38 protein-coding genes (1 of these 38 only partly in view) are annotated in these 57,671 nt (G+C 67.2%); 18 read left to right on the top strand and 20 right to left on the bottom strand.

Annotated elements, in window-relative coordinates; genetic code table 11:
- The 10 genes from EV580_RS21440 to EV580_RS21485 form a co-directional block, all read right to left on the bottom strand.
- Positions 1–811: the 5' portion of a PPE family protein gene (locus EV580_RS21440; RefSeq protein ID WP_133693372.1), read on the bottom strand. 716 nt of this gene lie to the left of the window's left edge; 811 of the gene's 1,527 nt are visible here — the first part of the coding sequence; the start codon lies at positions 809–811; the stop codon falls past the left edge of the window.
- On the bottom strand, positions 811–1,122 hold the full coding sequence (locus EV580_RS21445) for a PE family protein (protein ID WP_133693374.1): 312 nt from the start codon (positions 1,120–1,122) through the stop codon (positions 811–813). The genes EV580_RS21440 and EV580_RS21445 overlap by 1 nt, the downstream gene beginning before the upstream one ends.
- Positions 1,119–5,111, bottom strand: a complete 3,993-nt coding sequence (eccCa, locus tag EV580_RS21450; protein ID WP_133693376.1) for a type VII secretion protein EccCa — start codon at positions 5,109–5,111, stop codon at positions 1,119–1,121. Before eccCa ends, EV580_RS21445 begins: the two co-directional genes overlap by 4 nt.
- Complete coding sequence (eccB, locus tag EV580_RS21455; RefSeq protein WP_133693378.1) at positions 5,108–6,640, bottom strand: type VII secretion protein EccB; 1,533 nt, start codon at positions 6,638–6,640, stop codon at positions 5,108–5,110. The genes eccCa and eccB overlap by 4 nt, the downstream gene beginning before the upstream one ends.
- Positions 6,637–8,466, bottom strand: coding sequence for a type VII secretion AAA-ATPase EccA (gene eccA / locus EV580_RS21460; protein ID WP_133693379.1), 1,830 nt, complete (start codon positions 8,464–8,466; stop codon positions 6,637–6,639). The genes eccB and eccA overlap by 4 nt, the downstream gene beginning before the upstream one ends.
- 97 nt (positions 8,467–8,563) lie before the next feature.
- The gene (locus EV580_RS21465; RefSeq protein ID WP_133693381.1) at positions 8,564–8,761 is read right to left on the bottom strand and encodes an MbtH family protein; all 198 of its coding nucleotides are present in this window, start codon (positions 8,759–8,761) and stop codon (positions 8,564–8,566) included.
- Positions 8,742–10,034, bottom strand: coding sequence for an NADPH-dependent L-lysine N(6)-monooxygenase MbtG (gene mbtG / locus EV580_RS21470; RefSeq protein ID WP_133693383.1), 1,293 nt, complete (start codon positions 10,032–10,034; stop codon positions 8,742–8,744). The genes EV580_RS21465 and mbtG overlap by 20 nt, the downstream gene beginning before the upstream one ends.
- Complete coding sequence (locus tag EV580_RS21475; protein WP_166654816.1) at positions 10,031–14,317, bottom strand: non-ribosomal peptide synthetase; 4,287 nt, start codon at positions 14,315–14,317, stop codon at positions 10,031–10,033. Before EV580_RS21475 ends, mbtG begins: the two co-directional genes overlap by 4 nt.
- On the bottom strand, positions 14,293–20,721 hold the full coding sequence (locus EV580_RS21480; protein ID WP_133693387.1) for a non-ribosomal peptide synthetase: 6,429 nt from the start codon (positions 20,719–20,721) through the stop codon (positions 14,293–14,295). Before EV580_RS21480 ends, EV580_RS21475 begins: the two co-directional genes overlap by 25 nt.
- Positions 20,722–20,761: 40 nt before the next feature.
- Entirely contained in the window at positions 20,762–24,253 is a 3,492-nt protein-coding gene (locus EV580_RS21485; RefSeq protein WP_133693389.1) for a non-ribosomal peptide synthetase, read from the bottom strand.
- An 89-nt stretch (positions 24,254–24,342) separates the two neighbouring features.
- On the opposite strand from EV580_RS21485, the gene EV580_RS21490 reads away from it, so the two are divergent.
- On the top strand, positions 24,343–25,938 hold the full coding sequence (locus EV580_RS21490; protein ID WP_133693391.1) for a (2,3-dihydroxybenzoyl)adenylate synthase: 1,596 nt from the start codon (positions 24,343–24,345) through the stop codon (positions 25,936–25,938).
- A gap of 6 nt (positions 25,939–25,944) precedes the next feature.
- On the opposite strand, the gene EV580_RS21495 is transcribed toward EV580_RS21490, so the two are convergent.
- On the bottom strand, positions 25,945–27,285 hold the full coding sequence (locus tag EV580_RS21495; RefSeq protein WP_133693393.1) for a salicylate synthase: 1,341 nt from the start codon (positions 27,283–27,285) through the stop codon (positions 25,945–25,947).
- A 171-nt stretch (positions 27,286–27,456) separates the two neighbouring features.
- Here EV580_RS21495 and EV580_RS21500 point away from each other — a divergent pair, with 171 nt between their 5' ends.
- From EV580_RS21500 to EV580_RS21525, 6 genes are all read left to right on the top strand, one after another.
- Entirely contained in the window at positions 27,457–28,176 is a 720-nt protein-coding gene (locus EV580_RS21500) for a glycosyltransferase (protein ID WP_133693395.1), read from the top strand.
- Entirely contained in the window at positions 28,176–29,105 is a 930-nt protein-coding gene (locus tag EV580_RS21505; RefSeq protein WP_133693397.1) for an ATP-binding cassette domain-containing protein, read from the top strand. The genes EV580_RS21500 and EV580_RS21505 overlap by 1 nt, the downstream gene beginning before the upstream one ends.
- Positions 29,102–29,842, top strand: coding sequence for an ABC transporter permease (locus EV580_RS21510; protein ID WP_133693399.1), 741 nt, complete (start codon positions 29,102–29,104; stop codon positions 29,840–29,842). Before EV580_RS21505 ends, EV580_RS21510 begins: the two co-directional genes overlap by 4 nt.
- Entirely contained in the window at positions 29,839–30,633 is a 795-nt protein-coding gene (locus EV580_RS21515; protein ID WP_133693401.1) for an ABC transporter permease, read from the top strand. Before EV580_RS21510 ends, EV580_RS21515 begins: the two co-directional genes overlap by 4 nt.
- A 230-nt stretch (positions 30,634–30,863) precedes the next feature.
- Positions 30,864–32,279 (top strand): glycosyltransferase, encoded by a 1,416-nt coding sequence (locus tag EV580_RS21520; RefSeq protein WP_133694121.1) that lies wholly within the window; start codon positions 30,864–30,866, stop codon positions 32,277–32,279.
- Positions 32,269–34,872 (top strand): alpha/beta fold hydrolase, encoded by a 2,604-nt coding sequence (locus tag EV580_RS21525; RefSeq protein ID WP_133693403.1) that lies wholly within the window; start codon positions 32,269–32,271, stop codon positions 34,870–34,872. Before EV580_RS21520 ends, EV580_RS21525 begins: the two co-directional genes overlap by 11 nt.
- On the opposite strand, the gene EV580_RS21530 is transcribed toward EV580_RS21525, so the two are convergent.
- From EV580_RS21530 to EV580_RS21550, 5 genes are all read right to left on the bottom strand, one after another.
- Positions 34,869–36,107, bottom strand: a complete 1,239-nt coding sequence (locus tag EV580_RS21530) for a cation:proton antiporter (protein ID WP_133693406.1) — start codon at positions 36,105–36,107, stop codon at positions 34,869–34,871. The two genes, EV580_RS21525 and EV580_RS21530, sit on opposite strands and share 4 nt — an antisense overlap.
- 4 nt (positions 36,108–36,111) lie before the next feature.
- Positions 36,112–37,905 (bottom strand): flavin-containing monooxygenase, encoded by a 1,794-nt coding sequence (locus tag EV580_RS21535; RefSeq protein WP_133693408.1) that lies wholly within the window; start codon positions 37,903–37,905, stop codon positions 36,112–36,114.
- A gap of 174 nt (positions 37,906–38,079) precedes the next feature.
- Positions 38,080–39,633: a hypothetical protein gene (locus tag EV580_RS21540; RefSeq protein ID WP_133693410.1), complete on the bottom strand. Its 1,554-nt coding sequence runs from the start codon at positions 39,631–39,633 to the stop codon at positions 38,080–38,082.
- 356 nt (positions 39,634–39,989) lie between these two features.
- Positions 39,990–40,850, bottom strand: coding sequence for a sugar phosphate isomerase/epimerase family protein (locus tag EV580_RS21545; protein ID WP_133693412.1), 861 nt, complete (start codon positions 40,848–40,850; stop codon positions 39,990–39,992).
- A gap of 153 nt (positions 40,851–41,003) precedes the next feature.
- A complete protein-coding gene (locus EV580_RS21550) occupies positions 41,004–42,284 on the bottom strand; it encodes a hypothetical protein (RefSeq protein WP_133693414.1) in 1,281 nt (426 codons plus the stop codon).
- Positions 42,285–42,546: 262 nt separating this feature from the next.
- Here EV580_RS21550 and EV580_RS21555 point away from each other — a divergent pair, with 262 nt between their 5' ends.
- Genes EV580_RS21555 through EV580_RS21565 form a run of 3 tightly spaced genes read left to right on the top strand, consistent with a single transcriptional unit; the run spans position 42,547 to position 45,478 of the window.
- Entirely contained in the window at positions 42,547–42,792 is a 246-nt protein-coding gene (locus EV580_RS21555; protein ID WP_133693416.1) for an acyl carrier protein, read from the top strand.
- Positions 42,789–44,333: a long-chain-fatty acid--ACP ligase MbtM gene (mbtM, locus tag EV580_RS21560; RefSeq protein WP_133693418.1), complete on the top strand. Its 1,545-nt coding sequence runs from the start codon at positions 42,789–42,791 to the stop codon at positions 44,331–44,333. The genes EV580_RS21555 and mbtM overlap by 4 nt, the downstream gene beginning before the upstream one ends.
- Positions 44,330–45,478 (top strand): acyl-CoA dehydrogenase family protein, encoded by a 1,149-nt coding sequence (locus tag EV580_RS21565; RefSeq protein WP_133693420.1) that lies wholly within the window; start codon positions 44,330–44,332, stop codon positions 45,476–45,478. Before mbtM ends, EV580_RS21565 begins: the two co-directional genes overlap by 4 nt.
- Here the strand turns inward: EV580_RS21565 and EV580_RS21570 are convergent.
- The gene (locus EV580_RS21570; protein WP_133693422.1) at positions 45,445–46,044 is read right to left on the bottom strand and encodes a GNAT family N-acetyltransferase; all 600 of its coding nucleotides are present in this window, start codon (positions 46,042–46,044) and stop codon (positions 45,445–45,447) included. The two genes, EV580_RS21565 and EV580_RS21570, sit on opposite strands and share 34 nt — an antisense overlap.
- A gap of 84 nt (positions 46,045–46,128) precedes the next feature.
- On the opposite strand from EV580_RS21570, the gene EV580_RS21575 reads away from it, so the two are divergent.
- The 4 genes from EV580_RS21575 (at position 46,129) to EV580_RS21590 (ending at position 50,457) form a co-directional block, all read left to right on the top strand.
- Complete coding sequence (locus tag EV580_RS21575; RefSeq protein ID WP_133693424.1) at positions 46,129–46,572, top strand: SRPBCC family protein; 444 nt, start codon at positions 46,129–46,131, stop codon at positions 46,570–46,572.
- Positions 46,565–48,322 carry a sulfatase-like hydrolase/transferase gene (locus tag EV580_RS21580; RefSeq protein ID WP_133693426.1) on the top strand — a complete coding sequence of 586 codons (1,758 nt, stop codon included), beginning with the start codon at positions 46,565–46,567 and terminating at the stop codon, positions 48,320–48,322. The genes EV580_RS21575 and EV580_RS21580 overlap by 8 nt, the downstream gene beginning before the upstream one ends.
- Positions 48,323–48,397: 75 nt before the next feature.
- Complete coding sequence (locus EV580_RS21585; RefSeq protein ID WP_133693428.1) at positions 48,398–49,522, top strand: VOC family protein; 1,125 nt, start codon at positions 48,398–48,400, stop codon at positions 49,520–49,522.
- The gene (locus EV580_RS21590) at positions 49,519–50,457 is read left to right on the top strand and encodes a fumarylacetoacetate hydrolase family protein (protein WP_133693430.1); all 939 of its coding nucleotides are present in this window, start codon (positions 49,519–49,521) and stop codon (positions 50,455–50,457) included. Before EV580_RS21585 ends, EV580_RS21590 begins: the two co-directional genes overlap by 4 nt.
- Here the strand turns inward: EV580_RS21590 and EV580_RS21595 are convergent.
- On the bottom strand, positions 50,448–51,032 hold the full coding sequence (locus EV580_RS21595) for a TetR/AcrR family transcriptional regulator (RefSeq protein ID WP_133694123.1): 585 nt from the start codon (positions 51,030–51,032) through the stop codon (positions 50,448–50,450). The genes EV580_RS21590 and EV580_RS21595 overlap by 10 nt on opposite strands.
- Before the next feature lie 111 nt (positions 51,033–51,143).
- Here EV580_RS21595 and mhpA point away from each other — a divergent pair, with 111 nt between their 5' ends.
- Positions 51,144–52,694, top strand: coding sequence for a bifunctional 3-(3-hydroxy-phenyl)propionate/3-hydroxycinnamic acid hydroxylase MhpA (gene mhpA / locus EV580_RS21600; RefSeq protein WP_133693432.1), 1,551 nt, complete (start codon positions 51,144–51,146; stop codon positions 52,692–52,694).
- Here the strand turns inward: mhpA and EV580_RS21605 are convergent.
- Complete coding sequence (locus EV580_RS21605) at positions 52,638–52,886, bottom strand: hypothetical protein (protein ID WP_133693434.1); 249 nt, start codon at positions 52,884–52,886, stop codon at positions 52,638–52,640. The genes mhpA and EV580_RS21605 overlap by 57 nt on opposite strands.
- Before the next feature lie 45 nt (positions 52,887–52,931).
- A complete protein-coding gene (locus EV580_RS21610) occupies positions 52,932–53,540 on the bottom strand; it encodes a helix-turn-helix domain-containing protein (RefSeq protein ID WP_133693436.1) in 609 nt (202 codons plus the stop codon).
- A gap of 110 nt (positions 53,541–53,650) precedes the next feature.
- Here EV580_RS21610 and EV580_RS21615 point away from each other — a divergent pair, with 110 nt between their 5' ends.
- The 3 genes from EV580_RS21615 to EV580_RS21625 are packed head-to-tail and all read left to right on the top strand — an operon-like array spanning position 53,651 to position 57,638.
- The gene (locus tag EV580_RS21615; protein ID WP_133693438.1) at positions 53,651–54,994 is read left to right on the top strand and encodes an NAD-dependent succinate-semialdehyde dehydrogenase; all 1,344 of its coding nucleotides are present in this window, start codon (positions 53,651–53,653) and stop codon (positions 54,992–54,994) included.
- Positions 54,995–54,997: 3 nt separating this feature from the next.
- Positions 54,998–56,191 (top strand): acyl-CoA dehydrogenase family protein, encoded by a 1,194-nt coding sequence (locus tag EV580_RS21620; RefSeq protein ID WP_133693440.1) that lies wholly within the window; start codon positions 54,998–55,000, stop codon positions 56,189–56,191.
- A 1-nt stretch (position 56,192) separates the two neighbouring features.
- Positions 56,193–57,638 (top strand): aldehyde dehydrogenase family protein, encoded by a 1,446-nt coding sequence (locus tag EV580_RS21625; protein WP_166654818.1) that lies wholly within the window; start codon positions 56,193–56,195, stop codon positions 57,636–57,638.
- Positions 57,639–57,671: the final 33 nt, after the last annotated feature.

The following is a 57,671-nucleotide window of genomic DNA, read 5'->3' on the forward strand; positions in this document are numbered from 1 at the left end:
GCTGGAGGATTGCCTGATACACCAGCGCGGACAGCAACGGGCCCCATGTCGCCCACGCCTGAGCCGGATTGGTCAGGAAGTCGACGATCATCTGCTGGATGCTCTGCACGGGGTGCGTCAGGAAGTCCCAGATCAGATCGCCGTCCGGCAGAGCCTTGATGTAGGACTCGAGCAGCTGGACCAACCAGTTCGAATTGGTCAGCGAGGAGCCGGATTCGCTGGCCTGAGGCGCCGCGGTCGAGGCAGCCATCGCCGACACCGCCTCGGATCCCGGCAGGACGATCGTCGGAGCGGGCATGGTCTGGGGCGCGGCGGCCAGTGCGGTACCTGCCACCGCCTGATAGACACCCATCGTCGTGGCGGCCTGGATCCACATCCGGACGTAGTCCGCCTCGTTGACGGCGATCGGGATCGTGTTGATGCCGAAGAAGTTGGTGGCCATCAGCACCCCGTGCACGGTGTGGTTGGCCGCCAGTTCGGGCAGCGTCGGCATGGTGGCCAGTGCGGTGCTGTAGGCGGCGGCGGCGGTTTGGTGCTGGAGTGCCGCGCCGGCACTGTTCGCGCTGGCTTGCTCCAGCCACGCCAGGTAGGGCGCGTGAGCCGCGACGTACTGTTCGGCGCTGGGTCCCTGCCACGAACCGGCCTGGACAGCGGCCAGGATCTGGGTGAGTTCTGCTGCGGCGGCGGAGTATTCGGTACTCAGGACCTGCCACGCCGAGGCGGCAGCCAGCAGCTCACCGGCACCCGGCCCGGCGCTCAGCAGCGCTGAGTGGACCTCCGGTGGTGAAGCGAGCCAGACCGGCGCAGTCATCAGCCTCCCCGTGCGATCAGGTAGGAGGCCGCCGCGGCGGCATCGGTGGTGGCGTAGCCGGTACCCGACTCGCCCACCGCCGCACCTGATCGTCCCAATTCGGTGACGCCCTGGGCGGCGGTTGCGGTGTGCTCCAGGCCCTGGGCACTGAACCCGGCGGCGGTCTGCAGCGAAACCGGGTCGGCGGCAGGGGGCACCACAGCGGTGATCAACGGTGCGGTCGCCGCATGGACGGCAGCCAGCCGGGCGGTCAGGGCTTCGACGGCGGCACTGGCCGAGACCAGTCCTTCAGGAATGACACGCAGGGTCATGACGGGTTGTCCTCTCCGAACGGGATCCGAGATGCGCTGTGCGCGTGTGCGAATGGATTGACGAGCTGAATATGGTCGACGACGTCGCTGTCGCCGAGCAACAACCCGCGCCCGACCGGCAGCCTGGTGAACCGGTGCCCGCGGATCTTGGCGCCGTCGGCGGGATTGCCCGACAGCATCACCACCGTCGACTGCAGATCACTCATCCGGCGCAGCAACGGGTTGGTCATCAGCGCGTGCGCCGATCCCCCGGCCCGGCCGGTGAGGATTACCCGCAATCCGAGATCGCCTGCCGCCGAGAGCAGCCCGAGCAGTGGGGTCCACGGCCGGTGGCCCGCGTACGGCCCGCTGATGGCGGGACCGTCGGGGATCTGATCGACGTCGTCGACGATCAGATAGTGCGTGTGCGTCGACCCGCCATGGCCGCGGTAGTCCCAAGTGACCAAGTCGGCGGCGGCCAATCCGGCCGGGGGCCGACGCTGTTCGATCAGTGCCGCGAGTCCCATCACCGCCGGGGTCACCCGGTCGATGTTCGCGCTGTACTCGTTGTCGGCGAACAGCGGCTCGTCGACAAGATGCAGGCGCCGGTCGAACACGGTGAATGCGACGTCGGTCGCGGTCGAGTTCTCCCGGATGGTCCGGATCAGATGCCGCAGCAGCGTGGTCTTGCCGGTCTTGCTGTCCCCGAACACCATCAGCAGCGGCTGTTCGGCGAAGTCGTGCACGACGGGCGCGAGATCCACCTCGCGTTGCCCGAGTACCACCCGCTCGCCACCGCGGTACAACGGCGCCACCTCGGTGGGCTCGAGGTCGGCCGGCAACAGTCGTACGGGCGGCGCTTGCAGCCCCGAGTGGACGGCGTTGATGACCGGAATCTGCGCCAGATCGGGTTCGGCGAACAGGAAATGTTCACCGGCCATTGTGAGACCGCGACCCGGCTGGTCGTGCGGCACCGATTCGGCAGGGCGGCGCAGGCTGTCGGTCACCCGTACATTGCTGTCACGCGGGTCGGGCAGGCGCAGCTCCAGGCGCAGGCCGAGACCGTCGCGCATCGCCAGTGGCACCTCCAACCAGTTCGGCGTGGTGACCACGACGTGGATGCCATGCGCCAGGCCGGTATTGGCCAGTTCGGTGACGACGGCCAACAGCGGATTGCGAGTGTTGAACTGGTCGGTGTTGTCGCGACCGAACGCGTAAAGGTTGTCGATCACCAGGAACACTTCGCCGTACTCGTCCTGGTAGCCACCCTGGCGACCGGCATTGCGCTGCCGCGACCGCAGCAGTTGCTCGAGCTCGCCGAACGTGCGGCGGATCCGCTCCGGCTCCAGTGGCGAGGCGACACTGCCCACATGAGCCAGGCCCTCCAAACCACGCAACCGGCCACCGCCGTAGTCCAGGCAGTAGAACGTGACGTCACGCGGTGAGTGCAGTGCCGCGGCCGACAGCACGAATGTCATCAGCGCCGTGGACTTTCCAGACTTGGCTCCGCCGTGGATCACCATGTTGCCCGCCGACGACCCCGCCTCGAAGATCAGGGGGTCGCGACGCATCTCGAAGGGACGGTCGATCTCACCGAGCGGCCAGCGCCACTGCCGCGGCGTCACCGCGGCGCCGGCCAGCACCTCGTCCAGAGGCAGCGATCCATCAAGCGGTGGCAGCCACAGTGCGGGCGCCTTGGGCCCGTATTGCGCGAGCTGATCGCCGATCGTGGTGATCAGCTTGCGGGGCAACCCCACCGGGACGATCTCGTCGGACAACACCACGATGTCCTCGTCCAGCGCCGCCGGGCCCGCCGTGAAGGCGACCGGCTCGGGTGCCGCGGGCACCACATAGGACGTGACCGGCCGGGGCGGGTCGTAGATTCCGTCGACGTAGGTGCTCCGGAATTTGACCGGTGCCGCCCCCGGTGCGGGCACGAGGAACCCAACTCCCTTGTGTTCCTTGCCCGATTCGATGTGGTAGGCATCCTCGACTCCGATGATCTGCCGGGAGGCCGCGGGGCTGGCCACCTTGAGGCCGAACCGGTACGAGGTGTTCTTGTCGATATCGCGGATGCGCCCGATATCAAGGGTCTGCGACGCGAACAGGATGTGGATCCGGAACGAGCGCCCCTTACGGGCGACATAGTCGAACAGCTCGGCGTACTCGGGGTGCTCGGCCAGCATCAGGGTGAATTCATCAGCCACCACGAACAGGGTGGGCAGCGGCGGCAGCTCGATCCCCACCTCCTCGGCGGCGGGGCGCGCGGCCTCGTACTCGGCCACCGAACCGAACGCGCTGCCCTGCACGCGCCTGCCGAAGTCACGCAGCATGGCCTCGCGACGCGCGACCTCGCCGCGCAGCGTATCGGCGAACCGGTCGGCAAGCGACTTCTTCTCGGCCATGTTCGAGATCACCGCGACCACCTGGGGGAAGTGGCGGAAGATATCTGCTCCGGCCTCACCCTTGAAGTCGACGTAGATCACGATGAGCCGGTCGGCGGAGTGTGTTGTCAACAGCGACAACAGGATCGACATCAGCGTCTGTGACTTGCCCGAGCCCGTCATACCGATCATCAGTCCGTGCGGGCCCATCCCGCCTTCGGCTTCGTCCTTGAGGTCGAAGTACAGCGGCACTCCGGTGGCGGTCACGCCGATCGGCACACGCAATTCGTCGTCGCGCAGCCGGGGCGCCCACACGTCAGCGACATCGAGCGCCGACGCATCGGGAATGCCCATCAGCGTAGTGAAACTCGCCCCGCGGGTGGCCGGTGATCGCAGTCCGGCGTGGGTGGGATTGGAGTCCCACCGCGCCAGACCGCGGGCCAAGTGCACCGCCTCGGCCTGGGACATCTGGTCCGCTCGGTCGATGAACGGTTGCCAGCCGCCGGTTTCCCACCGCTGGATCGCGCCGTCGGCAACGTGCAGGACCGGTCGCTCCGGATCGGCGTACTGACCCGCGCGCGGCTCAGAATCTGCTGCGGCGGTGTAGATTACCGTGACTCCCGACCATCCCGTCGCCAGCACCGAATCCTCCGGCGCGTGATCGGGATCATCGACGACGATCAGCAGATGGCGCAGCGGATCGTCGGAGTCGATACCGAACAGCGGACGTTCGGCCAGCGCCGGGCCGATCGACGCGATCAGATCGTCGGTGGTGGCGGCCAGGTAGCGCGCGGGCCCGCAGCCGTCGAGCTGACCGGGAATATCACTGTGCGGCAACCACTTCAGCCACGACCAGTCCGGGAACTCCAGATCGGGGCTGGCCAGTGCAATGCCGAGGGAGGCAGCGTCGTGCCAGGTGACGGCCTGACCAAGCCAGGCGCGCAGCGCTGCGCGAACCTCCGCCGCGTCACCGACGACGGTGATCCGGGACACCGTCTTGAGGTCGATGCCCCTCGGAGCGTCGCGGACGACGCGCTGAGTATCCAACAGGGCACGTAATGCACTGTGCGACACCGGCTCCAAGTCCACCTCGTCGGCGGTGTCCTTGACCCGCAGCGTGGTGTCCAGCGGCACGGTGTGCAGTCCCGCGCGCAGCACCAGGAAGTCACTGTCGTGCGGGTCACGCTCCCATTGCCGACGGGTTCCGGGAATCGCGGCCAGCGCCGCCGGGTCGGGGTGCGACCAGAGCAGTGCGGCGCGCTGTGCTGCCGCCTCGGTACGGACGTTGTCGCGGACCACGGACAGGTAGCGCAAGTAGTCGGCGCGTTCGGCGTCGACCTCCTCGGTGCGCATCTTGTTGTCGGTGCCCCGGTAGAGCGCCGTCGCGGCGAGCAGCAACACGAAGGGGAAGAACAGCGTCTGCGGTGAGATCAGCCGCATCCCGGTCGCGAACAGCGCGACGATCATGCCCACGATCAGGAAGACGATCAGGAACGGCAAAGCCCGGCGCAGCAGCGACGGCGGCACAACACGAGGCAACTCGGGCGGAGCCTCGATCACGATCGCACCCTTGCGGGTCTTCGGACCGGGCATTCGCCGGCCCGCCTCGAAGATCAGCCGGCTCATCGGGACTCCTGCACGTTCATGGGCCGGACCGAGTCGTAGGCGACCAGCGCGTCGGATTGGGACAGGGCCGGACCGGGCGCGAACAGGGTCAGCGCCGACCACGGGACCGGGAGTGGCGGTTGGGTCAGACCCAGTGCGGCGACCGACTTTTCGGCGGTCTGGCGATCGCCGCCGATCCCGTACCGAACGCCGGTGTCGGAGATCCAGAACAGTGATCCGGCGGGCGGCGAGGCAGGCTGCTGACCGACGGTCTGTACGAAGTAGCCTCGCCCGGGCGGCAGGGCGACCCGGGTCGCGGTGCCCGGGTTGCCACCGCCGACGAGATCAACCGAGCGGATGGTGTCCGGCAGCGGCAGCGTCGAACCCGACAGCAAGGTCAACGAACTGGTCGCGGCGCCATCGATTTTCGTCCATGCCGCGCAGGTCACCGGAGCATCAGCGGCGGAGACGAGTTTGACGGGCGTGGCTGGGAACGCTGCCACGTCCAGCTGTGATGACACCGGAAGCCGGGCGATGTCGTCGGCACCGAGGTGCGGCGGCTGCGCCAGACCATAGGAATTGGCATTGCGCAGCACTGCGGCCAGCACGGGGCTGATCGGCTGCAGACCGTCGGGAAGCACCGCGTAATTCATCGGGGTGGCGTCGTTGCCGTAAGCGATCACGACAGCGCCGATCGGGGCCGCCACGGGCAAGGGATATCCGGTGGGCAACCCGGCGTCGGGGATCTGCGGCACCCGCAGTGCGGGCGCTTCCGGAACCGCGTTGAACAGGCCGGGCACGATGGACCGCGGCGCTGGTGCCGCGGCGGGCAGGCCCAGTGCGTCGGTGACAGCCCGGTCCGCGAGATCGATGGCGCTGCGCCGGCCATCCCACAGCAACCAGGTGCCGTCGGTGCCGCCGACCAGGATCGCGCGGCCGCCCGCCAGCGCGTCGGCATGCGCGCCACCGCTTTCCAGCGGCCCGGCGATCACCGAGGTGCCCGCGGCCTCGGCCGGTCCGCCCGTACCGTCGCACACCGTCCACGCGGCATCGCGAGATGCGCTCTGCACCATGCGTTCCGGTGCCGCGGGGATACCGATCAGACTGCCTCGGGCGAACTGGTCGAGCTGCTCACTGCTCACTGTGGTGGGGTCCACCGGACGACCCACGGCCAGACGTGCCGAGGTCAGGTTCAGCACGGGATGCAGACGGTCGTCGAGGCGGACATACAGCGCGGACGTCGTGCGGTCGGCCAGCACCGGGTCGTTACCCGGCACGCCACCCGGACGCAGTACTGAGAAGACGAAGCACCCGATCACCGCGGTCACCGCCAGCAGAACACCCATCATCACGGCGCGAGACTGGCTCCGCAGCGGATCCACCAACATCCGGGTGTCGTGCAGCGCGAGACCGGATGCGATGCGGCGCATGATGAATCGCCAGCCCGTTACCTGGTGGCGGGTGATGAACCCGCGCCGGTAGGTGACCCGGTCGGGGTTGTCGTTGGCCGGTGTGCGCGAGGTAAAGGACCGGCGATCGTCGTCGCTCATGCCGGCACCGTCAGACCGAGGCCAAGCAGCAGCGGCACGACGGCGTTGCGCACATCGGCGGCAGTGATCGTCATCATCTGCTCGTCGGTGAAATCAGCACCGGCCAGGTCCATGTGGTCCAACCTGAATTCTCTTTCCTCCTCGGAGCGTTCGACGACGTTGCGGACGAACCGCCCGTTGCCCGCGATATCGAGGCTGCGTCGTGACACTCCAGCGGAGTCGGGGGTCGTCGAGTCGGCCAGCTGTCCGAACAGCTCTTCGAGGTTGTGCAACGCCGCGGGCTCGAACACGCTGTCCCGGTTCGCCGCCATCGACACGGCGATGTCGACAAGCTCGACGGCCGAGTAGGACGGGAACACGATGCTGCGGGTGAAGCGTGATCGCAGACCTTCGTTGGTGTCCAGGAACCGGTCGAGGTCGGCGCGGTAGCCGGCGATGATCACCACGAGGCGGTCCCGGTCGTTTTCCATCCGGGCCAGCAAGGTGTCGATGGCCACCAGGCCGAAGTCGTTCTTGGCACCCGTCGCCACCAACGCGTAGGCCTCGTCGAGGAACAACACGCCGTCCAGCGCGCTGTCGATGATCGCGTTGGTCTTCGCCTCCGTCTCACCGATGTGCTGGCCGATCATGTCGGCGCGATGGACCTCGCGGACGTTCTCCCGCTTGAGAAGTCCGAGGCCGCAGTAGATCTTGGCCACCACACGGGCGATCGTGGTCTTACCGGTTCCGGGCGGGCCTGCGAACACCAGGTGATGGGTGCGCTGAGCCACCGCGAGGCCGCGCTCCTCACGCCGCAAGGCCATCGCCACCGAGCTCTTCAGCCGGGAAACCTGGTCCTTCACCTCGTCGAGGCCGATGAACTCGCCGAGTTCGCGTTCGGCTTCCTCCAGCAAGGCAGCCTTACGCTCGCGCGCCTCGGGATCGACGAAATCGTCTGCGGTGGGCTCTGTTTCGACGTCCCACGGGTCGGTGCGGGCGTCGATGCGGGCGGCGGTGGTGGTGGCGATGCCGAAGGTCGGGTCCGAGAGCGCCTGCTCGACCTGCTCGTTGCCCGGGTTCGCGGCATACAGGTCCTGCAACACGTCGGCGGCGGTGTCATCGTCGCCGTAGGCGCGTAGCGACAGTGCCCTGGCCAGGGCGCCGTCCAGTGCGGCCATGGCCACCGGACCGTCGGGTTCCTCGAGATGGGACAGTGCGGGAGCGAACATGCCAAGGCGAGCCAGTGCCACGCCCAACGAGATCTTGGCGGCGTGTGCGAACAGCGGGTCCAGGGCGGTGTCGTTGACCACCGGAGTCAGCAGCTTGACGACATCTGCCCAGCGCTGCGCCCGATATCGCAGAGCCACGTCGACCCAGCGTGCCTCGTGCCACTCGGGTCGGCGGGCACGCATCTCGGCCACGATCTGGTCGGCGGCATGGAAGTCGCCTTCGTTGGCCAATGCCGCGGCATGCGCCAACCGGAAGTCGTCAGCGGTGGTCGCGCGGAACCGCAGATACAGCCCCGTGTCGTAGTCGAACCCCAGAGCTCCGGCCGGGAGCTCGATACGCCGCTGCAGCACACCGCTGGTGTCGACGGTGCGAACCACCGCGGACAGCACTTCCAGGGTGGTGCAGCCGGTGGCCGCCAACCCGGTCCAGGCGTCGCACTGGTCGTAGGCGACCCGGGTCAGCTCGGTGAACGCCCGGCGGGCTGCCGCGATATCCGCGGGTCGGCGCCGGTCGTAAACGGGCAGGCCAAGGGCCTTGCAGCAGGTCGCGAACCTGCTCACCAGGTCTGCGTCGAGGCGCGCTGCGCGCGCTCTGGGGATCACCACACCGTTATCCATGTGCATCGTTCCGGGGCAGCCGTCGATGCCACCCCCCACTCCTTAGGTTTGCCTAACCTGAGAAAGTTAGCATTGCATAAGTAGCCTGTCGAGGCCCTCAGCGCAGGCTCTTCGGCCGCATGTCCGACCAGTTCTGCTCGACGAACTGCACGCACTCGTCGCGACCGGCCTCGCCGAATACCACCTGCCAGCCCGCGGGGATCTCGGCGAACGCCGGCCACAGGCTGTGCTGCTCCTCATCGTTGACGAGCACATAGAAACGGCCGTCCTCGGCATCAAAGGGATTGGTACTCACTGTTCCTCCTGGTAGTGGAATGTGCTGGGCGGACGCCTGCTCCCCCACCGAGGACCCGGTCGGACAGCAGACCCAGACAGCTGAGGTTCGGAAAGCCCGGTCCCTGGGTGAGTCCGGAAAGATTGGGCAGGAACAACTTCGGCTGAACTCCGGTCAATGAGAGGTCGGCACCGATGGCCTGCTGCAGCCGGTCGCTGGTCAGAAGTCCGTTCAGCCTGACCTCGAGCAGATCCAGCGCGTCCTGGCCCAGCAGCGACAGGAACCACAACGAGTCGGCACCCGAGCCGTCGATCACCAGATCGAACCCGTGCACCGTCTCCAACCGCTCGCCGTGCCGATCGGTGTGCAGGGTGATCCGGATCCGGTCGTCGGCGGCGACACCGTGCGCGACGCGGCCACGCAGGTGCCGAATCCGGTCGTCGGCCAACAACGAATCCTGCACGCGTGCCGAGAACACTCCGCGGTCGGTGCGGGCCATCACGTCGCGGCGTTCGGCGATGGTCAGCCCCGTCCAGTCCGTCGGATCGCTGAACATCCGGTTCTCGAAGAAACTCTCTCCACGGGTGAAGAGGGTCGCCTGCGGAGAGATGACCGTGATCGTCGAAACCCGGTGTTTGAAAAGCTCGTTGAGCATCGAAGCGGCGGTTTCGCCGCCGCCGATCACCGCGACCCGTTCGGCGTCGATCCGATGATGATCGGCGGCCAGTTGCCAGAACTGGGCAATCGAGAGCACCTGCGGATGCCCGGGCAGCACCGACCTGTCGGGCTGGCCGGGGCCGGTGATCATCACTGCATCGGCTGTAACAGTGGCGTCGCGGGTGTGCAGCTGCCACGATGGACCGTCCAGCGACAGCCGAATGACCTCGCCCGCAACGATGTTCAGCCCGGCGGCATCACCCACCCACCGCAGGTAGCCTGCCCAGGTCTCGTGGGTGGGCGCCGGTTTGCCGCGGTCGACCCACTCGGCGAACCGCCCCGTCGCCACCAGATACGACTGCCAGCTCAACGTCATCATCCGCTGGTCGAGTTCGGCGTTACGGCCGGGCAGGATCGCCGAGCGGTACGGGAAGCCGACATCCTTCTCCGGGCTGGTCCCCAGCCGGTGCTGGCCGTCGGTCCAGCCGCCGCCCGCCCGCCAGTTCGCGGCGATCGCGGTCTGCTCGACGGCGATGATGTCGGGTGTGGCCACGCCCATGTCGCGCAGCATTGCGGCCTTGGCCGCCACCGCAACGGCTTTGGCTCCTGCCCCGAGAATCGCCAGCCGCCCGGTCATCGGGGCACCTCGGCCAACTCCCGGAGGGTGTCTTGCCAGATAGACTGCAGCGCGGCAACATCCGCGTCGTCAAAGATGTCGGGAACGGTTCGCCACTGGGTGACCAGTTTCCCACCGGCGATCGCCGCGACGAGGGTCAGTTCGTGGCGGACCGCGATGTTCGGCTCGGTCATGATCGGCACCCCGGCGAGCAGACCCCGGTCCAGTAGCGAGCCGGCGTCCAGGTCGAGCCTGCCGAGATAGTTCAGCAACACCTGGGGTCCCCGAAACCCACCGAGTCGTGCGGCGGTGTCGGGTCGCGCATACCGCAGCAACGCGAAGTCGGTTGGTTCCCCGGCGATCTCGGGGATCGGTTCACCCGGCCGGATCCGCAACGGATAGATGGCACTCAGCAGGCCGACGGTGTCGTCGGCGGCACCGCTGCGCCCGTGCGTTTCCAGCGCCACCAGTGGAACCGGGCCGCCCTCGCCACGCTCGTCGCGCCAGCGCGTGATCAGCCGCGCACAGGCATCGGCCAGCACATCTTGGATCGGTACCTGGGCGCGCAACAATCCACTCGTGACGTCGTCCTCAGTGACCGATACGGTGATCGCCAGGTCGCCGAATCGGTCCACCCGTGGGCGAATTCGCCGGGCGCCCAACGCGGGGTCCTCTCCATCGAGCTGTTCCAGCCAGAACTCCACGGTGTCGAGCTGGGTCGCCCGGTCGGCGAGCGTGCATGCCCACCGGCGATAGCTCATTCGCTCACCGCTGATCGACTCGTCGGCCGCGGTCGACCAATTGGCCATCAGCTCACCCAGCACGATGCGCCACGACGCGGGGTCCATGGCCAGCACGTGGACGACGAGCACGAGGACTCCCGGGTCGCCGGGTCGGTGCAGCCAGAGCGCCTCGGTGAGGTGGCCTCGCTCTGGGTCCAGCCGCTCGATGGCGGCGGCGGCATGTTCGGTGACGGCGTCACCGAGCTCACCGATGACCTCCACCTCGGTCAGCGGAATGGTCTGACGGTCGGCAGGCAGGAACGTCATGGTCGGGAGATCGATTCGGCTGCGGAACATCTCGTGACCCGTCGCGATACCGTCCAGAAGCAGGCGCAGCCGATCGGCGCTGGCGTCGGGTGGCAGTGTGATCGCCTCGATCTGAGCGAGCCGCCGGGGGTCGCCGTGTTCGTAGAGCCAATGCACAGCAGGCAATGCGGGGATCGGCCCCTCCGGCTCGGGTCCGGCGGCCAGGTCCTCGGCGGTGTCGCGGTCAACCGCGGCGGCGAGTTCGCGAAGTGTTCCGCATTCCAGGACCAGTCGCGCCCGCAGCGGGAGCCCGGACCGGCGTGCGGTCTGCACCAGCGACAGGGCGACAATGCTGTCGAGACCCAGCTCTAGCAGGTCCGCGTCGATATCGACGTCGGTGATGCCCAACAGTGCCGTGATCGCCTGTGCCAGTGCAACTTCGGTCGGGGTAGCGGGCAGTTCCAGGGTCTCGTCGGGGGTGACGGCGGCTGCCAGCGCGGATTCGTCGACCTTGCCGTTGGCGGTCAGCGGGATGGTGTCGACCACGACCAAGCGATGCGGCATCATGTAGCGCGGCAGCCGGTTTCGCAGCAGCGACCGCAGATCCGGCACCGGCACGTCACCGGCGACATACGCAATCAGCCGCTGACCCGCCGCCTGACGGTGCACGGCAACGTGAGCGTGCCGCACGCCTGGTATTTCCTCCAGCACCGCCTCGATCTCGCCCGGTTCGACGCGATAACCCCGAACCTGGATCTGGGCATCGGCACGGCCGATGAACGACAATGCGCCGTCCCGATCCCGGCGCACCAGATCACCGGTTCGGTACATCCTGCCGCCACCCGGTGCGGCCACGAACCGCGTCGCAGTCTCGGCGGGACGGCCGAGGTAACCGCGGGTCACCTGGTCGCCGGCCAGATACAGTTCGCCCACTACGCCGTCGGGTACGGGCTGCAGCCACGAGTCCAGCACCACGGCACCGGTGGAGCCGGTCGGATAGCCGATGACCGGCGAGTCGTGATCGCTGATGGCCGCGACGACGGCCTCGACGGTCGTCTCGGTCGGGCCATAGCAGTTGTGTGCGGCCAACAACGTTTGGGTACAGGCCTTTCGGATGTCGGTCCAGTCCACCGACCCCACCGCCTCGCCACCGAGGGCGAGCACCGACAGCAGCCCGCGGTCCAGCAACCCGGCGCGGCGCAAGTTGGTGAACAGCGACGGAGTGACATCCAGCATGTCGATCCCGTACCGGTCGATGATTTCGACGAGTGCCTCGGCGTCCCGGCGGTCAACCTCATCGATCAGGTGCACAGTGTGGCCGAACAGGAGTCCCGCCAACGGCTGCCAGGCGGCGTCGAACGCGAAAGACCACGCGTGCCCGACGGACAGCGGACGACCGAGCCGTTCGGCAGCGGGCCGCAGCATCCGCTCGGCGTGGTCGTCGATGTAGGCGAGCAGAGCCCGGTGAGTTCCGATGACGCCCTTGGGTTCTCCGGAGGTGCCCGAGGTGAACACCGCGTAGGCGGCTTGGCCCGGTGCGGTCGGCGTCGACATTCTGGGTGCGGTGCGGGCGGCTGCGATCGTGCCCTCGTCGACGACCAGTGCTGCTCCGGTCTGGGCGAGAATCGACTCCACCCGTCCGGCCGGCATGCCCCGTTCCAGCGGCACGTACATGCCGCCGGCCTTGAGCACACCCAGCATCGCCACCACGTAGTCGGCGCCGCGCGGCAACTGGATCGCCACCGCGGTTTCGGCGTGCACGCGAGACTCCACGAGCAGCCCGGCGAGGCGATCCGATCGTTCGTGCAGCTCCCCGTAGGTCAGCTCGCCACCGTCCCACCGCAGCGCGATCGAATCACTGTGCGCCGCAGCGGCTTCAGCAAACCGCTCACCAACTCCTGACTCGCCGGCGGTGAGTCGTTCGGGTGTCCCGATCGAGCCGACTTCACCGTCGAGCAGGATGGCGACCGCGCCCAGCGGCCTGTCCCACATCTCGATGAGACGGCGCATCGTCCGCAGGACCCTCGTGCCCAGCAGCTCGGGGGTCATCGCGCCCAGCGCGTTGTCGGAAACCTCCACCAGCAGTGTGAGTTCGGCGCCGCTGCGGTAGGCGGCGATGGTGACCGGGAAGTGGGTGAGGCTCTCCATCGCGGCGGGCCGGAAGCTCACCTCGCCTGACGAGAACTCCTGGCCACCGATCACTCCGGACGACGGGAAGCTCTCGTAGACAAGCAGGGTGTCGAACATCTCGCCGACTCCGGCGAAGGTGCGCAGCTGGGAATGCGTCAAATGACTGTGGTCGCGCAGCTGGGCAGCCTCGCGCTGCAGCGTCGAACAGTGCTGACCCACAGTCGTGTTCGGGTCCAGTCGCACCCGCATCGGAATGGTGTTGATGAACAACCCGACCATCGTCTCCACGCCGGCCAACTCGGGCGGCCGCCCGGACACAGTGACACCGAACACGACGTCGTCACGGTCGGTCAGCCGCGACAGGATCAACCCCCAGGTCATCTGCAGGAGTGTGTTGAGCGTGACACCCCGCGAGCGGGCCGCTTCGGCGAGCTGCTCAGCCTCGGCGGCGGGCAGCGTCAGCTCGGTCCGCTTCGGCAGACCGGCACCATCACCGCCCAGTGCCGGTGACAGCAACGTCGGCCCCGGCATCCCGGCAAGGTGCTGACGCCACACCTGTTCGCCGACGTGCGGGTCGCGGTCGGCGAGCCAGCCGATGTAGTCGCGATACAGCCGCGGCGGCGGGAGCGTGTCGGGGTCTCCGCCGCCCCGGTACAGCGTGAGCATCTCACCGATGAACACCGGAAGCGACCAACCGTCGATCACGATGTGGTGCGCGGTGACCACCAAACGCCAGCGCTGATCAGGCAATTCGATCAGCAGGAAACGGATCAGCGGGCCGTCGTGCAGGGTGAACGGCCGGCTGCGTTCGTGGTGTTCGAGGGCGGCCGCCTGATCGTCATCGGCCCGCACCTGCTGCCACGGCAGCTCGACCGCCGACGGCACGATCTGGACGGGGTGCGGGAGGTCCTGATGCCAGAAGCTGGCCCGCAGGTTGGGATGCCGCACCAGCATCGCCGATGCGCACTCGCGCAGCAGGGCGACGTCGAGCGGCCCGGTCACGTCCGCGGTCATCGCGATGACGTACGGGTCGTCGGCGTCGGGTCCGATCAGCGTCGCGTGTGAATACAGCCCCAGCTGCAGCGGCGACAACGCCAGCACGTCGTCGATGTCGGCGTTGGTCACGAGGGACGAGCCTTCGACCATGACGATTTCAACGCATCCAGATCGCCCGCGGACAGCCCCGAGACGCTCATCGCTTCGTGGCGGGTGTCCGCCCGAACCTCACTCTCACCCTGCTCGTCGATCGCGCTTGCCAGTGCCGCCACGGTCGGGTAGTCGAAGATCATTCTGGGGTCGACCGTCAGCCCGGCGGCCCGCATCCGGGCGGCCAGCTGCACCGACAGGATGCTGTCACCGCCGAGCGCGAAAAAGTCGTCCTCCCGGCCGATTCCGTCGACGCCGAGCAACTGGCCCATGGCACCTGTGACCGCACGCTCGGTGTCGGTCCTGGCCGGCTCATTCGTCCCGGTGGTGTGCACCTCCGGCCGGGGTAACGCCGGCCGGTTCAACTTGCCGGATTCCGTCGCCGGCATCACCTCGAGCACCGAGATCGTCGACGGCGTCATGTAGCCCGGCAGCGCGGCGGCCACCGACGCACGTACCGCGGCCGCGAACTCCGCTGGGTCCGACACCGGCTCGTGGGCCACCACGTAGCCGGCCAGGCTGGCCCCGCCGGGGCCCTCCCAGGTGCGTGCGGCCGCGGCGGCAACACCGTCGGCAGCCTTCAGTGCCGCTTCGACTTCAGCCAGTTCGACGCGGAATCCGCGCACCTTCACCTGATGGTCGGTGCGGCCGACGAATTCGAGCCGGCCGTCGTCGGTCCACCGCCCACGGTCGCCGCTGCGATAGAACCGCGAGCCCGGTTCGGACGCATACGGATTCGGGATGAAGCGGGTGGCGGTCAGACCTGGCTGCTTCCAGTAGCCGCGGGCGATCTGCTCCCCCGCGTAGTACAACTCGCCGACCACACCGATCGGCACCGGCTGGAGCGCATCGTCGAGCAGGTAGACCTGCGACCCCTCCATCGGTGCCCCGATCTTGGGGATCGGCAGGTCCAGCGGGCCGCGGATCAACGCACCCGAGGTTTCGGTGGCACCGATCGCGTTCAGCAGCTCACTGGTTCTCGCCGAACTGTCCCCCACACAGGCGACGAGCCGTTGCAGCAGAGAGACATTCACCGGCTCACCACAGGTCACCAGGCGGCGCAGAGCGCGCACCGCATCCGGCGCACTGTCGACGAGTGCGGACACCAGGCTGGCGACACCAGTGACCTGAGCCACCGCGTGCCGCTCGATCAGACCGGCGATCGCCTCGGCGTCGCGGTGCTCGGCGTCGTCGGCGACGATCAGCGTCGATCCGGCCACCAACCCGGCCAGCGTCTCGATGCATCCCTCGAGGAAGGTCATCGGCGCCTGGGCCAAGCGGATATCGGCCCCGGTCACCGGATAATGCTTGAGCTGCCAGGTCAACCGGGTGCTCATCGCCCGGTGGGTGCCCACCACGCCCTTCGGCTTGCCGGTGGAGCCCGAGGTGAACATCAGGTACATCGGATCGTCCGGGCGCGGAAGGGCAAGTGGTGCAACCGGATCGGTGGAGCCCAGCTCCGCCCGGACCGCCGGGTCGTCCATCGAGATCAGCGTGACCCCGTGGGCCTCGGGCATCGACGCAGCGGCTTCTGCGGTGACGACCACAACTTCCGGCGCCACGTCGTCGAGCATGAACTGCTTGCGCGCCGGCGGATAGCTCGGATCGAGCGGGAAGAACCCGGCACCGGCCTTCATGATGCCGACCAGCGCGACGACGAGATCGATACCGCGACGCATGGACATCCCGACCAGCGACCCGGGGCCGACGCCGTGGCGAACGAGCAGATGCGCGAATCGGTCCGAGCGATGGTGCAGCGCAGGGTAATCGAGATACTGGTCGCCGCAACGCAGTGCGACGCGGTCCGGACCCCAGGCGCGGCCGGCTTCCAGCAGCCCGGGCACCGTGCGGGGCCGGTCCGCCGGCGACGGGATGCCTCGGCTCTGGGCGAGCACCTGTTCCAGCTCCGCATCACCAAGCAGGTTGACGTCACGCAGCGTCGCGTCGGGGTCGGTGGCAAAGGCCTCGATGACCTGGCTCAGCCAATTGGTGAACCGCTGCATCGTCGACGCGTGGTACAGCTCGGTCCGGTAGATGACGTGGCCGCGGTAGCCGTCGTCACCGACGAAGAAGTTCACGCTCAGATCGGCGTGCGCCACATCGAATGTCGGTTCCAGCGCGGTGAACCTGGTCTCCCCGTCGGGTCCGGCCTCGATGAGTTGATCCTCGGGCAGCTCTTCGCGGACGTGTACGACGACCTGGAACAGCGGGTTGCGGGACAGCGACCGCACCGGGTTGACGGCGTCGACCACCCTGTCGAACGGAAGATCCTGGTTGGCGTAGGCGGCCAGCGCCATCTCCCTGGCCCGCAGCAGTGCCTCACGCAGCGTCGGATTGCCCGACAGGTCGTTGCGCAACACCAGGATGTTGACGAAAAAGCCAACCAGCCGGTCCAATTCGGTGTCGGTACGGCCCGCCACCGGGGTGCCCAGCGGGATGTCGATACCGCCACCGGCCTTGTGTAGGACGACGGCGATCGCGGTCTGCAGCAGCATGAACTCGGTGATGCCCAGTTCACGGCTCAGCGCGGTGAGCCGGTCGCGGGTCCGGGCATCGAACCGCAGCGGAATGGCCGCGCCAGCCCCGCCGGCCATCGGCGGCCGCGGCAGATCGGGCCGCAGCCCGGTGTCCTCCGGCAGCCCGTCGAGTTGGCCCACCCAGTACTCCCGCTGGGCGTCCATCAGCTCGGTGTCGGACAGCAATTCGACCTGCCAGGCCGCGTAGTCGCGGTACTGGATGGGCAGCGGCTGCCAAGACGGCGCGGTGCCCTCACGCCGTGCGCGGTACGCGGTCAGCACGTCGGTGAACAACACACCCGCCGACCAGTGGTCGGCCGCGATGTGGTGCACGACCATCGACAGCACACATTCGCCGGGGGTGCGCAACACCGCGACGCGGATCGGCAGCTCCGACTCCAGCTCGAAGCGGTGTGCTCGCTCAGCGTCGAGTTGCGTTGTCAGCCAGGCGCTGTCCGGGCCGTCAAGGCGGCGCACCTCGACGGTGTCGGCAGTCTCGACGGTCTGATGGGGAACACCGTCGATCTCGCGGTAGACGGTCCGGAGAATCTCGTGGCGGGCAACGGCGTCACCGACGGCACTGACCAATGCGTCGACGTCGCACGGCCCGGTCAGCCTCGCGGCGAACGGGATGTTGTTCACCGGGCTGGGGCCGTCGACCCGGTACTGGAACCAGCTCCGCAGCTGTGCTGCCGACAACGGCGAATGCTCGGCATCGGTGGTACGCGAGGTGAGCTGCGGCCGGTTCGAATTCGGTTGTCCGTCACGCAGGTCGTCGACTAGGGCGGCGAGCTCTCCGGGGGTGCCGTGCTCGAACACGTCACGCACGCTCACATCAACCCCGCAGGCCTCACGGACCGCGGCCACCAGTTTGGTGGCCAGCAGTGAGTGGCCGCCCAGACTGAAGAACGAGTCGTCGCAGCCGACCTCGTCGGCGCCGAGCAACTCGGCGAACAGCGCGGCGACGGCGCGCTCGGTCTCGGTGACCGGTGCGCGGTAGTCGACAGCGGGCCCGATCTCCGGTTCCGGCAGCGCGGCACGGTCGAGCTTCCCGTTGGCGGTGACCGGAATTTCGTCGACGATGACGTAGGCGGCCGGGATCATGTAGTCCGGCAGCGCGGCCGCGACTCTGGTCTTGATCCGGTCGACATCCACCGTTTCACCGGCCGCGGGCGTCACGTACGCGATCAAACTCTTGCCGAGATGAGGGAGTTCGGCGGCGATGACGACCGCGTTGCCCACGCTGGGATCGACCGTGACAGCGGCGGCCACCTCTCCGAGCTCGATCCGGAAGCCGCGGATCTTGACCTGTTCGTCGGCGCGGCCGACGAATTCGAGATCGCCGTTGCGGTTACGTCGGGCCAGGTCACCGGTTCGGTAGAGGCGGCCACCCGGGTTGAACGGGTCGGCGACGAAGCGCTCGGCGGTCAGCACCGGACGGTTATGGTAGCCGTGCGCCAGTTGCGTTCCGCCGATGTAGATCTCACCGATCACGTCGGCCGGAACGGGCCGCAGTGCGTCGTCGAGCAGATGGATCGTGGTGTTGATCTTGGGCGTGCCGATCGGGACCACGCCAGTGCCCTGCCTGCCCTCGACCTTGAACCGGGAGGCGTTGATGATCGTTTCGGTGGGCCCGTAGAAGTTGTGTAGCAGCGCGTCGAAGGTGGCGTGGAACTTGTCGGCGAGTTCGCCGGGCAAGGCTTCGCCGCCGATCGGCACGCGGCGCAGCGTGCGCCACTGCTCGACACCGGGCAACGACAGAAACAGGCCGAGCAGCGACGGTACGAAGTGCATGGACGTGATGGCCTCGCGCTGAAGCAGATCGGTGAGATAGCCGATGTCCCGCAAGCCATCGCTGCGCGGAATCACCAGGCGCGCACCTTGTGCCAGCACCCCGAAGATCTCGCCGATCGACACGTCGAAGCTCGGCGAGGCGACCTGCAACAGACGGTCGTCCGGACCGATCTGGTATTCCTCGGCGAACCAACGGAAGTAGTCGGCGACGGGCCGATGCGGCACCGGAACGCCCTTGGGAAGTCCGGTCGAGCCCGAGGTGTAGATCAGGTAGGCGGTGTTGGCCGGGCCGAACGGACACGCCAGATCCCGTGTCGTTAGGTCGTCTGCGGAGAAGCTATCGGTTCCCGTGATCGGTTCGCGTACAACCAGTTTGGGATCAGAGTCGGCGAGGATGTAGGCGATGCGATCGGCCGGATATTCGGGATCCACGGGGAGGTACACCGCACCCGCTTTCGCGATACCGAGCGCGGTGATCACCAGCTCGGGTGATTTCTCCAGCAGCACCGCGACCCTGTCCTCGGTGCCGATGCCCTGAGCGATGAGCCAGCGCGCGTGTTGGTTCGCCGCTTCGTTGATCTCGCGGTAGCTGTAGCGGCGGCCCTCGTAGACAACCGCGATGGCATCCGGCTGCAGCGCGGCACGCTCGGCGATCAGGTCACCGAGTGTCATTGGGGGGCAGTCGTAGTCCTCACCCCGCGACACCCGCTCGAGCCAGCCGGTGTCGTGCTGGCCCAGCACTGCCAGGTCGGCCAACAGCCGGTCGGGATGGGGAACGGCGTCGTCGAGCAACACAGTGAAGCTGTCGAGCAGCTGGCTGGCCAGGTCGGCATCGATCACCTCGGTGAGGTATTCGGCCTCCACCTCGATCTCACCCGCGCTGAACTCGACCATGAAACCCAAAGGCAGCTGGGCGAACTGGCCGCGGTACTCGGCCCGCTCGCACCGCACGCCTGGCGAGGTGAAACCGTGACCCTCGGACTCGCGCACGCCGAATCCGACCCGCGCCATCCGCTCGACGCCGTAGCGCCGGTCCGGGTTGAGTTCGCGCACTACCCGGTCGAGGTTGACCCGCTGATGGGCGAACGCTCCGACTGCGGTGTCGCGGGCAGCCTCGACCAGCTCACCGAAGGTGCCCCAGCGATTGGGCCGCATCCGCAGCGCGACCGTATTGCCGTAGTAGCCGATGACGTCATCCGAGGACCGGTTGAGAACCGGTGCGGCGACCAGGAAGTCGTCGGCGTGGGTGTAGCGCTGCATCAGCGCGGAGAATGCGGCCAGCAGCACCATGTAGGGCGTCGCGCCCAACTCATGCGCGAGTTTCGTCACCGCATCGACGGTGTCGGCGCTCAACCGGGTCGTGCACCGGTCGGCCCGCCACTCTGCCGGCACCGCCGAGCCTTTGGGTCCTGGCAGCTCCAGCGGTTCAGGCGGATCGACGAGCAGTGTGCGCCAGTACTCCACGTCGGCGTCGTCGGTACCGGATACCGGCGCCTCGGCCGCTACCACCGGCTCCAGGACATCGTCCTGATAGGCCCGGGTGAGATCGGTGAAGAACACCCGCCAGGAGGCGTCGTCCCAGGCGATGTGGTGGGCGGCCAGCATCAGCACGTGCTCGGCAAGACCCACCTGGGCCAGCGTGATCCGCAGCGGCGCTTCGGTACTGAGGTCGAATGGTGTGGTGAAGGCGCGCTGAGCCAGCACCTCCAGCCGCAACCCGCGGGCCTGCGGGCTGAGCTCGCACAGATCGTGCTGTGCCCAGGCCGGTTTCAGGTCTTGGTGAACAGTGGTGCTCGGTTCTCCGTCGGAACCGGTGCGGTAGGTGGTGCGCAAGATCGGGTGACGCGCGGCGACGGCGTCGACCGCCGCATGTAGCCTCGCCGCATCGATCTCGCCGATCAGCCGATAGGAGACACCGACGTTCAGCAGAGCACCGGTGGTGTCGATGGACTGGACGAACCACATTCGTCGCTGGCCGTCGGTCATCACTGCGGGATCGGCCGTGGAAGTCGGCTCGGCCAGCAAGCCGCGCTGAGCGAGCCTGTGGCGCAACAGCTCCAGGCGCTGTTGGTCGGTGGCAAGAACGTCAGTCATGGGATCTCCTCGGTGTCGGTGATCATCGAGCGCGGCGGCGTCAGCCGGGCATCCGCTGCGCTGCGTCACCGGCTGTGGTGAGCGCCATGGCCACCTCAGCGCTGTCCATGTCGGTCACTTCGAGATACAGCTCGGCGATTTCGTCGAGCCGCTCGGCGGGTTCGAGTTCACGAAGCCGGTTGGCCAGGCCTTCGACGGTGCGGGTGGCGAAGATGTCGGCGACGCTGACGCCCGGGACGTCCAGCCATTGCCTGATCCGTGCGACCACGGTGGTGGCCAGGACGGAATCGCCGCCCTGGCTGAAGAAGTCGTCGTCGACTCCCAACCGTGGCGCCCCGAGGACACCGGCGACGATGGCCGTGAGCGCCGATTGCAAGGGGCCGACAGCGGGCCGGTACATAGCCGCGGATTCGGCGTGATCGGCCAGCTGACGCGCGACCGCCTGCCGGTCGACCTTGCCACCCACCGTGTAAGGGATGTGGTCCAGTACCTCGACGTGCTGCGGAACCATGTGGGGTGGAATCACTTTGCCCAACTGATGCCGAAGTTCGTCGACCGGCGGCGAATCCGCTGCGAGCACGACACTCGCAGCCAGCCAGTCCTGGGCGCCGGTTCGCGCAGGGAGCGTCACCGCGACGGCACCGAGCACACCTGGCAACCGTTGCAGCGCCGCCTCCACCTCGCCGAGTTCCACCCGGTAGCCGCTGATCTTGACCCGGTTGTCGGCGCGGCCGACGAACTCGCATGTCCCGTCCGGCCAGAAGCGGGCCAGATCCCCGGTGCGATACCAGGTGATGCCGTCGTGGTCGACGAATCGCTCGGCGGTCAGGTCGGGTCTGCCCCGGTAGCCGCGGGCGATACCGCGTCCACCGATCCACAGCTCGCCGGGCACCCAGTCCGGGCAATCATCACCTGTCGCGCTGACAACGCGGCACCGGTTGTTGGGCAATGGTTTTCCGAACGGAATCGCGGTCCAGTCGGCCGGCACGTCGACCACTTCGCAGACCGTGTTGTGAATCGCCGTCTCGGTGGCGCCACCGAGGCCGGCAAACCGGACTTCGGGGGCGCGGTCGCGCAACTGTCTGGCCATCGCGGGGGTGACCCAGTCCCCGCCCGTCGGGACCACCCGCACGGTCGGCAACGGGCCTGCGACCTCGAGCAGCATTGCCAGCCAGCCGGGCAGGAAGTGGAGCACGGTGACCTGATGGGCCTCGATGAGCCGCACCCACTGATCCGGGTCGCGACGATGCTCCTCGCCGACGACGACGATCGCCCCGCCGGTGGCCAGGGTGGCGAAGATGTCCAGCACCGAGATATCGCACTCCAGGGTGGACAGCGCCAGGCATCGGTCGTCTGGTCCGAGCCCGAAATGCTCGGTGATGAACTCGACGGTGTTCATCGCGGCGTCGTGGGTGACCTCTACGCCCTTCGGCTCGCCGGTCGACCCCGAGGTGAACAACACATAGGCGAGGCGGTTGGGATCACCGGTGACCGAGGATGATTCGATGCCGTCCCCGCGGGCGACAGCGTCGGCAACCGTCATGGCAGGCACCGCGACGTCGGGCAGTTCGGTGCCACACACCAGTGCGATGTCCACCGCCGCGCCCGCAATGATCCGTTGAGCCCGCTCAGCCGGCTGGTCTGCGCCGATCGGCAGATAGACGCCGCCGGCCGCGTGGATTCCCAGCAGGGCAGGCACCTGCTCCGCGGTCTTGGGGCCGAGCACCGCGACGGTCCCGCCGTCGGGGAGCCCCGCGGCGCGCAATGCGGCGGCGACCGCCAGCGCCTGTCGCCGCAACTCCCCATACGTCAGGTCGCCCATCCCGGAGAAGGCCGCAGGTGCATCTGGCTGACGGGCGGCGGCTGCGAAGAAGCCGTCGTGCAGCATTCGCCCGCTGGGGGGCGCGGTCGTCGTGACCGCTTCCCGGGCCTTGCGCTGCAGCGCGGGCAGCAGCGTCTCGCGCGGGGCGTCCCAGCCCTCGTCGTCGTGGGCCAGGTGCCGCACTTCGTCGATGTGTCGAGCGAACATCGCGTCGATCACACCGGGGCAGAAGGCGTCCTCCCGGACGTCCCAGTTCAGCAGGATGCCGCCGCCGAATTCGGTCACCTGAGCGTCGAGCAGAACCTGCGGCCCCTGGGAGATGATCCACTCCGGTGAGCCGAATTGTGTTGTCACCTCGGGACTGAACAGTTCTCCGAGGCCGAGCGCGCTGGTGAACACGACTGGCGCCAGCACCTGCGTCCCGCGGTGGCGGCTGAGGTCGCGCAGCACCGATAGACCGGGATACGACGCGTGCGCCGCGGCCTCGTGCATGCTCTGTTGCACCGATCGTGCTCGCTGCGCGGGGGTGTTCGCGGCGGCAAGGTCGATGTCGAGAAGCAGCGATGAGGTGAAGTCACCGACCACCTTCTCGACGTCGGGATGCAGCGGCTCCCGGCCGAACAGCGGGACGTTGAGCAGGAAGCGCGGATCGGCCGACCAGCCGGCCACGGTGTCGGCGAACGAGGCCGCCAGGGTCATCGCCGGTGTGACACCGCGCCGCCGGGCCCGCGCGAAGAGGCCGTCGCGGGTCGCCGGATCCAGCCAATGCCAACGGCGGCCGGGCCGGTGCGGGTCGGTCCGCTGGGCGACGGGCCGCAGCGGCAGCGCCGGCGCATCGGGCAACTCGGGCACCCGCTCAGCCCACCACTGCCGATCGTCCTCGAAGCTGTCCGGCTGCGAAACGTGTTGGCGGTATTGCTGATACGTGTAGCCGATATCGGTGAGCGGGTCACCGCCGTACAGCGCGGCCAGGTCGGTCATCAGCGCCCGGTAGCTCATCGCGTCGGCGGCCTGCATATCCAGGTCGACATGCAGGCGGGTGCGGTCTCGGGGCAGCAGGGTCAGCGTCAGCTCGAGTACCTGGCCGGAGAGCTGTTGGCGCGACTTGGCCGTGCGAACGGCCGCCAGGTGCTGACCGACCGCCACATCGTCGGCGCCACGAAGGTCGGTGACCGCAACGGGGAACGGATCCGGGGCGGGACCGATGCGCTGGGTTCCGTCGGGCAGGAACTGCACGCGCAGCATCGGATGCCGGGCGGCCAGTTGGGTGGCCGCCCGCCGGAAGCGGTCCGGGTCCGTCACGGAACCGTCGAACTCGACGTAGAGGTGACCGGCCACGCCGCCCAGTTGTTGGTCGGCATGCCTGCCGATCCACATCGCGTGCTGCATCGGCGCCATCGCGAACGGCTCGCCATCGGCAGGTTGGGCATGTGCCGGTGCCGGATCGGGCCGGTCGGCGGGCGTCAGCAGCTCAGCCCAGGCGCGGACCGACGGGGCAGCCGCCAGCCTGGCGAAGTCGATGTCGAAACCGGCGCGACGCCACTGTCCGGCCAGGGTCATCATCCGGATCGAGTCGAGCCCCTGCGCGATCAGGTCGTCTTCCGGGTCGATGTCAGCGCAGTCGACGCCGAGCAGCTCGGCGACCCGGTCGGTGATCCTGGCCGCTTCCGGACCCCCCGGGTGCGGGGAGCCGACGTCAGCCCCGGTCACTGTCGCCTCCTGCACCTTTACAGCCTCACCTAACTTTGGGAAGGCTACCCTATGCTCGCTGCGCGAAGATGCCTACCTCAGGGAGTGCAATGACCGGGTTCACACCCTTTCCACCGGACCGTGCGACGGCGTACCGCGACGCGGGTTACTGGGCCGGCCGGCCCCTCGACGAGATCCTTCGGTCGGCCGCCGCGCGCTGGCCCGATCACCCGGCCGTCATCGACGACCGGACCACGCTCACCTACGCTGAGCTGGACCGACGCGCCGATTCGGCGGCGGCGGGGCTTGTCGGGTTGGGCATCGGCACCGGGGACGCGGTACTGGTCCAGCTGCCCAACAGTTGCCAGTTCGCTGTCGCGCTGTTCGGGCTGCTGCGGGCGGGCGCTCTACCGGTGATGTGCCTGCCCGGTCACCGCGACGCGGAGCTCGCGCACTTCCTCGACGTGAGCGAGGCGGTCGGCGTCATCGTGGGAACCGACGCCGGATTCGACTTCCGGGCCATGGCCGAGCGGCTTCTCGAGCGCGACAACAAGCTGCGGCACATCATCGTCGACGGCGATGCGGGCCCGCACATCTCCTGGCCTCAGCTGTGCGCGGGCGACGGGCGACCCCCACAGCTGTGCCCGGATACGTGCGGGCCGGCCGTGCTGCTGGTGTCCGGCGGCACGACCGGCGCGCCGAAACTGATCCCCCGCACGCACGACGACTACGTCTACAACGCCACCGCGAGTGCTCAGCTGTGCGAGCTCACCGATGCGGATGTGTATCTCGTGTCGTTGCCCGCGGGCCACAACTTCCCGCTCGCGTGCCCCGGGCTCCTTGGCGCGATGACCGTCGGGGCGACGGTGGTGTTCGGTCGAGATCCCAGTCCGGAAGCGGCGTTTGCCACGATCGCCCGTCACGGCGTCACCGCCACGGCACTGGTGCCGGCGCTGGCGCGGTTGTGGGCGCAGGCCTGCGAGTGGGAGGAACAGCTCCCGACCACCCTGCGGCTGCTGCAAGTCGGCGGTGCGAAACTGGCTGCCGACGATGCCCGGCAGATCCGCTCCGTGCTCACCCCCGGGCTGCAGCAGGTGTTCGGAATGGCCGAAGGCCTGTTGTGCTACACGAGAATTGGCGACCCCGCTGAGATCGTCGACCAGACCCAGGGCCGCCCGCTGGCCGAGCACGACGAGCTGCGGATCGTCGACGACGCCGGCGTCGCGGTGCCCGACGGCGAGCCCGGCGAGCTATTGGTGCGTGGGCCATACACGATCAACGGCTACTTCCGGGCCGAGGCCGAGAACCAGCGGTCGTTCACCCCGGACGGCTTCTACCGCAGCGGCGACAAGGTGCGGCGCTTCGCCAACGGTTATGTCGAGGTCACCGGCCGGGTCAAGGATGTCATCCTGCGGGCCGGCGAGACCATCTCCGCGCTCGACCTCGAAAGCCACCTACTGACCCACCCGGCGGTGTCCACCGCCGCGGCCGTAGGCCTGCCCGATCCCTATCTGGGTGAGAAGATCTGTGCCGCAATAGTCTTTCGCGGACGTCCGGTGTCACTGTCCGAGCTCAACGACCATCTCGACGCCCGCGGCGTCGCCGTACACAGCCGTCCCGACATGATCGCGCCAATGCCCGCCTTGCCGACCACCGCGGTCGGGAAGGTCGACAAACGCGCAATCGTCGCGCAGCTGTGTCCGTGATCCCGATCAGCCGGTACGCGGAACCAGATGGGGTGCAAGGCAACCCATCTTCTCGCAGGTCTCCTCGAACTCTCGCTCGGGCGACGACACCGCGATGATGCCCGCACCCGCGCGCAGCCAGGTCCGCGAATCGACCTCGTAGGCCGCACGCAGCGCGAGCGCGGCATCCAGACCACCGTCGGGGGTGAACATCGCGACCGCGCCCGAGTACAGGCCGCGCGGCATCTCATCGAGCCGCAGGATCGCGTCGACCCCAGGACTTTTCGGGATACCCGACGCCGTGACTGCGGGGAACAGCGCCTCCAGCGCATCCATCCGGTTGTGCGCAGGATCCAGTCGAGCCCCGACGGTAGAACCGAGGTGCTGGACGCTGCCGCGCTCCCGCACAGTCATGAAGTCGGTCACCGCCACACTGCCCGGTTCGGCCACCTCGGCGATCTCGAGCATCGACGTGCGCACTGAGAGCGCATGTTCGACGATCTCTTTGGAATCCGACTCCAGATCGTCACGGGCGGCTTGGTCATCAGTAGTCCCGCGACCGAATGCCCTTGTTCCGGCCAGTGGTTCGGTGATCACCGCACCGTCGCTGTCCACGGCGGTCACCAGTTCGGGGCTGAATCCCAACGCCCGGATACCGCCCAGACGCATCAGGAACGACCGCGCGGGGGTGTTGTGTCGTCGGCCGACACTGTAGGTGGCCGGGAAGTCGACGGTGAAGGGAACGTCGACCGTGCGGGACAGAATCACCTTCTGGTAGCGGCCATTCCGGATCTCGGCGACCGCCGTCGCGACACGGTCCCGGTATCGGCTGTGATCGACCGAAACGTCCACCCCGCAGACTCGGCCGTTCAATGCGCCGGGCCGAAGATCACTCACCGCGGCACGGAGTTGGTCGTCACCGTTGATGACATCGATCCCGTTGTCCGAGACCACGACTCGACTCAGCGGAGTGAAGATTCGGGCCAGCGGTGTGCCGGCGGGGATCCGGTCGAACAAGCCCAGCCGGTGCGCGCCGAGTTCGAACGCTATCCATCCGAACGCCGGTTCGCCGTCGGCCAGCACGGTATCGAGTGCTTCAGCGAGCACTGCCGCGGGTCGCCCGCTCCATCGCCGGCTCACCACGGGACCGCCGTCGCTGATCCGGCACTCATCACGATCGAGTTCGATCGACGCCCGGGTGCCGATCGCCAGCGTCCAGCGGGCGTCCTGCTCGTAGACCAGGTAGTCGGCGCCCATCCGTTCGGGTACGGCGGCAGCCAGTTGCGCAACCACATCCGCCGGAGCCATTCCGTGCGGTAATTCAGCCCACCCGGCCGCCTCGATCGGCGCCGCGGTCACGTCGGTCATCCGTTGAGGGTAGCCTAACCTGTGTTCTTGGTTGGACCTCCGTACCGTCGACGGATAACCCCAGTTCGCGGGGCTGAACCGTCCGAACGTAGGCCCCAAAACGCGCCGGACAACCGTTAGGCTGCGCTGATTTCTAACTGTTCTGCAGGGTGCTGGAGGGAATGAGCCGCGGTGATCTCCTTCGTCGTGCCGACCCTGAACGAGCAACACACCGTCGCCAAGACCCTCGAGTGTCTGGCCGCCTATTCGGGCGACCACGAGATCATCGTGTCCGACGACAACAGCACCGATGGCACCGTCGAGATCTGCGAGCGCTATGCCACCACGGTCGTCCGCTACGACGAGCCGGAGAAGCGGACCATCGCCCAGGTCAGAAACCGGGGTGCCGCCGCGGCACGGGGCGACTATCTGGTGTTCGTCGACGCCGACGTCCTGATCCCGGACATCGACGAATTCTTCCGTAGCTCGCACGCCCGGTTCCAGTCCGACAACCGACTGGTGGCATTGACCGGTCAGTACCGGGTGGTGCCTGAATCCGCCACCGCGGCTGATCGATTCGTGTTCACGATGCTCGGGTTGCAGTTTCTGTTGCAGAACAACATCCTTCGGGTGGGAGCGGCCAGCGGGAAGTTCCAGATGGTCGCCGCCGAGGCGTTCACAGAAGTCGGCGGATTCAACGAGAATCTCGTCGCTTCGGAGGATATGGATCTCTTCCGGCGGCTGTCGCGGGTCGGCAGAACGTATTTCGCCCGGGATCTGACCGTCTTTCACTCCGGCAGGCGCGCCAAGGCGATCGGTTGGCGCAAACTCCTGTGGCAGTGGTCCAGCAACTCGATCTCGGTGTTCTTCTTGAACCGGTCGGTCAGTACGGAATGGAAGGTGATCCGCTGATGATCGAGCTCGATCGCCTCAGCAAGACCTACGGTGGGGTATCCGCACTGACCGACGTGAGCTTCACGGTGCCGACCGGCTCGGTGCTGGCACTGCTCGGACACAATGGTGCGGGCAAAACCACCGCGGTACAGATACTTTCGACGTTGATTCCGCCGAGCGGCGGCCGAGCCGTGGTAGCGGGGTACGACGTCGTCTCGCAGGCCGAACAGGTCCGGGACAGCATCGGTGTCACCGGACAGAGTGCGAGTGTCGACAACGTGATCACCGGTCGGCAGAACCTGACCCTGTTCGGACGGCTGCGGGGTATGCGCCGCAAGGAAGCACGCCGACGTGCTGACGAGTTGATCACCCAATTCGAACTCGACCATGCGGCCGACCGGCCCGTCTCGACCTACTCCGGTGGGATGCGGCGCCGCCTCGACATCGCGGCCGCGCTGGTCGTGACGCCCAAGGTGCTGTTTCTCGACGAGCCGACTACCGGCCTGGATCCGCGCAGCCGCCGCCAGGTCTGGGAGCTGGTGGCCACTCTGGCCGCCCACGGTGTCACGGTGCTGCTCACCACCCAGTACCTCGAAGAGGCTGACGTACTGAGTGATTCGATCGTGATCCTCAACTCGGGACGGATGGTCGCACACGGCACTGCCGACGATCTCAAGCAACAGGCTGGCGCCACCTACTGTCAGGTGACCCTCGTCCGCGCTGCCGACATCTCGCGCGTCGTGGCCGCACTCGGCGATATCGACGACGTCGACGCCGACGCCGAGACCAACACCGTGTCGGTGCGCGCTCGTGACGGCGTCGGCACCCTCGCGGAGGTGATCCGACGGACCGACCAGCTCGGCGTCGGCCTCGTCGACATCTCGTTGCGTAAGCCAACTCTCGACGAGGTGTTCCTGCACTTGAGCACGGCCGCGCTCGCCCCATGACCGCCATCACCGCGCTGACCGAACGCGTCGTGCACACCGCCGTGCGTGACTTCGACCTGGCGCTGTCCGTATTGGTTCCGGTGGGAACTCTGCTGGGGCTCAACGGCGCGCTGCGACACGTCATCGATACCGGCGAGATGAGTTACGCCGACTATCTGGTGCCCGCGATCATCGTCCAGGCGATGCTGCTCGGCGCGGTGACGACGGCCGATCGGGCGGGCCGGGAACAGGCGTCGGGCCTGACGCTTCGGCTTCGGACACAGCCGATTTCGTTGCTCGCACCGATGATCGCGCGCATGCTGTACTGCCTTCTCCGCGGAATCTTGTCGCTGGCGGCGGCGCTGGTGACGGCCTACCTCCTGGGCTTCCGGATCACCGGCGGCGTCGCCTGCACGGTGGCGTTCGTGGCGATCCCGCTGTGCCTGACCCTGGCGCTCTCACTGGGCGCCGACGCCACCGGTACCTGGCTGCGCAGGATCGGCGGCAGTCAGCTCTTGCTGATGCCCCAACTGATCCTTATTCTGGTCTCGACGGGATTGGCTCCCGCCGAAGCCTTTCCGAACTGGGTCCAACCCTTTGTCCGGTATCAACCGGTGTCGGTGGTGACCGACACCATCCGCGGACTTGCCGGCGGAAATGTCGCGGGCAGCCAACTGGCGATCACCGCGGCATGGTGCCTGGGCCTTCTTATTGTGTTCGGGCTGATCGCCGTTCGCATGCAGAGGCGGCCGGTATGAGTACCGTCATCGGCACCCGCCGGCGGATCGCGCCCGCCCTCATCCTCACCGAGCGCATGTTCATGCATTGGCGGCTGCATCCGATGGTCCCGCTGCAGTCCGTACTGGTGCCCACCCTGTTGCTGTTGACGTACTACCTGGTGATCAGCAAGTCGATGATGCATGTCACCGGATCCGACAACCTCGCCACGCTCGTTCCGATGTGCATCGTGGCGGGCACCATGATGGGAACCCTCGGTGCCGGCTTCCATATCCCCGGTGAACGCGATAGTGGTCTGCTGAGCCGATTTTGGGTGATGCCCGTACACCGGGGAAGCTTCCTGGCAGGCACCCTGCTGGCCGAAGCCGCACAAACACTGGTCGCGAGCTTCCTGATACTTCTGGTCGGGATGGGCCTCGGGTTGCGGTTCGAGGGTTCCTGGCACGCGGTCATCCCGTTCCTGCTGATGCCGGTCTTGGTCACTCTCGTCTTCGCCGCCATCGTGATGGCCGTCGCGGTGCGCAACAACAGCGCCCCGTTACTGACGCTGTTGGGCGGCACGGCAATTGGGATGGCCTTCTGCACGGGAGGGGTGGCGCCACTCGAGCACTTCCCGGATTGGGTCGAGCCGATCGCACGCGCCCAACCACTGGCTCACGTCATCGAGGCGATGCGGGCGCTCTCCCAGGGCGAGCCGGCCGGTCACGCCCTGCTCGGCTCGCTCGCGTGGTTGGTCGGCCTGGCGGCGGTCTTCGTCCCGGTGGCGGTGCGGGGGTACCGGGGCGCCGCGCAATCCGGCGGTGCGGGCTAGGACCAACCCGCCCGCCGTCTGCGGCAGCGCCCAGACGTAGCCCCCACAGGAAGCGCCAAGCCCGCAATAATGGCCACAACCAAGCGCCGGACGACCGTTCGGCTCAGGGCGGTGCGCCGCCGTGCTTGCTCGCGCCACAGCCGGCGGTGCGCTCAAGCGTGAAACCAAACTGCAAGGCCCGGCTGATTTTCGGTGCGCGCATGTGCCCGCGGGAGGAGGAAACCGACGCGATGAAGTTCGCGATAGCCGTTCACGGCACCCGCGGCGACATCGAGCCGTGTGCAGTGGTGGCACTTGAACTGATCCGCCGCGGCCACGACGTGTCGATGGCAGTACCTCCCAATTTGGTCGCCTTCGTCGAGGCGTGCGGTATCGGTCCCGTGAAGCCCTATGGTGTGGATTCGCAGCAACAACTCGAGGCGTCCATCTTCCGCAAGTCCTGGGGAGTCCGAAACCCGCACAGGGAATGGCGTGAGCTCGAGGACTACCTGAGCCAGGGCTGGGCTGAAATGAGCAATTCCCTGGTGTCGCTGGCCTCCGATGCCGATCTGATCCTGACCGGCACCACCTACCAAGAGGTGGCGGCCAATGTCGCCGAGCACCTCGATACACCGCTGGCGTCCTTGCACTACTTCCCATTCCGCGCCAACAGCGTGATGTTTCCCCGCGTGCCCGGCTGGCTGGCCCACAGGATCTGGCCGATCGCCGAGGCCGTGTACTGGCGATTGATGAAGCGAGCCGAGAGTGCGCAACGACGCGCATTGGGCTTGCCGCGCACCCGGAAACGGGCGATCCGGCGCATCGTCGAGCTGAGCGCGGTCGAGATCCAGGCTTATGACCCACTGTTTTTCGACGGCCTGGCGCAAGAGTGGGCAGGGCTGCGCCCTCTGATCGGCTCCCTCACACTGCAACTCGATACCGACAGCGACGCGCACACCGACGCCTGGATCGATGCGGGCAAACCACCCGTCTATTTCGGCTTCGGCAGCATGCCGGTCGAATGCCCGACGGCTGCGGTGGCGATGATCACCGAGGTGTGCGCCGAACTCGGTGAGCGTGCGCTGATCTGTTCTGGGGTGTGGGATATTCCAGACACCTCGTCACCCGACGTACGCATCGTGCGCAACGTGAATCACGCCGCCGTGTTCCCGAGATGTCGTGCCGTCGTTCACCACGGCGGGGCCGGTACCACGGCAGCCGGGTTGCGCGCGGGCATGCCGACGTTCGTGCTGTGGATCAGCGCGGAGCAGCCGCTGTGGGCCAAGCAGGTCAGCCAACTCGGGGTGGGCACCTCCGAACGATTTTCCATCGCGACCCCCGAGTCGATCCGTACCGGACTGCAGACCGTGCTGGAGCCACGTTATCGGCGGCGCGCCGCCAAGGTCGCCGAACAGATGACCACCCCGCAGGACAGCGTCGAGGCCGCCGCCGACCTTCTGGAAGCAGCGGCACGCGGAAGCCGCACCGCGGCACCACCCACCACACATGCGGCGCGACACCAGCCCGCGCGTCATCACGAGCATGAGATGTCCGCGGCGGCATTCGATCTCGCCGGCCGCGACGTGCTGGCCGATCGAGCACATCAACCGGTGATGCGGTTCAACGCCGTGCACCCGAGCGACCGCCGGATCCCCATTGCCGAGTGATTCGGGCTCGACGCGGTTGTTACCGGTCGGGCTGACGATCGTCGCCGCGGGAGCCACCATCCTCGCCGCGACGCAGATCCGGCGGCACCGCACACAACGTCCTACGGCGGTCGCGACGCCGGAATACCAACCGGATCCGGCATCCGTTCCGCCCGAACGACCACTCGAATACCGTTCTGTAGCAGCTCACTTCGAGGCGACCGCCAAGAGCTACCCGAATCGGGTGGCGTTGCGAACCGCGACCCAGGCGGTCACCTACGACGATCTGTTCGCCTCGGCATGCGGGGTACGCGATGGCGCCCGGCGCTGCGGCCAATCGCCGCGGGCGGCGCTCATCCCGGGTTCCCTCGACGCCGCCACCGTGTCCACCATCCTCGGCCTCATCGCGGCCGGCACTGTCGTGGTGGCGCTCGACCCAGAACTGCCCCGCAACCGCACCGACACCATCGCGGCCATCCTCGCCGAACACGACTACGACGTGGTGCCGGTGGAGTCCGCGGCCGGGGCGGGTGGGCACACGCTCGGGTCGGATACCGACACCGAAGACGTGACCAGCATCCAATTCACCTCCGGATCCACCGGCACCCCGAAAGCCGTGCTGCACACCAACGGACTCTGGTTGGCCGATGCGCAACTGCTGAACGAACGGTTCGGCCTTGCCGACGGCCGCACGGTGGCACTGTGCATGCCGATCAGCTTCGCCGGCGGGCTCAACGTCCTGATCGGTTCGCTGCTCGGCGGTGCCGAGATCGTCGCCGTCGACCCACGCGAACACACCGCGCGCGAGGCCTTCGACCGCATCAAGAGCTCTCATGCCCAGGCGATCACGTGCACACCGTCGTTTGTCGACGCCCTCCACCGGGCCGCAGTCGGCGCCACCCTGCCTCATGTCACCCGCATCGTCACCACCGGCGAGCCGATCCAGGCACGTCATGTGAAGCTGGCGCGGGAGCTGGCTCCCGATGCGGTGGTCACCAACTGGGTCGGCTCGACCGAGACGTTGGCCATCGCCAGTCACGACATCCCGCCTGCCGCACCGCTACCTCGCGGCGTGATTCCGGTGGGAATCGCCGCCCCGCACAAGAAGGTCGAGATCAACGCGGACGGGATCGTGTCGATCACCTCCCGCTATCTCGGTCGCGGATATCTGGACCCGTCGGCATCGACGGCCACGTTCGTCGACAACGGCAACAGCACCACGACGTATGTCGGCGGCGACGTGGGCCGCTGGGACGAACACGGCAATCTGGTGTTCTCGGGCCGGGCCGACAATACGGTCAAGATTCGCGGCTACCTTGTCGAGCCCGCCGAGATCGAGGCAATGCTGGCGTCATATACCGACATCCGCGAAGTCGCCGTCGTGGCCGATTGCGCTGGGACCCCGACGCTTACCGCATATGTCGCACCCAGCGCGACGGCGCGGACACCGTCGGCAGCCGAACTGCGAACCCGCCTGCATCGAGATCTGCCGCCGTGGATGGTGCCCGCCAACATCGAGATCCTGGCCAACCTGCCCCGGGGCGAACGCGGCAAGGTCGACCGGATGGCGTTGCCGAAGCCGACCCGAGTACCGTTCGAATCCCCCTGCGACGACCATGAATCGACGGTCGCCACCCTGTGGGCCGACGTGCTGCGAATCGATCGCGTCGGCCGTACCGACAGCTTCTACGCCCTTGGCGGCGATTCGCTGTCCGTCGCTCAGATGCTGGTCGCACTGCGCGAATCCCACGGGATCGCCCTGAAACCCACCGATCTCGCCAGTGCGCCGACCGTCGCGTCGTTCGCGCAGACGCTGGCCGCCGCCCTCCAGAAGACTCCAGGGGCAGTGGCCCGGCGGGCCCTGCGGCCGACCACGACGCCGCTGCGCCCGCTGTCGGCCGAGACCGCCGGCGCTCCCCTGTTCTGCTTCACCGGCGCGGGCGCGTCCGCATTGTGCTTCCTTCCGCTGGCCGAGCACGTCGGGGACAGGACCGCGGTGTATGCGTTCGAGCCGAGTGGGCTGTCCGAACGTGCCCTGCCCGATTGGTCGATACAGCGTGCCGTGCAACGGCATTGGACCGATCTACGCCGCATTCAGCCGCACGGCCCCTACACACTGGTCGGCCATTCGCTGGGGGCGCACATCGCGCTGGAGACGGCCCGCGCGCTGCAGGCCGACGGCGAGACCGTCGAGATGGTCGTCATGCTGGATCCCTGGCTCTCGCCCCGCGTGGCATGGGAGGCCCGCAAGGACGTGCCCGGTGCGACGGTGACCCTGCAAACCGATGATGCGAACGGATTCGGGACCTGGTGGGAACGCCAGAAGACAGTTCCACTGGCGGGTCTGTTCTCCGGCGACTACGACCGCAAGACCCGGGCCATCGAAGAGGTCGGCATGATGGCCGCATTCCGGTACCGGCCCGCTCCGTGGGATGGCCGGGCACTGCTGATCCTCAGCCATCTGAACACTGACGATCCGCGGCTATGGCGACGAATTCTGACCGGGCAGCTCGAATCTCAGGTGCTGGACTGCGATCACCATTCGATCGTGCGGGCGCCCCATATCGGGGCGGTCGCCGACACGATTCTCGCGGCCCGAGACGTGCGCTGCTAAGCGGCTTCGGCGACTTCCGTCGTTTCCCGAGTCTCGCTGGCCTCCATACCGAGTGCGCGATAGAGCGGCGCGGTCGCCGCGGTGGTGGCAATCGCCAGACCGCACAGCATGGCGAAGGCGAACGGACTGATCAACCTCGCCTGGAAACCCACTGAGGCGATGGCGATCTCGGTGACACCGCGGCAATTCAACAGCACGCCCAGTTTGGCCGAGGTCCGCCACGGCCAGCGGCTCATCATCCCGAAGATCATGCCTGCCAACAGCTTCGAGGCCACAGCGACGATCGCAAGGATCGCTACACACGCCAAGCCACCCCAGCTCACCACCTCGTGCAAGGCCTGCAGGGGAACTGACATCGCGATGCTGACGAAGAAGGCCGGCCACAGCACATTGACGACCGAGTAGAACGTGCGCCCCGAAGACGCGTCGGCAAGGGCGGCGGGGAAGGTGAAACCGGCGATCACCGCGCCGATCGCCGGGTGGAATCCGAGCAGCTGCGTCGCAGCGGCGCCGGCAAGGGCCGAGACGGCCATCATCGCCCACGCCGCGGCACCGCGGTTGAGCCACTCGATTCGGACGATCACCCGGGGAACGACCAGCACCACCATCACCAGCAGTGCAGCACCGATCGCCACCGTCCGGGCCGACATTGCGGTCGCGTGGGAGATCACGACCAAGCCGGTCACCAGAATCCACGCGAATCCGTCGGTGACGACGGCGACCCGCAGTGCCACCTGCGCGACGGATAGCAGCCCGATACCCAGGTCCTTGACGATCAGCACCAGGACCGGCACGGCCGTGATCCCCAGCGCCACACCGACGAACAGCCAGCCGTAGACGTCGTGGTGCTCGGGTCCGCCGATACGCGCGGCGAACGGCCACGCCGCCAGCGCCGACACGGCGATGGGAATGACGACGCACGGCGCCACCCGCCACCCCAGCGAGGCATCGCCCAACGTGCCGAAACGCTTCAGTTCATTGCCCGCCGAGAACATCAGGAGCAGCAAGCCGGCAGTTCCGACGGCATCGAGCAGTTGACGAGACGTGGTCGAGACAAGCTCGGAGCGAACGGGTTCGGGGCACGCGGCCAGAGCGGTACCCACGAGGATACCGACGACGATCGGTCCCAACACCCTGGGCTGACCGATCCGGCTGAACAGGCTTCCGATGATCACCGAACCGATGACGATCACCGCCAGAACGGTCAGCCCTTGGAGCGCGGCACCGAGCGGCATCGACTCACACCGCGGCTCTGCTGGACACCAGCTCCGGGACGGGGGTTTTCGACGATGGGTAGGTACCCCCGAGTAGCGGGCTGTCGACCCAATTCAGGGTCGGCGTGCCCATCATGTGCTTCTGGTGGACGAACGAGGGTGCCAGCTGGAGCACGACGTGGCGGAACGCCATGTCCCTTCGGTTCTCGACGGGTTCGGAATAGAGGTCCGCCAGAGCCGCGTCACCGAGGTTGTGCGGTCCCACGATTCGGTAGCCGGACTGATTGAAGCTGCCAAACCACAACTGGATGAACAGCTTCGGGTTGAGCAGCATCTTGTGCATCGGCACGAGGCAGCCGATTTCCCGCGCGAGGGAGTCGAGGTACATGATCTGCGACGGAATGGATTCGGTCTGGCGCGGACTGAGCACCGTCCAATGCTCTTCCCATTCCTTCTCCCGCTGGATGACGTCGTCGAGATCGTCGGGCAGTCGTTGGGCGCCACTGCACACCCGAGCGAAGTAGCGGGCCTGCATCTCCGCACAGATCGGAATGCCGCCCGAGAAGGGCCGGACGAAGCCGATGAACGCCACCGTCCCCCGATGGTCGGGATGCAGGAAGTGCTTGTACAGGTTGCGGACGTTGCCATCCGCGACCTGCAAATCGCCGATGTTGAAGTCGTGCTCGAAGCCGGTGCACAGGACAACGGTGTCGAACTCGGCATCTGTCGAGTCTGCGAAGACGACGCGGTTTCCGTCGGAGCTCTCAATTCCGGCATCGTTCAACGTGACTCGCCCCGCGGCGATAGCCGGAATGAAGCTGACGTTCTTGCAGAAGATGCGCCGCGGGCTCCAACTGCCGTCCGGATGGGAGCGGCGATTCCACGTCTCGATCAGCTTCCAGTTCTCGTCGTTCTCGAGCGTATCCACGTCCAGTTTCGCGGGATCGATGGCTTCACCCATCGGGTTGGTCGCGGAGCCGCCCTTGACCCGGCGCCCGCCGAAGGCCGCCAGCACGGAGGTGGCGAATCCGTAGACGACCGACATGGCCAGGAAGACGGCCTTCGCGAATGGGCTTCGCCCCCAGAATGTTTGGAATTCGAGCGGATAGGTGGTGGCGCGACGATACATCTCGTGGTGGTGCGCCCGGACGGTGCCGTGGTCGGTCGTCCTGGTGCTGTCGGACACCCTCGGCAACAGGTAGGTGTACGACCGGATGGCCAACGTGCAGGCACCGGCGACATCGCCGATCTGACGGACGATGTCGGCGCCGGATTCGGCGAGGCCCACGATGAGCACACGCTTGTCACGGAACCGCTCGTTGTTCCGGTACTCGGAGGAATGCACGATCTCGCCGGTGAAGTTCTCCAACCCGGCAATAGTCCGGTTCGGGGTCTTGAACGGTCCTGAGCAGACCGCCACGGCATCGAAAGGTTCCTTGGATTCGATCCCGTCGCGGCGCACCGACACCACCCAACGATCCGAAACCCGTTGCACGTTGGTGACTTCGCTTCCGAAGCGAATGCGATCGCGGAGCCCGAAGCGGTCGGTGTAGGCCCTGAGATAGTCGTGGTACTCCGCGCGGGAGTAGAACCTCCGATCGCCATGGAACGGGAAGTCCGAGTACGCCATCAGCTTCATCGAGATGGTCAGATACAGATCGTCGTAAGCCTTCATCCGGTCGTCGTCACCGTCATGGCGAAGCCAGATCCCGCCAACGTCGGGGTTCTTGTCGAAGCAGACGACCTCATGGCCTTCGTCGAGGAGCTGCTTGATGGTCGTGAGCCCGCACGGCCCCGCCCCGACGACACACACCTTCATCCAATTCCTCCGACATTCCTACTGGTGCCAGCGCACCCCGCAGAGATATTAGGGCGGCCTAACCTCATTTGGGGGGCTACCTCTTACCGACCGAAAACAGACAACGGGTACGAACCCCGGCTGCCATGCAGCCGAGGCTCGTACCCGCGTCAATGCGTGCCGAGCTGGGCGCTACTAGCTGCTGTTGCTGGCGTTTCCGTCGTTGCCCTGGTTGCCGTTGCCGCCCGAGCCGCTGCCACCGGAGCCGCCATTGCCACCGGTGCTGGACTTGCCCGCACCGCCGGTGGAATTGCCGCCACTGCCGCCGGCACCGCCGACACCGGTGCCCGCGCCGTTCTGGTTTCCGACGGACATGCCACCGTTGCCACCCGTCCCGCCGTTGCCACCGCGAGCGTTACCACCGGTTGCGCTGCCGCCGTTGCGGCCGGCTCCACCGTTACCGCCGATGGCGCCGCCGTTACCGCCGTTACCGCCACGGCCACCGGTGGTGTTGCCGCCCTCGGTCGACTTCGCGTTGCCGCCGGTACCGCCACGGCCGCCGAGGCCGGAGATGCCGGCGCTACCGCCCTGGCCGCCCGCGCCGCCGGTCGCAGTCCCGGCTTCCGAGTTCGCAGCGCCACCCGAACCGCCCCCGGTGCCCATGGCCAGAAGTCGGCCGCCGCCGGCACCGCCGGCACCGCCGACCGCCTTGCCGCTCTGGTAGGCCGTGGCGCTTCCGCCCTTGCCGCCGCTGCCGACCAGAACGTTCGGCGACGAGCCGGCCAGGCCGCCGTAGCCCGCGGCGCCGCCGGTACCGCCGGTCGCGGTCTGGCTGCTGGTGCCACCGGTCCCATCGGCCAGGCCGACAGTCGCGCTACCGCCCGCTCCACCCGAGCCTGGGCCGTAGTCGGTGATCGGGTGGGACTCGGGATCCTGCGGCAGGCCCCAGAACGAGCTGCCGCCGGCGCCGCCGTTACCGCCGGTCGCGTTGCCGTTCACCGACGAAGCTGCACCGCCCGCACCGCCGTTGCCTGCCTTGCTCGCACCGGCGCCGCCCGTGACAGCGCTGAGCACCGACAGGGCGCCACCATCACCGCCCTTACCGCCGTTGCCGCCCACCGCATTTGCGTTCGCACCCGCGGCGCTGGTGTTGGTGTCCGAACCGCCCGCGCCACCATTGCCGCCATTGCCGGAGAACAGGCCGGCGTTACCGCCGTTGCCACCGTTCGTGGCTGCCGACTGAAGCGTGCCGTCGGTGTTGTAGACGGCGTTCTTGCCCGCCGCCCCATCGCCGCCGTTGCCGCCGAGCCAGCCTGCGTTGCCACCGTTGCCGCCGTTGGCACCGGCACCGCCGTTGCCGAACAGCAGACCGCCGTTGCCGCCGTTGCACGCAGCACCGACGCAGTCGGACGCGGCGTCGACGCCGTTGCCGACCAGCCAGCCGTTGACGCCGACGGCGTTGGCCAACACCGACTTGGAGGCGTCAGGGGTCGCGATACTGGAAACCTCAGGCGCCGACGAGCAGCCCGGGTCGGCGACGTTGCCCGAGGCCTCGCAGGAGACCAGGCGGATCTCGTGTGCCTGGACGCTCTGCGCCGAAATCGTGGTCGGCTCATCGAGGGCGACCGCGGCGGCGGCGGCCGCCAACGCGAAAAGTCCGATCATCGCCGCCCCAGCGACTCCCGTCGGCGTCACGTAGTTCTGAGTGGAATGCGTTGCGGCTCTGCGGAGTCCGAACTTCGCGTTCATACAATCCCTTTGCAATTTACGGCCTGGCCGCTGTGGCAGGCGCTGGTTCTGTGCGTTTCCTGAGAGAAAGGCAGCATCATCTTTGGATCGGCTTTCACCCGGGTCAATACCTACGTCTGAGCCCCGGGCGGCATTTCCGGCGTTTTTGCGAACCGCAACGGCCATGTCGCCGAACGGACTTCGGCACCGAAAACCCGAGGTCACATGGGATAAGTGACGTGCGTCCACACGATTGGGGAACTGAGCCAGAACCAACCGGAAAAAAATTCTCAAATGTCCGCGGATCTCGGCATTTCGAGCCAGGTCGCGCCATCGCCACAGAATGTATTGCGACATAACGTGTTCCGTTGGCGAACTCAGGCCGAGTGCCGGCAGCCGGCATCGGCGAGTTCGAGAACCTCCCGCGCGCCCCGGAGTGCGGCACGGCTGCGATCAAGGGCAGGAGCCTGCCAGAGCACCGGCGCCTCGACGCTGACCGGAACACCCGGCGGCAGTGCACGCAGCATCGCGACCAGATCGATGTTCCCGGTAGCGCCGGGAAAGAGCCGGGCGTTACGGCCCTGGTACCGCAGCGCTTCGACGGTCGTAGGCCGCTCGGCCACGCCGTCACAGATCTGGACGTAGTTGATCCATTCGGCCGGCAACGCCGTCAGATCCGCGGGCGTGTTGAGTGCGCGATCGTAGTGCAGGGCATCGACCAACAGGCCGACATTGGGATGCGCACAACGGGTTACGACCGCGGCCGCCTGCTGGAGGTTCACCACGTCCGTCCACGGCATCGGTTCGAGGTTGGGGGTCAGGCCGTAATCGGCTGCCAGATCGGCAAGTTCGGCCAGGTGGTCGGCCAGCCGCGCGTGATCGGGATCGTTGCCGGTCGCCAGGATCTGACTGGCACCCAGGTATGCCCCGGTCTCGACGAAGGCTTCGTAGTCATGCCGAACCCGAGTCTGCGGGGTCAGGCGGAGCACTTCGATGTCGATCAGTGCCAACCCGGTGTCGTCGAGCCTGCGGCGGGCCTCCCGGATCAGCGGCGTCATGCCGATCGTCGGGCGCAACGGCTCTTCGTCGGTGGCTCGGATCAAGCGGAGCCCGACGGCGTCGAACCCCGCCCGCGCGGCGCAGTCGATCATCTCGTCGGGCCCGAGCTCGACCACCGTGAGCGGTGCCAACGAGATCGGGCGAGCGACGTCGCCGACGTCACCTCTGGGTCTCACCATGGATACTCCTCGTCTCCCAACACCTCCCGTGGTCGCCGGCGGTGCCAGTGTCGGACATCCGAGCCGAAAAGTGGGGGCTACCTTTTTTGGGGCCCTCAATGCCGAAAAGCCGGACCCCCGCGAATGCGGGAGCCCGGCTCTTCGTGGGATGTCCTAGTCGGATGAACCCGACGACTTCGATGCCGACGACTTGGCACGGGCACTGTGTCCGCTGCCCGCCGTCTTCTTGGTGCCCGATGACGCGGTGGTGTCGGACGCCTTGACCGAGCTGCTGCTCGTCTTCTTCACCGACTTGTTGCTGGCCGCGCTCGACGCGGAAGGTGTACTTACCGAACCGCTTTCGGAGGTCACGGCGGTCGTGGTCGCACTTTCGGTCGATTCCGGGGTGGCCTCGGTTGTGCTATCCGTCCCCGACGTCGTCTCTGCCGCCGCGGTGACCGCTGCTGCGGACGTGGTGACACTGGCCGTCGTGGTGGCCGGCTTGATGGCGTTGGCGATCGCCGCCGGGATCTTGACCAGAAGCTGGCCGAGCAGCCCGATCGACGTGGTGGCATAGGTGCCGGTGTTCTGATAGGTCAGCAGTGCCGGCCACGCAACCTGTGCGCTCGGGTGCTGCCAGCCATTCACGAAGGCGTCCACAGTGATTCCGGGCAGGTTGATCAGACCGTTGATCGCGCCGCCGAGATCGCCGGACTGAACCGCCTTGGCGACGTCGCCGAGGGTCTCCCCGACGGCGAACACCGTGCCGAGCGAACCACCGTATACCGCGGTGAAGATGCCGTTGACAATCGTTGTGCTGCTGAAGATCACACCGATGGCATTGGCGAAGTTCTGCGCGATCTCCTGCGGAATGCCCGGGGTCGACACCGTGCTGCCACGCGGGGTGGTGGTCAGCAAGTGACTGTAGATCGGCTGCAGCGTGGCCAGCAGTCCGAACAGCAGGTAGCTGCTGGCGGCCGTCGCGGCGGCGGTGGTGTCGCCCGCGGCCAGCGCCGCTTGCAGATTCTTCAGATAAGTCCCGCCGCCGGAAGTGCCGCTGCCCGTGCCCTGGCTGAACTTCGCCCAGTTGGTGGGAATCGCCGCAATCCCGCCGAAGATGTCCTCGAAATAGCCGGCCTGGTTGCTCGCGATCTGGGACAGCACCGGCAACGGGTTGGCCGCGATGGCCTCACCAAGATTCTGCAGGTTGGTCAGGGTGTTGGTGAGGATCTCGGGGTAGACCGTCAACGGCGACGCGATGGGGTTCGCGACCGCCGCCAGTTCTACGGCACGTTGTTGAATCTCGGCCGGCAACGACGGGGTGATCGGACTGGCGGCAAGGGCGCCGGCCGTCACCATCGCCGCACCTGCGGCCAGGAATTTGTTGACCCGTCGGGCCGAGGGCGCCGGGACGGACATGGCATCGGCCCCCGACAAGCTGAGTGCTCGTAACACGTGTGCTCCTTTGAATTTATTTTCCGTGCCGTTAGCGACGGGAGGCGACATTAGCTGAGGCTTACCTATATTTCAATGGGCCTGGCTAACCATAGTTAGTCATCCTCTCCACGCAACTACCTGCACATTTGGCTATGATCCAGCTATGAATTCGCTGTGAGAGCTACGCACGACTGGGGGCTGCGGACCGCTGCTGGCTCCAGCGGACAGACAAAGGCATAAGGGTAGCCTTACCAAATTCCATGACGTACTCTTCCGACCCATGGACTCATCGACGATCAGTGGCGAGCTGGCGAGCATCTTCCGCGACGACCTCCAGGTCGACGTGTCACGCTTCACCGCGGACTCCCACCTGATCGATGAGGTCGGACTCGACTCGGTGGCGTTCGCCGTCGGCATGGTCGCGATCGAGGAGAAACTCGGCGTCGTGTTGTCGGAGGAAGAACTGCTCACCTGCAACACGCTCGGCGACCTCGACACCGCGATCCGGGCCAAAGCACAGGGATGAACGCACTGGCATCGGCGCTCACGGAGTCGATGACCTCATCGGCCACCGACCTGGTCGTCTTCGACCGTGAGACCGACACCTGGCAACGATGCCCGTGGCCCGAGGTGCACGCCCGCGCCCAGCAGGCGGCCGCACTCATTCACGAAACCGGCGCCCACGCAATAGGTTTGGTCGGCGAGCCGACGATCGACCTGGTCGCTGTCCTGTTCGGCGCGATGATCTCCGGTCGCAGCGTGTCCATCCTGCCGACGATGACCCGGGGTGCCGACCCCGTCCAGTGGGCGACCAACGCGCTGGACCGTTTCCACGACATCGGCGTCGGCGCGGCATTCAGCCACGGGACCGATCTGAAGCTGCTGCGCGACAACGACTCCCGCACGATAGTCCATGATGTCACCGAGGCCGGCCGTCATCCGGCAGGTGCGGTCGCGCCCGCATATACCGACGCCGCGGTGCTGCAGGGAACGGCCGGGTCCACCGGTTATCCACGCACCGCAATGTTGTCGCCGAACGCTGTGCTGAGCAACGCCCGCGGACTGATCCAGCGGCTTTCTGTGAACGCCTCCTACGACACCGGATGCCTATGGCTGCCGCTCTACCACGACATGGGATTGACGTGCCTGGTCACCTCCGCGATCGCGGGCATCCCGTTGTGGCTGGCGCCGACCGCCGCATTCGCGGCCTCCCCGTTCCGCTGGCTGAAGTGGATCACCGAGAGCCGTGCCACCATCACCGCCGGGCCGAATTTCGCCTACAACCTGATCGGCAAGTACGCCAGCCGCGTCAGCGAGGTCGACCTGGGTAGCCTCCGGGTCGCGATCAACGGCGGGGAGCCGATCGACTGTGACGGCTTCACCCGCTTCGCAACAGCCATGACACCCTTCGGATTTCACGCTTCGGCTGCCGCTCCCGCCTACGGGCTGGCCGAATCCGTCTGCGCGGTCACCATGCCGGCCGCCGGCACCGGCCTGCTGGTCGACGAGGTCGACGGTCCGACCGGCAGGCAGCGCCAGGCTGTGCTCGGACCGCCGATCGACGGGATGGAGATCCGCAGCGTGCCCGTCGACAACGCCCCGTCGGGCGTCGGTCAGATCGAGATCCGTGGTACCTCGCTGATGAGCGGTTATCTCGGTCAGGGACCAATCGATGGCGAGAGCTGGTTCCCCACAGGCGATCTCGGCTATCTGACCGACGATGGACTGGTCGTCTGCGGACGCGCCAAAGAGATCATCTGGGTTGCCGGGCGCAATATCTTCCCCAGCGAGGTCGAACACGTCGTCGCCCAGATCCCGGGCGTACGCGAGGGCGCGGTGGTCGCCGTGGGCACCCCACCCGGTTCGCCACGGCCCGGACTGGTGGTGGCCGCCGAATTCCGCGGCCGCGACGAGGCGGCAGCTCGCGCCGCGGTCACGCAACGGGTGGCCGCGGTATGCGGTGTCGCGCCTGCCACCGTGATGCTGCTGGCGCCCGGGTCGCTACCACGGACATCGTCGGGCAAGTTGCGCCGCCTCGAAGTGCAGAGCCAACTGGAGAACGCATGACCGATTTCACTGAACTGCTGGACGCCACCTTCGACGATCAGGTCGCGCTGTGGACCGCGGATGCCGAAGCCAGCGAACGATTCCCGCGCCAGCTGATCGAACACCTCGGCAAGTCCGGAGTGTTCCGGCAGAAGTGGGGTGAGCCGTCCCAGACGCATGCCGACCTCGGGAAGCTCATCGCGCTCGCGTCATCCCTCGGGGATCTGATGTCGGCCGGGATCGCGGTGGGTGTCAGCCTGCACGACTCCGCGATCGCGATCCTGCGCCGCTTCGCCAGATCCGACTACCTACGCGAGATCTGCGAACAGGCCATCGACGGCGACACGGTGCTCTGCATCGGGGCATCGGAGGAATCGGGCGGCTCGGATCTCCAGATCTGCGAGACCACGATCTCCAAGCGCGACGGTGGATTCGACGTGCGCGGGATCAAGAAGTTCGTCTCGCTGTCCCCCATCGCCGATCACATCATCGTGGTGGCCCGCAGCGTCGACCACGACCCGTCGAGCCGGCACGGCAACGTCGCACTGATCGCGGTGCCGACCGCGAACGTCGACGTCCAACCGCCCTACCGCAAGCTCAGCGCGGGACCCCTGGACACCGCGGCCGTACACATCGACACGTGGGTTCCCGAGGAGGCGCTGGTCGCGCGGTCGGGCACCGGTCTCGCCGCCATCAGCTGGGGCCTGGCGCACGAACGCCTGTCGGTGGCCGCGCAGGTTGCCTCGTCCTGCGAAAAGGCAATCGCAATCACTCTGGCGCGCATGATGACTCGCCAACAGTTCGGACAGACACTCTTCGAACATCAGGCATTGCGCCTGCGGATCGCCGACCTGTCCGCGCGCGTGGCATTGCTGCGGCACGGCCTTGACGGGATCGCGGCCGGGGGGCGCCTCGACCTGCGTACCGCCGCGGGGATGAAGGTCACCGCCGCCCGGTTGGGCGAAGAGGTCGCCGGCGAATGCCTGCACATCTTCGGCGGCTCGGCGTTTCTGGTCGACGAGACACCGCTCGGCCGCTGGTGGCGCGATATGAAGCTGGCCCGCGTCGGCGGTGGAACCGACGAGGTCCTCTGGGAACTGGTCGCCGCCGGGCTCAAGCCCGACTTCGACGGCTACGCCAAGTTGGTCGGCCGCGCGAACTCGTAGAGTGCCATCCTCCGATTCGCCATGTCGAACTCGCCGAGGAAGGTGCACCCGACGAACTCACACAGCCTGCGGGCCGCGGTATTGCGGTGGTCCGGGTCGAACATCACACGGTCACAACGGGGTTCGATCGCGAACAGATTGGCGACGATCCGCGGGAGTAGCCGGGGAGCCAACCCCCGATTGACCGCGCCGAGGTCGGCGATCGCGGCGTGCAAGCCGAGATCGTGCGGGTCGGCGTCATAGCACGGCGCGATCGAATCCTTTGCGGCACGGTATATCTCGAGGTAGGCGCCCGCCACATCGTTGAGGCTGGCGATCAGCGGTAACGAGTATGTTCCGTCGAGCTGAGCTTGTAGATGCGCTTCCCAGCGCTCGACCGGCCAGTCGTACTCCCATGCCTCGGCCAGGTGTGGCCGGTTCATCCATTCGGCGACCATCGCGGCATCCGACACCGTCGCCGCCCGCAGCGCATACGGCTGGTCGACATTCGGAACCGGCGGCGCAGGTACCTGGGCCACCTCGTCAGGCAGGTCGGTGAGCGCGCGGGCAAGAACAACCTCGGTCATCGGGGCGAGCGTAGCCCACCGGGCCCGGGCAGCGGTGGCTCCGATCCCCCAACATGGTCTCCGCGGGTGCGGTTGAATGGTCCCGTGGCCGAGACTCGCCGCACGCGCACGGTAGCGGCCGAGCCGCAGGCAATTTGGGATGTCCTCGCAGACTTCGGGGCGATCAGTTCGTGGGCCGACTTCGTCGATCACTCGTGCCTGCTGAGCCCCGAAGCTCAGGACGCCGGTGTGGGCACCACCCGGCGCGTTCAAGTCGGCCGGAACACTCTCGTCGAGCGGATCACGGCGTTCGACCGGGCCCGGACCCTCGCGTACGACGTCGAAGGCTTCCCGCGCTGGTTGACGGTGAACAACCGCTGGACATTCGCTCCATCGGCAGGTGCCACCGCGGTCACGCTGGTCAGCACCGTCAAGGTCAGCGGCCCGCTGGGACGGATCGTCGAGGGCGTGGTCACCCGGGGTTCCGTCAAACAGCTCGACCTTGTCCTCGAGGGGCTGGCGAAACGAGTGGAGGGCAAAAATGTCTGACAGTCCCGACGTCATCATCGTGATGACCGACGAGGAACGTGCCCCTGTCCCCTACGAATCCGGCGAGGTCCTCGCCTGGCGGAACCGGGCGTTGACGGGCAGGCGGTGGTTCGACGAGCACGGGGTCAGCTTCTCGCGCCACTACACGGGTTCACTGGCCTGTGTGCCGAGCCGGCCCACGATCTTCACCGGCCAGTATCCCGACCTACACGGCGTCACCCAGACCGATGGCATCGGGAAGGTCTTCGACGATTCACGGATGCGGTGGCTGCGGCGCGGAGAAGTGCCCACCCTGGGCAACTGGTTTCGCGCCGCGGGCTACGACACCCATTACGACGGCAAGTGGCATATCTCGCACGCCGATCTGACCGACCCTGAGACCGGTGGCCCGTTGGCGACCAACGACGACGACGGCGTCGTCGACCCCGCCGCGGTGCAGCGCTACCTGGACTCCGACCCGCTGGCACCGTTCGGCTTCTCCGGCTGGGTCGGCCCCGAGCCGCACGGTGCGGGCCTGGCCAACAGCGGATTCCGGCGCGACCCCCTGATCGCCGACCGGGTCGTCGCCTGGCTGCAGGACCGCTACGCGCGCAGACGTGCCGGCGACGCCGCCGCCCTGCGGCCGTTCCTTCTCGTCGCCAGCTTCGTCAACCCGCACGACATCGTGCTGTTCCCGACGTGGGCGGCGCGAAGTCCACTGGATCCTTCACCGCTGGATCCACCGCCGGTGCCAGCGGCGCCCACCGCACGCGAAGACCTGCGGACCAAGCCCGCCGCGCAGATCGCGTTCCGGGAGGCCTACTACTCCGGATACGGTCCCGCGCCGGCGATCCAGCAGGTGTACGACCGTGGCGCCCAGCGCTATCGCGACCTCTATTACCGGTTGCACGCCGAGGTGGACGGACCGATCGACCGGGTGCGCCGCGCGGTGACCGAAGGCGGCTCCGACGACGCCGTGCTGGTGCGCACCGCCGATCATGGGGACCTACTCGGCGCGCACGGCGGACTGCATCAGAAGTGGTTCAACCTCTACGACGAGGCGACACGCGTCCCGTTCGTGATCGCCCGGGTGGGCGCCCGCGCGACACAGCCGCGCCTGGTCACCGCCCCCACATCGCATGTCGATCTGGTTCCGACCCTGCTCGGCGCCGCCGGCGTGGACGTAACCGCCGTCGCCGCAATACTTTCCGAATCGTTCTCGGAGGTACACCCGCTGCCGGGGCGCGACCTCATGCCTATCGTCGACGGCGCGCCGGCCGACGAGGATCGCGCGGTGTACATCATGACCCGCGACAACATGCTCGAAGGCGACACCGGCGCGTCCGGTCTGGCCCGCCGACTCAAGAGGACAACGAATCCTCCTGCGCCGCTGCGCATCCGGATACCGGCTCATACCGCGGCAAATTTCGAAGGACTGGTCACCCGGGCGGACGGCCGCCTGTGGAAGCTGGTGCGGAGCTTCGACGACCCCGGCACCTGGACCGAACCGGGTGTTCGGCATCTGGCCGCCAATGGGTTAGGTGGTGAGGTGTACCGGACCAGCCCGCTCGACGATCAGTGGGAGCTCTACGACCTCACCGACGATCCCATCGAGGCGGTCAACCGCTGGAGCGACCCGGCACTGCACGACCTGCGGGCGCAGCTGCGGACCCAACTCAAGCAGGTGCGAGCCGACGCGGTCCCCGAGCGCAACAACCCGTGGCCGTACGCCACGCGGCGGCCACCGGAAAGGCGGCGCCGCTTCCGCTGAGCCGCGCGAGGACGGCTTGACTGAGGACTCCGTCGTATGTGACGATTTCGTCAGTACCACTGGAGGTGGGTTCTGATGCGGATCGGCGCGCACAACAATGTGCACAGCGAGCAGGGTGCGCTGCGCGGTGAGCATCCGGGCCGGTCCCGCAATCCGGTGATCAAAGTGCACGACCTCGCGTGGCTGGAGTTCGAGAAGCCCGACCTGGTCGCCGCCGAGGCGTTCGCCCAGGCTTTTGGCTTTCAGACGGTCGCCCGCACGGCCGATGAGCTGCACTTACGTGGCGCAGATGCCGGAGCGCCGTGCGTTCTGATCCGCCGCGGACCGCAGACACGATTCCGCGGAGTGGCGTTCATCGCCCCCGACGCCGTCGATGTCCACACACTCGCCGAGGCCAACCGCACCGCGGCCGAGCCGCTGCCCGAATCCCTCGGCGGACTGTCGGTTCAGCTCACCGACCCCGGCGGCATCCCGGTGAAGGTCGTCGCCGGACTGCACGAACTGCCCGAACGGCCTGCCCAGCCCCCGCACACCTTCAACGTCGGCCGCGAGGCGGTCCGCGTTAACGCCACCCAGCGCCCGCCCCGAACGCCTGCGGTGGTGCAGCGGCTCGGCCACGTCGTGATGCAGTCCGCGAAGTACCTCGAGGCGCTCAACTGGTACCTCGACAACCTCGGGCTCATCGTCAGCGACTTCCTCTACTTCCCCGGCCAGCGCGGCCGCGGCCCGACGATGAGCTTCATCCGCTGCGACCGAGGTTCAGTACCTTCCGATCACCACACGCTGGCCCTGGCGCTGGGCCCGGCGAGCCGCTACGTGCATTCGGCGTATCAGGTCAGCGATCTCGATGCACTGGCCGCCGGCGGCGAATACCTGTGCGACCGAGGTTATTTCCGATCTTGGGGCATCGGCAGACACATCCAGGGCAGCCAGCTCTTCGACTACTGGCGCGACCCGGACGGGTTCCTGGTCGAGCACTTCGCCGACGGCGACATGTTCGACGACACCCTCGAGCCGGGTTGGGCACCGTTCACGGCGTCAGGGTTGGCCCAGTGGGGTCCGCCTGCCACCGCCGACTTCCTCGGCACCAGTCCCAAACATGCTCGCCACGAGGTGATTTCGATGATCACCGGCCTGCGCGAGAAGAACGAGTTCGACGTCAAACGCCTCATCGGCTTGCTGAAAGTTGCCACCTCATGACCACTTCCGTCCTCCGCACCGCCGACGCTTGGTGGGTGGTCACCCCGGCCGGCGCGGTCAGGATCGCCACCTCGGCGGGCACCACCGCGGAGCTACTGGCCGACCGCGCGGCGATCGAGGCCGCGAAGCTCGGCACCGATGCTGTCGACGTCGACGAACTCGATCTGCTCTCACCGGTGACCGCACCGTGCCGGGTGGTGGCCCAGATGACGAACTTCGCCTCGCACGTCCGGGACGCCGGTATGGATCCCAAGACCATTCCGCTGACGTTCTTCCGCAAGTCGTCGGCGTCGATCAGCGGGCCCTTCGCCCCGGTGCGCAAACCCGCACACGTCAAGTTCCTCGATTACGAGGTCGAGATCGGGCTCGTCATCGGCCGTGACATCCCGGTCGGGACAACGATTTCCGCGGACAACCTCGGTGAGTACATCGCCGGTCTGGTCGTGACCAACGACGTGTCGGCCCGCGATATCCAGCTGCCGCAGACCCAGTTCTACGAGGCCAAGTCGTATCCGACGTTCACCCCCGTCGGACCGGCGCTGGTCCTCGTCGACGCCGGGGAGTTCGCCCGCTTCGGCGAACTGCGGCTGCGGCTATCCGTCAACGGCGAGGAACGCCAGAACGCGCTGGTCGCCGGCGACATGCTCTACCGCCCGCTGGAAGCACTCCAATCACTGTGCCGTTTCCAGGATCTCGCGGCCGGTGACCTCATTCTCACCGGGACACCCGTCGGCACGGCGCTCAGCGCACCGCCGAAACCGATCGAGATGATCGCCGCACTGTTACCGCCCGCGGTCAAGTGGAAGGCGTTCTTCAAGCGCCAGGCCGGCAACCCGAAGTACCTGCGCGACGGTGATGTGATCGAGGCATCGGTGCGCACCGACGATGGCGCCATCGATCTCGGCGCACAGCGCATGCCGGTGTCCTACTCCTGAAATGCCATGTCCGGCAATGGTAATGAACAGATCTTGCGGGCATCAGCGGCCGACATTCCGAACAGCCGTAGGACATCCACGGTGACGGCATCGGCCGTCGCGCCCGCGTCGCGGTCGGGACGCGCCTGCAACAGGTATCCGAGGCCGAGCAGCGCGCCGGCCGCCACCGACAGCGCCAACTCCGGGTCGTCGACGTGAAAGCGCCCTCCGGCAATGCCCGCATTAATGTCGCGCATGGCCCGCGGAGCCAGACCGCGATCCGAGGACAGCAGCGCGCCTGCGTTGTCCAGCAGGATCCGGCTCTCCTGCGGGCGCTCCCGGAAAAACCGCCCGGTCAGCCGGAAGCTGCAGGCGAACACGGCCGCCGGGTCCTCGATATCGGCGGTGAGCTCGTCCAGCACGGCGCCGTGCGAGTCGAGGACATCGCCGACGGCCGCCTCGAACAGTTCCTCTTTGCTCTGGAAGTGGTTGTAGAACGACCCCATCCCGACGTCGGCGGCCTGGGTGATCTCCAGAACCGGGACATTGAGTTTTCCCGCGGCGATCATCGACTGAGCCGCCTTGATCAGGGCCATCCGCGTCCGCTGTTTGCGGCGCTCCAGCCGGTTGATCGGCGCTTCGGTCACGGCACGAAGCCTACCGGGTCTCACTACTGATGATTTCCTCAGTTGGGCGGAAGGAGCGCCATGCCCTGCAGTGATGGGCCACCCGTGGTGATCGTCGGCGCCGGGCCCACCGGCATCACCGCCGCCACCCTGCTCGCCCAGTACGGCGTCCGCAGCCTGGTGCTCGATCGCTACGCCGACGTCTACCCCCAACCCCGCGCCGTGCACCTCGACGACGAGGTGTTCCGGATCGTGCACCGACTCGGAATCGCCGAGGAGTTCGCGAAGATCTCGCGACCGGCTCACGGCCTTCGGCTGCTGGATCCCCACATGCGCGTGCTGGCCGAGTTCAACCGGGATCCCGCGCGCGCGCCGCACGGTTATCCGGAAGCCAACATGTTCGACCAGCCCGAGCTCGAAGCGCTACTACGCACCAATCTCACCCGGCATCCACTGGCGACACTGCGCGGCAATGTGGAGGTCACCGACATCACCGGCCTGGCCGGTGGCCGCATCCGGGTCTCCTACACCGATCGTGCCGACGGCCGGACGCATGCCGTCGACACCGACTACCTACTGGGGTGCGACGGCGCCAACAGCCTGGTGCGCACGCGGATCGGATCGACCATGCGCGACTTGCGATTCGAACAACGTTGGCTGGTGGTCGATGTGGCGACCACCGCGGACCTGGGTCAGTGGGCGGGTGTGCACCAACTCTGCGATCCGCACCGAGCCGGCACCTTCATGCAGATCGGCGACGTGCGCTACCGCTGGGAGTTCCGGCTACTGCCGGGCGAAAAGGCCGACGACTTCGGCACATTGGCGGCACTCGCACCGCTCATCGCGCCGTGGACCGCGGCAACCAGTATCGACGAGCTCGACCTGATTCGGGTGGCGGAGTACACCTTCCGCGCTCAGATCGCCGACCGCTGGCGATGCGCCAATACATTTCTGCTCGGCGACGCCGCCCACCTGACACCGCCGTTCGTCGGTCAGGGCATGGGAGCCGGAGTGCGCGACGCGATGAACCTGGCCTGGAAGCTGGCGGGTGTCACCAACGGGACGCTGACGCCGGCCGCCCTGGACACCTACGAGCAGGAGCGAAAGCCGCACGCGCGCAAAATGATCGACGTCGCACTGATGGTTGGGCGAGCCATGACCTCGGGTGGTCGTTTCGGCAACATGTTGCGCCGCACCATCGTTCCGCAGATCCACCGGCTGCCCGGGCTTCGCGAGCGGGTGATCGATTCCCGGACACCGCCGCTACACCGCTCGGCGCTGGTCCATCGCTCACACCTACCGGGCCGGCTGGACGGGAGGATGTGCCCCAACGTACTCGATTCCACCGGCCGGCGACTCGACGATCTGCTGGGCAACGGCTTTACGATCGTGACAACACAGGCGCCGAGCACCGCGGATCGACGGTTCGCCGAACGCTACGGCGCCGCAGTGCATGTGGCGTCACCCGGAAGTGCCCTAGCGCAGTGGCTGCGCAATGGCCATGCCGGCGCGGCCATCATCCGGCCCGATCGGACCGTGCTACGTGCGGGACGTGACGTGGGAGAGCTGGCGCGCCTACTCGGCTGCTATTTGGTGGCTGTCCACGAAAACGAGGGTGCCGGCGTCCAATAGGACGGCCCAGCGGCGGGCGGCGTCCGAGATGTGGACGTCCCCGACGTCGACAGCGTGGCCGGCCAGGTCGCCGAAATCCTCGACGATCACACCGCTCGCCTCGTCGTCGGTGTCGACGTAGACCCGGACGCGTAGATCGACGGCGAGCTCTTCGTCGCCGTCAGCCCGCTTTCCCGCTGACTTCTTGGCCACCCAAATACCTTCCCCGGCACACAAATGTCTAGCCAGTAGAGCACGTCAGACCCGATTCGGCCCGGAATTCCGCGGTATTGGCGGCACGATCGACCACAGGACTTCACTTTCGCTCTCCCCCGGGTTGTCCCAGGAGTGCACGGCCTTCGCCGAGAACGTGTAGCAGTCGCCGGTTTTGAGCACGGATTCTTGACCCTCGACGGTCAGGCGCAGACACCCACGGAGGACGAAAACGAAGATGGTTTCCGACTCCAGCGCATACGCCCCACCCGTTCCGCCGCCCGGGCTCAGCACCGAGCGCATAACTTGAAGGTGCTGTTCGGTCGCCGGCGTCAGAAGGTACTCGCGGATTCCGCTGCCGCCCATCTCGACTGGCGCACCACCGCCACCGCGCACCACCGCCGACTCCGGGTAGTCGAACAGCGAACCCACTGAGACACTGAGGATTTCGCACACCTTGAGAAGGTTGGGCACCGAGATCGTGGTCTGGCCGCGCTCCACCAGGCTGAGGAATCCCTTGGTGAGCCCGGCGCGGTCGGCGACCGCCTCGAGCGTCAGCTCCCGCTCCTTGCGCAGGGCGCGAAGTTTCGGGCCGAGCCGGTTCATCCAGCCGTCGACGCCCGCGGGAGCATCGGTGTCCGCGTCCTGTGACATCGGGGCACCTCGCCTTCACCCGTCGATCCGTCGCCGACCCTTGCGCCGCCAAAGTTTAGCGGTATATAACTTTCATAAGTTTTACACCACTAAACCATCAGGACGGAACAATGAGTCTGTACGCCGTGGTCGACCCGAAATCCGGTGACGTTGTCCGGGAGTACCCGACCGCCACCGACGAACAGATCGAACAGGCCTTGGCCGCGGCCGCCACGGCCTACCGCGAGTGGTCCAAGACCTCGACGCTGGCCGACCGGGTGGCCCTGATCCGGCGGGTAGCCGCGCTGCACACCGAGCGCCGCGAGAAGCTGGCCGAGATCATCCACCGCGAGATGGGCAAGCCGCTGGACCAGGCTCTCGGCGAGGTGGATTTCAGCGCCGCGATCTACGAGTACTACGCCGACAACGCCGAGAAGTTCCTGGCCGACGAGCCGATCCAGCTGCTCGACGGCGACGGCAGCGCGGTGATCAAGCGCGGGCCGGTCGGTGTGCTGCTGGGCATCATGCCCTGGAACTACCCCTACTACCAGGTGGCCCGCTTCGCCGGTCCGAACCTGACGCTGGGCAACACGATCGTGCTCAAGCACGCCCCGCAGTGCCCGGAGTCCGCCGAGGCCATCCAGCAGATCTTCGACGACGCCGGCTACCCCGCCGGGGCCTACGTCAACGTCTATGCCACCAACGAACAGATCGCCGATGCGATCGCCGACCCGCGGGTGCAGGGTGTCTCGCTGACCGGCTCCGAGCGCGCCGGCGCCGCGGTGGCCGAGATCGCCGGGCGCAACCTGAAGAAGGTGGTGCTGGAACTCGGCGGTTCCGACCCGTTCATCGTGCTGTCCAGTGACGACCTGGACGCCACCGTCGAGGCCGCCATGGCCGGCCGCTTCGAGAACACCGGTCAGGCCTGCAACGCCGCCAAGCGCTTCATCGTGGCCGCCGATCTCTACGACGAGTTCTTGGACAAGTTCACGGCCAAGGTCGTCGAGGCCGCCGACGGCCTGGCCCCGCTGTCTTCGCTGGGCGCGGCCCAGCGGCTCGCCGAGCAGATCGACCGCGCGGTCGCCGACGGCGCCAACCTGGTCTCGGAGGGCAAGCGCGACGGCGCCTACTTCCCACCCGGTGTGCTGACCGGGGTCACCCCCGATTCGGCGACCTATCGCGAGGAGCTGTTCGGCCCGGTGGCGATGGTCTTCAAGGTCAGCTCCGAGGATGAGGCTGTCGAGCTGGCCAATGACATCCCGTTCGGGCTCGGCTCGTACGTCTTCACCACGGATGAGGAGCAGGCCAAACGGGTAGCCGACAAGATCGACGCCGGCATGGTGTTCGTGAACGTCGTCGGCGCCGATGGTGTCGAGCTTCCGTTCGGCGGGGTGAAGCGCTCCGGCTTCGGACGCGAACTGGGCCGCTTCGGCATCGACGAGTTCGTCAACAAGAAACTGATCCGGATCGGATAACCAATGAGCACCACCACGGCTCCGGCCAAGAAAGACATTTACACCCCGCTGGAGCTGTTCGCGACCGACCGTCTGCTCGACGCCGACGAACGGGACATCGCGGCGACGGTGCGCAAGTTCGTCGACACGCGGCTGCGGCCGAATGTCGAGGACTGGTTCGAATCTGCCACGCTGCCAAAAGAACTCGCCAAGGAGTTCGGCGAACTGGGCGTGATGGGCATGCACCTGCAGGGGTATGGCTGTGCGGGCACCAATGCGGTGAGCTACGGCCTGGCGTGCATGGAGCTCGAAGCCGGTGACAGCGGCTTCCGCAGCTTCGTGTCGGTGCAGGGCTCGCTGTCGATGTTCTCGATCTACCGCTACGGCTCCGACGAGCAGAAGAACGAGTGGCTGCCGCGGCTGGCCACCGGTGAGGCCATCGGATGCTTCGGGTTGACCGAGCCCGATTTCGGCTCCAACCCGGCCGGAATGCGCACGCGAGCGCGACGCGACGGCAGTGACTGGGTGCTCGACGGCACCAAGATGTGGATCACCAACGGCAATCTCGCAGATGTCGCCACGGTATGGGCGCAGACCGACGACGGTATTCGGGGCTTCCTGGTGCCGACGGACACCCCCGGCTTCACCGCCAACGTCATCCACAAGAAGCTGTCGCTGCGCGCTTCCGTGACTTCCGAGCTGGTGCTGGAGGGCGTCCGGCTGCCGGCATCCGCCCAACTGCCGGAGGCCAACAGCCTTGGCGCGCCGCTGTCCTGCCTCAACGAGGCGCGGTTCGGCATCGTGTTCGGCGCGCTGGGTGCGGCCCGCGACAGCCTGGAGACGGCGATCGCTTACGCGAAGGAGCGCGAGGTCTTCGACCGTCCGTTGTCGAGTTTCCAGCTGACACAGGAGAAGCTGGCCAACATGACGCTCGAACTGGGCAAGGGCATGCTGCTGGCCGTGCACCTGGGCCGGATGAAGGATGCCGAGGGTGCCCGGCCCGAGCAGATCAGCCTGGGCAAGCTCAACAACGTACGCGAGGCGCTGGCGATCGCGCGGGAATGCCGAACCCTGTTGGGCGGCAGCGGGATCACCCTCGAATATTCACCGCTGCGCCATGCCAACAATCTCGAGTCGGTGCTCACCTATGAGGGCACCTCGGAGATGCATCTGCTGTCGATCGGGAAGGCCCTGACCGGACAGGCAGCGTTCCGCTGAGGTGACCGAAGTCAACGAACTGCGACAGTTGATCGCCGGACAATGGTGCGCGGGTAGCGGGGACGCGCTCCGCAGTATCAATCCGACGCGACCGAGTGTGGTTGTCGCCGAGGGTAACTGCGCGACGGTCACCGATGTCTCTCATGCGGTGGCAGCGGCGGGTGAAGCGCGCGGTGGTTGGGCCCGCACGCCCATCCATCAGCGTGGCGCCATCCTGCTGGCGGCCGCGGCGATCGTCGAACGCAACGCCCAGGCTTGGGGCCTGGAGCTGGCGACCGAAGAGGGCAAGACCAAGACCGAGGGTATCGGCGAGGTCGGCCGGGCCGCCCAGATCCTGCGCTACTACGGCAACGAGGGTGATCGCCAGGCCGGGGAGATCTTCGCATCACCACGGGCCGGTGAGCAGATCCTGGTGACCCGCAAGCCGATTGGCGTGATCGCCATCATCACCCCGTTCAACTTCCCGATCGCCATCCCGGCGTGGAAGATCGCTCCGGCGTTGGTGTACGGCAATACGGTGGTGTGGAAGCCCGCGACAACCGTTCCGCTGCTGGCGATCAGGCTGGCCGAGGCGCTGACCGAAGCCGGCCTGCCGCCCGGGGTGCTCAATCTGGTGATCGGCGATTCGCCGGTCGGCGAGGCACTGGTCGAGCATCCCGACATCGCCGCGATCAGCTTCACCGGCTCGACTGCCGTCGGCAGGAGCATCGCCGCCTCGGCTGCCGCCCGCGGCGTGCCGGTCCAAGCCGAGATGGGCGGCAAGAACGCGGCGGTGGTCCTCGACGACGCGGATATCGAGCTGGCGCTGGACCAGGTGATGCTGGGGGCATTCCGTTCCAGTGGCCAAAAATGCACGGCAACATCGCGATTGATCGTCACCGAACGGATCGCTGACCAGTTCCTCGAAGAGATCGCGACCCGGGCCGACGCCCTGGCCGTCGGCGATCCGACCGACGAGGCCACGCAGATGGGCCCGGTCATCACCGGTGCCGCACAGAGGAGCATCTACGGGGGCCTCGGCACGGCTATGGCTCAGGACGCCGAGGTGCTGGCCGGCGGCGAGCCCTATTTCAAAGGCCTATTGGCCGAGGGGTTCTTCGTCGCACCCACGGTGGTGGAGTTATCGGGGCCAGCTGACATCTGGTCGCATGAGCTGTTCGGCCCGGTGCTGGCGGCGCGGCGTGCCGCTGATGCCGAGGAAGCATTCGCCTTGGCCAACGACAGTGAATTCGGTTTGTCCGCTGCGATATTCACCCAAGACCTGACCCGCGCGCTGGCTGCGATCGAGCATGTCGACGTCGGTGTGCTGCACATCAACTCCGAATCGGCGGGCGCCGACCCGCATGTGCCGTTCGGCGGGGCGAAGAAGAGCGGGCTCGGCCCGAAAGAGCAGGGCACCGCGGCGCGCGAATTCTTCACCCACACCACGACGGTCTATCTTCGTTGATTGAGCACTGAGGTCGCACATTCGCGCGAATCC

Origin of the sequence: Mycobacterium sp. BK086 (assembly GCA_004362315.1) — a bacterium.
Lineage (GTDB): Bacteria > Actinomycetota > Actinomycetes > Mycobacteriales > Mycobacteriaceae > Mycobacterium.

What these genes read in the sequence shown, in the direction of transcription:
- EV580_RS21535 (WP_133693408.1), bottom strand. Translation starts at nt 37,905, where the DNA reads ATGAAGGTGTGTGTCGTCGGGGCGGGGCCGTGCGGGCTCACGACCATC.
- EV580_RS21595 (WP_133694123.1), bottom strand. Translation starts at nt 51,032, where the DNA reads ATGGCCCTGATCAAGGCGGCTCAGTCGATGATCGCCGCGGGAAAACTC.
- EV580_RS21585 (WP_133693428.1), top strand. Translation starts at nt 48,398, where the DNA reads ATGCGGATCGGCGCGCACAACAATGTGCACAGCGAGCAGGGTGCGCTG.
- EV580_RS21545 (WP_133693412.1), bottom strand. Translation starts at nt 40,850, where the DNA reads ATGGTGAGACCCAGAGGTGACGTCGGCGACGTCGCTCGCCCGATCTCG.
- EV580_RS21490 (WP_133693391.1), top strand. Translation starts at nt 24,343, where the DNA reads ATGACCGGGTTCACACCCTTTCCACCGGACCGTGCGACGGCGTACCGC.
- EV580_RS21615 (WP_133693438.1), top strand. Translation starts at nt 53,651, where the DNA reads ATGAGTCTGTACGCCGTGGTCGACCCGAAATCCGGTGACGTTGTCCGG.
- EV580_RS21610 (WP_133693436.1), bottom strand. Translation starts at nt 53,540, where the DNA reads ATGTCACAGGACGCGGACACCGATGCTCCCGCGGGCGTCGACGGCTGG.
- mhpA (WP_133693432.1), top strand. Translation starts at nt 51,144, where the DNA reads ATGCCCTGCAGTGATGGGCCACCCGTGGTGATCGTCGGCGCCGGGCCC.
- EV580_RS21555 (WP_133693416.1), top strand. Translation starts at nt 42,547, where the DNA reads ATGGACTCATCGACGATCAGTGGCGAGCTGGCGAGCATCTTCCGCGAC.
- EV580_RS21565 (WP_133693420.1), top strand. Translation starts at nt 44,330, where the DNA reads ATGACCGATTTCACTGAACTGCTGGACGCCACCTTCGACGATCAGGTC.
- EV580_RS21445 (WP_133693374.1), bottom strand. Translation starts at nt 1,122, where the DNA reads ATGACCCTGCGTGTCATTCCTGAAGGACTGGTCTCGGCCAGTGCCGCC.
- eccCa (WP_133693376.1), bottom strand. Translation starts at nt 5,111, where the DNA reads ATGAGCCGGCTGATCTTCGAGGCGGGCCGGCGAATGCCCGGTCCGAAG.
- eccB (WP_133693378.1), bottom strand. Translation starts at nt 6,640, where the DNA reads ATGAGCGACGACGATCGCCGGTCCTTTACCTCGCGCACACCGGCCAAC.
- EV580_RS21580 (WP_133693426.1), top strand. Translation starts at nt 46,565, where the DNA reads ATGTCTGACAGTCCCGACGTCATCATCGTGATGACCGACGAGGAACGT.
- EV580_RS21540 (WP_133693410.1), bottom strand. Translation starts at nt 39,633, where the DNA reads ATGAACGCGAAGTTCGGACTCCGCAGAGCCGCAACGCATTCCACTCAG.
- EV580_RS21515 (WP_133693401.1), top strand. Translation starts at nt 29,839, where the DNA reads ATGAGTACCGTCATCGGCACCCGCCGGCGGATCGCGCCCGCCCTCATC.
- eccA (WP_133693379.1), bottom strand. Translation starts at nt 8,466, where the DNA reads ATGGATAACGGTGTGGTGATCCCCAGAGCGCGCGCAGCGCGCCTCGAC.
- EV580_RS21480 (WP_133693387.1), bottom strand. Translation starts at nt 20,721, where the DNA reads ATGACTGACGTTCTTGCCACCGACCAACAGCGCCTGGAGCTGTTGCGC.
- EV580_RS21570 (WP_133693422.1), bottom strand. Translation starts at nt 46,044, where the DNA reads ATGACCGAGGTTGTTCTTGCCCGCGCGCTCACCGACCTGCCTGACGAG.
- EV580_RS21505 (WP_133693397.1), top strand. Translation starts at nt 28,176, where the DNA reads ATGATCGAGCTCGATCGCCTCAGCAAGACCTACGGTGGGGTATCCGCA.
- EV580_RS21620 (WP_133693440.1), top strand. Translation starts at nt 54,998, where the DNA reads ATGAGCACCACCACGGCTCCGGCCAAGAAAGACATTTACACCCCGCTG.
- EV580_RS21530 (WP_133693406.1), bottom strand. Translation starts at nt 36,107, where the DNA reads ATGCCGCTCGGTGCCGCGCTCCAAGGGCTGACCGTTCTGGCGGTGATC.
- EV580_RS21590 (WP_133693430.1), top strand. Translation starts at nt 49,519, where the DNA reads ATGACCACTTCCGTCCTCCGCACCGCCGACGCTTGGTGGGTGGTCACC.
- mbtM (WP_133693418.1), top strand. Translation starts at nt 42,789, where the DNA reads ATGAACGCACTGGCATCGGCGCTCACGGAGTCGATGACCTCATCGGCC.
- EV580_RS21495 (WP_133693393.1), bottom strand. Translation starts at nt 27,285, where the DNA reads ATGACCGACGTGACCGCGGCGCCGATCGAGGCGGCCGGGTGGGCTGAA.
- EV580_RS21510 (WP_133693399.1), top strand. Translation starts at nt 29,102, where the DNA reads ATGACCGCCATCACCGCGCTGACCGAACGCGTCGTGCACACCGCCGTG.
- EV580_RS21475 (WP_166654816.1), bottom strand. Translation starts at nt 14,317, where the DNA reads ATGGTCGAAGGCTCGTCCCTCGTGACCAACGCCGACATCGACGACGTG.
- EV580_RS21520 (WP_133694121.1), top strand. Translation starts at nt 30,864, where the DNA reads ATGAAGTTCGCGATAGCCGTTCACGGCACCCGCGGCGACATCGAGCCG.
- mbtG (WP_133693383.1), bottom strand. Translation starts at nt 10,034, where the DNA reads ATGACCGGGCGGCTGGCGATTCTCGGGGCAGGAGCCAAAGCCGTTGCG.